The organism is Sphingomonas sp. 2378 (assembly GCF_038084995.1).
Classification (GTDB): domain Bacteria; phylum Pseudomonadota; class Alphaproteobacteria; order Sphingomonadales; family Sphingomonadaceae; genus Sphingomonas.
On the sequence record NZ_JAXCMJ010000003.1, the window covers coordinates 1 to 56,768 of the forward strand.

Below are 56,768 nucleotides of genomic sequence, written 5' to 3' on the forward strand. Positions count from 1 at the left end.
GCGCCTGATCCCGAGCATGTCCCTCGATATACGCCATGACCGCAGAGTACACCGTCCCAGCGCGGCGGGGAATCCTCAACGCTGTTTTCGGACGATCTGAATCCTTCCAGGGGAGGAATAGAGTGAGTGTCGATCGACCCTAGGTTCATCGGGGATTGCGGCGCGAGAAAGGCCGGGTCAGATCAGTCCGGCATGTGCCAAGGCGGCATCGACCTGCGCACGTGCCGCTTCGGACGGCCAGGTCATAGGCAGGCGGACGCCGGTGGGGAAATGCCCGATGATCCGGCTGAGCGCATATTTGACGGGCCCCGGCGAGGCATCGCCGAACATCGCCTCGTGCAGCGGGAACAGTCGGTCGTGCAGTTCCAGCGCGCGCGCCATATCCCCCGCCGCGCACGCCGCCTGGAAATCAGCGCACAGGCGCGGCGCGACATTGGCGGTGACCGAGATACAGCCCACCCCGCCCATCGCGTTGAACGCCAGCGCCAGATCGTCATTGCCCGAAAGCTGGCAGAAATCGGGGCCGAGCGCGCCGCGATGATGCGACACCCGGGCCAGCGCACCGCTGGCATCCTTCACGCCCACGTATATCTCGGACGCCGCCTGGACGATGCGGATCAGCGTCGCGGGCTGGATATCCGTCACCGTGCGCCCCGGCACATTATAGAGCACGATCGGCAACGGAGCGGACTTGGCCAGCTCGGCGAAGTGGCGGGCGATCCCCTCCTGGCTGGGGCGGTTGTAATAGGGCGGCACCATCAGCGCGGCATCGGCGCCCGCTTGCTGCGCGGCTTTCAGATTCTCGATCGCCACGATCGTATCGTTGGAGCCCGCCCCGGCGATCACCGGCACCCGCCCGCGCGCCTGGTCGACGCAGACCCGGACGACATGGAAATGCTCGTCCTTGGGCATGGTCGCCGCCTCGCCCGTGGTGCCGCACGCGACCAGCGCCGACGATCCCTCCGCAATCTGCCATTCGACGAAATCCCGGAATTTCGCTTCGTCGAATGCTCCGCCGACATGATCGCCCCGATCGTCGAACGGCGTCACAAGCGCCGGGATGGACCCTGAAAACATGAGAGGAAACGCGCTCCTGCTGCGCCGAAATTAGGCCGGATGAGGGAATTTGTTCAGGACATGTACGGGTAGAGTCCCTATTCTGTCCACTATGATGGCATTGACGAAGGCGGGGGCGCTCCTCGCGACATTGGCGGGATCGATGGTCGCACCGGGCGGGCAGGACCAGCTCGACCGCTATCGCACCCAGATGGCGAATATGAGCCCCAACCAGAGCGCGGCAGGAATGCCCAGCCCCGCCGACGGCGCCATCGCGGCGGCTCTGGCGCAGTGGCGAGCACTGCAACAGACCGATTCGCTGCCCTTCGACAGCTATGCCGGGTTCCTGATGGCGCATCCCGGCTGGCCGGGCGAGGCAGGCTTCCGACGCGCGGCGGAGCGGCAGGCGGCGAACTTCACCGCCGCGCCGTCCAGCATGGTCGCCTATTTCCGCCGCTTCCCGCCAATGTCGGCGGCGGGCGGCGTCGCCTATGCCCGCGCGTTGCTGGCGACCGGCGCACCGGGCGAAGCGGCACAGGCGGCGCGGACCGCGTGGCGGCGGGGGACGCTGTCGCCAACCGACGAGGCGCTGGTCATGTCGACCTTCGCCGCGTCGCTGACGCCCGAGGATCATGATGCGCGGATGGACTCGCTGCTGTGGAGCGGACAGACCAGCGCGGCCGCCCGGCAACTCGGCTATACCAGTTCGGCACGACGCCCGGTCTTCACCGCCCGACTCGCCTTCCGCACCAAGTCGGCGGAGGCGGCCAGCCTGTCGGCCTCGACTGCCGAGCTTTATGCCAACGACGCGGGCTATGTCGCGGACCGTGCCATGTGGCTGCGCGATACGGGCGACAGCCTGACCGCGCGCTCCTGGCTCGCACGATCGCGGAATCTGAGCATCCGCCCCGGCAATGTCGAGAAATTTTACGAAACGCTGCTGCTCAACGCCCGCGCGGCGGCGTCCGACAATCAGCTTCAGACCGCCTATGACATCGCGCGGCAGGTGGACGATGCCTATCCCGCCGGAACCGACGTCTCGACCAAGCCCTATGGCGAGCGGGACGATTATACCAGCCTGGTCTGGCTGGCCGGGCAGAGCGCGATGAAGCTGGCGCGGCCCGCCGATGCAATGACGCTGTTCGACCGTTATGGCCGGGGCAGCCAGTCGCCACAGACGCGGGCCAAGGGCTTTTACTGGGCGGGTCGCGCAGCGGAGGCGGCGGGGCGCTCGACCGAGGCGGCGGGATTCTACAATCGCGCGGCGCAATATCGCGATCAGTTCTACGGCCAGCTTGCGCTGGAGCGGACCGGCCGCCCGCTGGTCGCCCCGCCCGCCATCGCGGCGACCAACGTGCCGCCCGCGACCCGCGCCGCCTTCGACGCGCGCGAGACGGTGCGCGCCGTCAGGTTCCTAGGCAATATCGGCCAGCGGCAGGACCAGAGCGCCTTTATCCGCCAGATCGCCGCCGATGCGGAGAGCGAGAGTGATCACCTCCTCGCCGCCGACCTGTCGCGCACGATCAACCGCCCCGATCTGGCGGTGATGGTGGGGCGCAGCGCGATGCAGAACGGGCTGACCGACTATTCGGCGGCGGGGTTCCCCATCGTGCCGGTCCCGTCCGGCTATGAATCGAGCTGGACGATCATCCACGCCATCGCACGGCAGGAAAGCCAGTTCGACCGCGCCGCCGTCAGCCATGCGGGCGCGCGCGGGTTGATGCAGTTGATGCCCGCCACCGCCGCCGAGCAGTCGGGCAAGATCGGGCTGGCCTATTCCCCTGCCTCGCTGACCGCCGATCCGAACCTGTCGATCCAGCTCGGCGCCAGCTATTTCGAGCGGATCCGCAACAATTACGGCAGCTATCCGCTCGCCATCGCGGCGTATAATGCAGGCGGCGGCAATGTGAACAAATGGCTGCGGCTCAACGGCGATCCCCGAACCGGCGCGGTCGATATTGTCGACTGGATCGAGGCGATTCCCTATTCCGAGACGCGCAACTATGTGCAGCGCGTGCTGGAGAATGCCGTCGTCTATGACCTGATGAACCCCAGCCGCGCCACCAGCCGGGGGACGACGCCGCTCAGCTGGTATCTCGGCAAGTCGCGTCCGGGTTGATCGGGGGCGTCCAGGCGATAGAGCGGGATGATGGACCGTCCCAACTATATCACCCCTGCGGGCTATTCCGCGCTGCGCCAGGAATATGAGGCGCTGTTCGCGGTCGAGCGGCCCAAGCTGGTCGACACCATCGCCTGGGCGGCGGGCAATGGCGACCGGTCGGAGAATGGCGACTATATCTATGGTCGCAAGCGTCTACGCGAGATCGACCGGCGGCTGGGCTGGCTGTCCAAGCGGATGAAGGCGGCCAAGGTCATCGATCCCGCGCGCCAGGAAGACCGCAGCAAGGTGTGGTTCGGCGCCACCGTCACCATCGCGGACGAAGACGATAACGAACGGGTGCTGACTTTGGTCGGCGATGACGAGGCGGATGCCGGCCAGGGGCGTGTCGGCTGGAACGCGCCGCTCGTCCGCGCGCTGCGGGGCGCGGGCGTCGGCGACCTCCGCCGAGTCTCGCTGCCTGCGGGCGAGCGGGAATATGAGGTGATCGCGATCACCTATCCGCAAGAATAGCGCCCCCCGCAGCAACGAATCGTTTCCCGACCGAAGCTTGCGCTGGATCAGGGATCGGCGATGAAGGCGGCATGAGGTCGCGATCGGCGCGGCCGTTTGTGAAGGTCATCGGCCATGCCCATTCCCGCCCGCTGGTCCGCCCCCCTGCTGTCGCTGTTCCGGGCCGTATTCGGGCTGGTCTTCCTGTCGCACGGCGTATCGAAATTCTTCGCGCTCCCGCCCTTCCCCATGCCGCTCAGCCCATTGCTGACGGCGGCGGGTGTGCTGGAACTGGTCGGCGGCGCGCTGCTGCTGATCGGATTGTTCACCCGCCCGGTGGCGTTCATCCTGTCGGGCCAGATGGCGGTCGCCTATTTCATGGCGCATGCGCCGCAAGGGTTCCTGCCGCTCGCCAATGGCGGCGAGGCGGCGATCCTCTATTGCTTCGCCTTCCTGTATCTCGCGGCGGCGGATGGCGGATCGATCGGCGTCGATGCAATGCGGCGTGGAAGCTGACGCGGCGCTCTGATAGTCAGGGCGCATGAACGCACTGACCCGCAATATCGCGCTGCTCATCGATGCCGACAATGCCCAGTCGGCGGCCATCGACCCTGTTTTGACGGTGCTGGCCGAACTGGGCACGGTCAATGTCCGCCGTGCCTATGGCAACTGGTCCAAGCCTGGTCTGAAGGGCTGGCGCGACGTCATGGTCAAACATGGTATCGAGCCACAGCAGCAGTTCGACCTGACCAAGGGGAAGAACGCCACCGACATGAAGATGACGATCGACGCGATGGACCTGCTCTTTCGCGGGCGGATCGATGGGTTCGGGATCATGTCGTCGGACAGCGACTTCATGCCGCTCGCCACCCGCATCCGGCAGGACGGCTTTCCCGTCTATGGCTTCGGCAACAGCCGCACGCCCGAGGCGTTCCAACAGGCGTGCAGCCGCTTCATCGATGTCGGCGCGCTGATCGGCGAGGCGTCTCGTTCCGCCGCCGTCTCCGCGACGAAGCCGACGGCCGCCGACGTGCCCCTGGCCGATTCGCTGCCCCCTTCGATCGAGGCGTCCAAGCGGACCGCCGGTACGCCGCGCCCCATCGACGAGGAACTGCTCAAGCTGCTGGTCGATGCCTATAACAACGTGAAGCGCGACGAACGGGGTTTCGCCAGCCTGTCCGCCATGGGTCAGCTTGCCGGCAATCGCTCCAGCTTCGATACGCGCAATTACGGCTTCAAGCGGCTGTCCGACCTGATCGAGGCGGTCCCCAATTTCCAGACCGAGCGGCGCGAGGACGGGCGCACCTTCGTCAAGCGGATGCGTTAAATCCTCCCAGGTACGGGGATGGGGAGCGCCGCGAAGGGCAACCTGTTTGAAAGCCCCCCTCCGTCCGGCCTTCGGCCTGCCCCCTCCCCTTACAGGGGAGAGTTTTAGTCCCTGGGATCGGGCATGGTCAGCGTCGCGCAAGTGCCCGGCCCCGCATCCTCGAACCGCACCTCGCCGCGCAACTGGCGCGCCAGGCTGGCGATCATCCGCATGCCCAGGCTGTGTCGCGACGCCGCCTTCATGTCGAAATCTTCGGGCAGCCCCCTGCCCCGGTCGCGGACCGACAGGATGATCTGCCCGTCCCGCGCATGGAGCCCCACGTCGATCCCGCCGCCGCCTTCGTCATAGGCGTATTTGATCGCATTGGTCAGCAATTCGGTCAGCATCAGGCCGATCGGGATGGCGGTATCGGCGTTCATTTCGATCGCCGCGATATCGCAGTGAACCTGATGGTTCTGCGCCTGTTGCGCCAGTTGTTCCGCGATGCCGCAGGCCAGATCGTCGAGGCACACGATCCCCACCCGCTCGCCGCGCCAGAGCTGGTCGTGGGTCTGCGCGATCGCGGTGATTCGCGCCTGCGCATCGTTCAGCATCCGCAACACGCGGGGGTCGTCATCCTCCTGCTTTTGCAGGTTCAGCATCGCGGAGACCAGCGCCAGGCTGTTCTTCACCCGATGGCTGGCCTCGCGGGTCAGCAGTTGCTGATGCTCAACCGCCTCGGCCAGACGACGCTCGGCCTCTTGCCGCTCGATCGCGACGCCAATCAGGTTGGCGAAACCCTGCATGAAGGCCAGATCGGCCTCCTCGAACCGCCCTTCGTCCGTACTGTCGACTTCCAGCACGCCGTAACGCTGACCCGATGCCTCGACAATCACATTGATCGCGCGCCGAATCCCGTGGTCGGCCATGAATTGCGGCGTGCGAAACCGCTCTTCCCGGTCGAGATGGTTGGAAATGACCCCCAGCCCCGTCTGGAGCGCGAAACCGGCCGGAGAGCCCAGATCGGTACGCATCTCGGTCGATCCGATCACGCCCTCGCCCCAGCCGACGCCGGTGCGGACCAGCAACGTGTCGCGGTCGGGCCGATATTCCAGAAACTTGCAGAAACGCGAACGCATGCCCTCGGCACATAATTCGGTCGCGCGTTGCAGCATCGGGTCCAGATCCCGCGCACGCAACGCCTCGATACCGAAAGCGGCGAGGACCGATTGCTGGCGAAGCCGGTAATGCAACTGTCCCGCGCGGTCGACTTCCGAATCCTCGCCCTGCGCCTGTTCCACCACCGCCATTCGCCATCGAATCCCTTATCGCCCCTTTGCGCACGGCCCGAGAGTAGGTATTCGCTTAACCGTTTTAAACCCGATCAAAATCCCTTCCGGAGCCATCGGCAATCCCGATCGCCCATAGCATGATGCCCTCCCCGATCGCCCGGGAAGGGCATCACGGCGCGGCAAAGCCTGTCGCCCGATCAGCGCGTCAGCTTCTTGTACGCCAACCGGGTCGGACGGTCGGCGGCATCGCCCATGCGGCGACGCTTGTCCTCTTCATAGGATTCGTAATTGCCCTCGAACCACTCGACATGGCTGTCGCCCTCGAACGCCAGGATGTGGGTGCAGAGGCGATCGAGGAAGAAGCGATCGTGGCTGATGACCACGGCGCAGCCCGCGAACGTCTCCAGCGCCTCTTCCAGCGCGCGCAGCGTTTCCACGTCGAGGTCGTTGGTCGGCTCGTCGAGCAGCAGGACGTTGCCGCCCTCCTTCAGCATCTTGGCCATGTGGACGCGGTTGCGTTCACCGCCGGACAACTGGCCGACCTTCTTCTGCTGGTCGGGGCCACGGAAGTTGAACGCGCCGACATAGGCGCGCGTGCCCAGTTCCTGCTTGCCGAAGCGGAAGACCTCCAGCTCGTCAGAGATTTCCTGCCAGACATTCTTGTTGGGATCGAGGTCGTCGCGGCTCTGGTCGACATAGCCGAGCTTGACGGTCGAGCCGATCTCGATCGTGCCCGCATCGGGCTGTTCCTGCCCGGTGATCAGCTTGAACAGCGTCGACTTGCCCGCGCCGTTGGGCCCGATCACGCCGACGATCCCACCCGGCGGCAGCATGAAGTCGAGATTCTCGAACAGCAGCTTGTCGCCATAGGATTTGGTCAGCCCCTTGGCCTCGATGACCTTGCCGCCCAGCCGCTCGGGGATCTGGATCAGGATCTGCGCCTTGCCCGCGACGCGGTTTTCCTGCTTCTCCATCAGTTCCTCGAACGCACGGATACGCGCCTTCGACTTGGTCTGACGGGCCTTGGGCGTCTGACGCATCCAGGCGAGTTCGTCGGCGATCGCCTTCTGCTTGCCCGCCTCGTCGCGCTCTTCCTGCTCCAGGCGCTTGGCCTTCTTTTCCAGATAGCCGGAATAGTTGGACTCGTAGGTGTAGTAGCGGCCGCGATCGAGTTCGAGCACCCAGTTGACGACGTTATCCAGGAAGTAACGGTCGTGGGTGACGAGGATGACGTTACCCGCATATTCCTTCAGATAGTTTTCCAGCCACGACACGCTTTCCGCGTCGAGGTGGTTGGTCGGTTCGTCGAGCAGCAGCACGTCGGGCTTTTCGAGCAGCAGCTTGCACAGCGCCACGCGGCGCTTCTCACCGCCCGACAGGCGCGTGACATCGGCATCGCCCGGCGGGCAGCGCAGCGCTTCCATCGCCTGCTCCAGCTGGCTGTCGAGCGACCAGCCGTCGACCGCGTCGATCTTGGCCTGCAACTCGCCCATCTCTTCCATCAGGGCGTCGAAATCGGTGTCGTCCTTGGGATCGCCCATCTCGGCCGAGATGGCGTTGAAGCGATCGACCAGATCGGCGATCGGGCGCACGCCGTCCTTCACATTGCCCATCACGTCCTTCGACGGATCGAGCTGCGGCTCCTGCGCCAGATAGCCGACGCGGACACCCTCGGCGGCCCAGGCCTCGCCGGTGAAGTCCGTATCCATGCCCGCCATGATCTTCATCAGCGTGGACTTGCCCGCGCCGTTCGGACCGATGATCGCGATCTTCGCGCTCGGCAGGAACTGGAGGTGGATATTGTTGAGGACAGGCTTGTTGGCGCCGGGGAAGGTCTTGGTCAGACCCTTCATCACATAGGTATATTGGACGGCCATGGCGGCGCGGGGCTCCGTGCTTTTCGACTGTAGGATGGTTTAGCGCCCATGTAGTCGGTGGGCGGGCGGTTGGCAAACGGGACTGGCTGGGCAACAGTCGGGATCATGAAGCGCTTTCTCCTTGCGGCCCTTGCCGCCTCCGCCCTGACCTCTCCCGTTCTGGCACAGCGGACGCCCCCGCCGATGCCCGCCGCCATCGCGCCGGAGGTCGAGCGGTTGCGCGACGCCGCGCTGACCGACACGGTCGCCTGGGACATTGTCGAGGGGCTGACCACCGAGGTCGGCCAGCGGTTGGCAGGCACCGAAGCAGAGGCGCGGGCCCGCGACTGGGCCGTCGCCCGGCTGACCGCGCTGGGCTTCAAGAATGTGCGGATCGAACCCTATCGAATGCCGGTCTGGGAACGCGGGGCGGAAAGCGCCGAGATCCTCGCCCCCTTCCCGCAGAAGCTGACGCTCGCCGCGCTCGGCAATTCGGGGGCGACCCCGGCGGCAGGGTTGACCGCCGAAGTCGCCGTCTTCCCCAGCATGGCCGCGTTCCAGGCCGCGCCGGACAGCGCGATCAAGGGGCGAATCGTCTATATCGGCAACGCCATGCCCCGGACGCAGGACGGCGCGGGCTACGGGGCCTATGGCACTGCGCGCTTCACCGGCCCGGCGCTGGCGGCCCAGCGCGGCGCGGTGGCGATCGTCATCCGCTCGATCGGCACCGATCATCACCGCTTCCCGCACACCGGCACCACCAATTTTCCCGAGGGCGTGAAGCCGATCCCGGCGGCGGCGTTGTCCGTCCCCGATGCCGAGCAGTTGGAGCGAATCGCCAGCCGGGGGCAGCCGGTGCGCATGAAGCTGGTCCTCACCCCCCGCATGGTGGGCGCGCGCGAATCGGGCAACGTCATCGCCGAGGTGCCGGGCAGCGATCCGTCGGCAGGGATCGTGCTGGTCGGCGGCCATCTCGACAGCTGGGACCTGGGCACCGGCGCGATCGACGATGCCAGCGGCGTGGCGATCACCGCAGCGGCCGCCAAGCGGATCATGGACGCGGGCACGCCGCGCCGCACGATCCGCGTCGTCTGGTTCGGCGCGGAAGAGGTCGGCGGCATGGGGGGCGCGGCCTATGCCAAGGCGCACGCCGATGAGCGTCACGCCACGGCGTCGGAGAGTGACTTCGGCGCGGACCGGGTCTGGCGGTTCGAGGTCAACGTGCCCGCCGCCGCACAGCCCGTTGCGGACCGGCTCCAGACCGCGCTTGCGCCGCTCGGCATCACGCGGGGCATCGGCCTGGGCGGCGACGGCACCGATATCGGCCCGACGCTGAAGCTGGGCACCGGCGCGATCGACCTGAACCAGTCGGGATGGGATTATTTCGACACCCATCACACGCCCGACGACGTGCTGGACCGGGTCGATCCGGCGGCATTGCGGCAGAATGTGGCGGCGTGGACCGCGATGCTGGCGGTCGTCGCCAACGCGCCCGAGGCGATCGGCCCGGTTACGCCGCGCTGATGGCCGCTGGCATCGCTCTGTGCCGGTAACGTTTTGGTAACGCCAACGCCTTGAAAAAGCCCGATCCGTGCCATCGGTTCGTCGCGAACCTTGCGGTCATGTGAATTTTGCGGATTGACCGCGATGAACCGCGCGTTATTTGAGCCGCTTCGCGACGGCATTCGGGTCGGCCGCGATGATTGCTTATGCTTGGGAGCATTCGAATGAAGAAGATTGCCTTTGTTCTCGCTGCCGCCGGCCTGATGTCCGTGGCCGCCTGCACGAAGTCGCCTGAGGCGGCCGCTGTTGAAAACAACGCGGACATGCTGGCTGACAACATGGAAATGCAGGCCGACAACCTCGAAGCGGTTGCCGACAACACCTCGAACGGTGCTGCCGCTGCGACCCTCGAGAACGCTGCCGACAACATGAACGCCGCTGCCGACAACGTCCGTGACGCTGCCGACGCCAAGGCGGACAACATGCAGTAATGTCGCCTCGGACCTTCGGGTCCGAAGCGCCGACTGCTTGTCGGAAAAGGGCGCCTTCCTCGCGAAGGTGCCCTTTTTCTTTTATGGGATCGCCAATCCCCCGTTGCGAACGCGCACGCCGTCACGCTACGGACATTTTCGGTGGGGCCTGTAGCTCAATGGTTAGAGCTGGCCGCTCATAACGGCTAGGTTGCGGGTTCGAGTCCTGCCGGGCCCACCAATCCCCATTCGCGCATCACCCGCACTGGCCACATGCATCCTGGGCCAATGACGTCCTGCGCGTTGTCCTGCTCGACCGGCACTTCCGAGGTCTCCCACGATAGGCCACCGCCGGCGACCGTTCGGCGTCGCGATAGGCCCGCGCAATACATATTCGATCTCCGCGACGCTCTGGCCAGCCGCAAACCAATGGAATCCCCGTTCAGAGATAACGCCGCAGACATAGTGTTTGCCGAGCTACCGCGCACGGTCGGGAGATATTGGCAGGCTGAAGAACCCCGATCGTTCCGATCAACGATCATGAGCCCCTCGAGAAATATCTCCGGCAATCCACTCAATTTCTCCGGTCCGCCACTCACCGGAAGCTGCGAACGCCTTTCAACTTCAATCGCAAATCTCACAACTTTTATTGCCTGAAAATGGTTCGCAGTTTTACTTGTGAAAATCTCCTTGCCGTCCTTACGGATATTCCCGTAATGTGGCGAGCGAGCCGATTTACGAAGGATGAAGGCAATGGCAGTCAAGGGCGACCCCAAGGTCATCGAGTTTTTGAACGAGGCGCTCAAGAACGAGCTGACCGCGATCAATCAGTATTTCCTGCACTACCGTCTGCTCGACCATTGGGGCGTCTACAAGCTCGCCCAGTTCGAGTATAAGGAGTCGATCGACGAGATGCGCCACGCCGATTGGCTGGCAGAGCGTATCCTGTATCTGGACGGCCTGCCCAATTTTCAGCTGCTCGGTCGCCTGCGCATCGGCGAGACGGTGGAAGAGGTGCTCAAGGGCGATCTCGCCATCGAGATCGAGGCGGTGGCGCAGCTCAAGGGAGCGATCGCCTATTGCGAGGAAGTCCGCGACTATGTCAGCCGCGACCTGTTCCAGCGCATCCTCGCCAGCGAGGAAGAGCATGTCGACACCCTGGAACGCCAGTTCGAGATGATCGAGCGCATGGGCATCCAGAACTATGTCCAGTTGAACGCCATGGCGGAAAACGACGCCCCCAAGTCGGGCGCAGCGCCGCACCTGCAAGGGTAATGGCGGCTGGGGGTGGGTTTGATAGCCCGCCCCCTTCCGGCTTTCGGGCTCCCTCCCCGTCCAGCCCATATATCCCCTCACCCCCGTTCAGCCTGAGCGAAGTCGAAGGCCACGGAAAACCCTTCGCCATAAAGCCCCTTCCAAGCTTGGCCGAGGCCATCCCATGGCCTTCGACTTCGCTCAGGCTGAACGGAGGTGGGGCTGGAACGGAACAGAGGTGGGTCTGGAGCGGAGCGGAAGTGCGGACTAGCCCAAGGGTGGAATGAGCATCAGGCGGGGCTTGCGCCCCTGCCCTCAATCCTTGTTCGCGAAGGGGTTCTTCGGTGCCCGCAGCGTCAGGCGCACCGGCACCGCGCCGAAGCCCAGTTCCCGCCGCATCGAATTGACCAGATAACGCTCATAGCTCGCGGGCAACTGGTCCACCCGTGTCCCGAAGATCACGAAACTCGGCGGACGCGACTTGATCTGGGTGACGTAGCGCAGCTTGATCCGCTTGCCGCCGGGCGCGGGCGGCGGGTTGGCGTCGACCGCCTTTTCGAACCAGCGGTTGAGCTCGCCGGTCGGCACGCGCTTCGACCAGGCCGCACGCGTCTCGAACGCCGCCTCGATCAGCGTGTCCAGCCCCTTGCCGGTCGCGGCTGACACCGCAAGCAACGGCACGCCCTTCACCTGGCTAAGCCCATCCTCCAGCGCCTTGCGAACGCCGTTGAACAGCGACGACGGGCTTTCCGCCACGTCCCATTTGTTCAGCGCGATGAGCAGCGCCCGCCCCTCTTCCAGCACGCGGTCGGCGATGCGCAGGTCCTGCGATTCCAGTCCCAGGGTCGCGTCGAGCAGCAGCACGACGACCTCGGCGAAGTCCACCGCGCGCAGGGCGTCGGCGACGGACAACTTTTCCAGCTTGTCCTGAACCTTGGCCTTCTTGCGCATCCCCGCCGTGTCGATCAGGCGAACCTGCCGCGTCTCGCCGTCGCGGTCGCGCCATTCCCAGTCGATCGCGATCGAATCGCGGGTGATCCCCGCCTCCGGCCCGGTGATCAGGCGATCCTGACCGAGGAAACGGTTGATGAGGGTGGACTTGCCCGCATTGGGCCGCCCGACGATCGCCAGCTTCAGCGGCGCGAAGGGATTTTCAAGGTCGACTTCCTCTTCTTCCTCGATCTCGACATCGATGAAGGGCAGCAGCGCCTCGAACAGATCGCCCACGCCTTCGCCATGTTCGGCGGAAAGCTGGACCGGATCGCCGAAGCCGAGCGCCAGCGCTTCGAGAATGCCCTGTTCCGCCGCACGCCCCTCGGCCTTGTTGGCGGCGAGGACGATCGGCGTGTCCGAACTGCGCAGCCAGCGCGCGATTTCCTCGTCCAGCGGCATGATCCCGGCGCGGGCATCGACCAGGAACAAGGCGACATCGGCCTCGCCCACCGCCGCCTCGGTCTGGCGGCGCATGCGGCCGGGGAGCGTATCGGGGTCTTCGTCTTCATAGCCCGCCGTGTCGATCACACGGAAATCGAGACCCAGCAGATGCGCGTCGCCTTCACGCCGGTCGCGCGTCACGCCGGGCCGGTCATCGACCAGCGCCAGCTTCTTTCCGACCAGACGATTGAACAGCGTCGACTTGCCGACATTGGGACGGCCGACGATCGCGACGATAGGGAGTTTTGCCATCGCCGTCCGTTAGCGAAAGGCGAGCCTTTCGTCACGGTACAAAACATACCGTCCCCCCAGCGCGACGGAGGGACGGCCGTCCATCACTTATAGGCGGCGATCCGCCCCTTCTGATCCAGGACGTACAGCACGCCGTTCGCCACGATCGGCGGCAGGGCGAAGGGCGTCTTGGCCTCGACCGTCGCCTGCACCGATCCGTCGCCCGGATTGGCATAGACGATCTGCCCTTCCGAATTGGTCAGGATCAGGCGATTGCCCGCCAGCACCGGGCCGAACCAGGTGATGGCGCCGTTCTTCTTCTTCTCGTTATGGAAACGCTGAAGCTGCGAAATCCAGCGCGCCTTGCCGCTCGACCGGGCCAAAGCCACAAGCCGGGCGTCGTCAGTGACGAGGAAGATCCACTCGCCCGCGATCCAGGGCGTCGAGATGCCAGCGAAATTCTGTTCCCACAGACGCTGGCCTGTCGACAGTTCCAGCGCGACCATGCGGCCGCCCTGGCCCAGCGCATAGACGCGGCCCTGATCGATCACCGGTGCGGCGTCGATATCCGACAGCGTCGACACCGAGGTCGAGATGCTCGTCCGCGACAGCGCGTCCTGCCACAACATGCGGCCATTCTCGTAGCGATAGGCGTTCAGTTCGCCGCTGGAGAATCCGGCGACGACCGTGCCCTGGCTGGCGGCGGGGGCCGCGACGCCGAACACGCCCTGCGTTTCCAGCGTTCCCTGCCCGGCCCAGACGATCTTACCATCCGCCTGGTTGATCGCGTAGAGTTGATTGTCCTGGGTCAGGACATAGACATTGCCATTGGCGATGGTCGGCGATCCGCGCAGCGGGCCACCCGGCTTGGCACGCCACAGCACCTTGCCATCGGCGGCATTGGCCGCGATCACGTCGCCCAAACCATCGGTGGCATAGACCGTGCCGCTGTCATAGCTGGCACCGCCGCCGAAGCGCGCGAGCCGGTTCTGGTCGCCCTCGGTGATCCCCGCCGACCACAGCTTCGCGCCGGTATCGGCGTTCAGCGCCTGGAGATTGCCCTCGACATCGACGACGAACAGCTTGTTCTCGGCGACGACGGGCGCGGCCCCCAGCGGGTCGCGCGCCGAACCGCCGTTGATCGTCGCTTCCCACAGACGCTGCGGCTGCTCGCCGAGCGCGAGCTGGCCCATCGACTTGGCGGCGTTGCCACCGGGCTGCGCCCATTCGGGATTCGTCTCGGGCGCGGGTAGCAGGACCTGCACATCGGCGATCGTCTTGTCGGCCTCGACCCCGGTTTCGGACACCAGGATCGGCACCCGGTTGCCCACGGTCGGGGTCTTTTTCGGGGCGCTCTTGAACACCCCACAGGCGCCGAGCGCCATCAACGCGGCGAGCGCGGCCGAGGTGCGGAAATGCTTCGTCATTGGGTCTTGGTGTCCTCACTCTGGCCGACGGCATCGACCCCCAATACGCCGGCCATCTGAACCGCACGTTGCCGCAACGTATCGGGCACATCCTTCTCGCTGGCAATCTGCCCGAACAGGCGGCCGGCCTGGGCGCGCTTGTTCTGACGGAGATAGGCAATGGCGACCATCTCGCCCGCGCTGCCGAAATAGGCGTTGCCGGGCACCGCCATGCCGCCCAGCCGCGCGATCACGGCCTCGGGCTTCAGCGTGTCATATTCGGCCATGGTCTGGCGGACCAGCGCCAGGTCGCGGAACGGCTTGGCGAGCGAGGCGTCGTTGGCGATCGTCGCGAAGCGCGCGGCGGCCCCCTTCAGGTCGTCCTTCTGAAGAAGAATGTCCGCCTGGGTGAACTGCGCCAGCGCGCGGTACGCATCGACGTTCGAGGCGGCCAGCGTCTTCAGCTTGGCGTCCGCCGTCTTGGTGTCGTTCTCCGCCAGCGCGTCATAGGCCGACTGCAACTGCTCGCCATCGGCCGCCGCCGCCTGGGTCCGGTGATGCTGCCAATAGAGATAGCCGCCGAAGGCCGCGAGCACGATGACGACCAGCGCACCGACAATAAGGCCCCAGCGGGTCCAGAAACGGGTCAGCCGATCGCGACGCAGTTCGTCGTCGACCTCGCTCATAAAGGCCTGGCTGGATTGGGGCGTTAGGGCCAAGACGGGCTCCGCTATTCTGGATCAAGGCAATTGGAAGCCGCGACCTTTAGCGAGGAGCGGGCCCGGTGGGAAGCGGCCTTGGTTTATCCACCGTCGCGCGGCGCATAGATCTGTTCCGGTCCGGGGAAACGGCGGGCGCGGACGTCCTCGGCATAGGCGCGCGCGGCCTCGCCGATCCGGTCGCCCATCGTCTCGTACCGGCGGACGAAGCGCGCGGTGCGGTCGAACAGGCCCAGCATATCCTCGCCGACCAGAACCTGCCCGTCGCACTGCGCCGATGCGCCGATGCCGATCGTGGGGCAGGCGATGCGGTCGGTGATCTCGATCGCGATCGGCTCCACCACGCCTTCGATCACCACGGAAAAGGCGCCCGCCTCGGCGATGGCGACGGCGTCGGCGACGATCTTTTCCGCCTCTTCAGGCGTACGACCGCGCGCGCCGTAGCCGCCCAGCACGTTCACCGCCTGCGGCGTCAGGCCGACATGGCCCATCACCGGGATGCCGCGTTCGACCAGGAAGCGCACGGTCGGCGCCATCGCCACGCCGCCCTCCAGCTTGACCGCCGCCGCACCGGTTTCCTTGAGCAGCCAGGCGGCATTCTCGAACGCCTTTTCGGGGCTCGCCTCATAGCTGCCGAAGGGCAGGTCGATGACCACGACCGCATGATAGCTGCCCCGCACCACCGCCGCACCGTGCGCCGCCATCATCTGGAGCGTGACCGGCACGGTCGAGGGCAGGCCGTAGATCACCTGCCCCAGGCTGTCGCCGACCAGCAGCATGTCGCAATGCGGATCGAGCAACTGCGCCGACCGCACCGTATAGGCGGTCAGCATGACCAGCGGCGTCGCTCCCTTGGCGCGGCGGATGGCGGGAACGGTCAGCCGCTTCATCGGGGCGGGCGTAGGCGTGGCGCGACTCGTCGCGGTGTCGAGCGTGTAGGTCGTGGACATGGACCGGGCCTTACTCCCCCCGCGCAAACGGCTCCACCCCCTTGGCTCCGCTCAGAAGATTTCGGCGTAGCGTTCCGGCTTGAACCCGACGGTCAGCGTGCCGTCGCGGTCGAGAACGGGGCGCTTGATGAGCGAAGGCTGCGCCTGCATCAGCCGGATCGCCTTGCCTGCGTCGATGTCCTGCCGGTCCGCTTCGTCCAATTTGCGGAAGGTGGTGCCGGCCCGGTTGAGCAGCACTTCCCACCCGACTTGATCGACCCAGCGACGCAGGGTCGCCTCGTCGATGCCGTCGGTCTTGTAGTTGTGGAAGCGATAGGCGACGCCCTGCTGGTCCAGCCAAGTACGGGCCTTCTTCATCGTGTCGCAGTTGGGGATGCCGTAGAGTTGGACGGTCATGAGGCGCCTCGGGATGATATGGATGCGCGGTCCATAATCGGGGTGTCTGGAAAAAGCAGCATCGGGTGGGGCGTGGCCTTCGACTTCGCTCAGGCCGAACGGCTGGTGGGATGGTCCATCTCCCTCGCTCCGTTCAGCCTGAGCGAAGCCGAAGGCCAAGGGCGAACCTCCCCACGCCATCCTAACCCGTGGCAAGCCGCATGGGGTGGCGCCCCCTCCCCCATCCGGCTATCCCGTCCACATGCAGGACCATCCCTTCTACGCGCTTCACACCCACGGTCTGATCCGCGTGGCCGCCGCCACGCCCGCCGCCTCGGTCGGCGATGCGCATGCCAATGCGGCGGCGATGCTCGATCTGGCGCGGGTCGCGGATGAGGACGGGGTCGACCTGATCGTCTTTCCCGAATTGTCGCTGACCTCCTATGCGATCGACGACCTGCACCTTCAGGCTGCGATGCACGCCGCGACGCTGGAGGCGCTGGGCGAGATGGTGGATGCCAGCGCGGCGCTGTCGCCGGTCATGCTGATCGGGGCGGCGCTGCCGCGCAACGGGCGGCTCTACAATTGCGCCGTCGTCATCGCGCGCGGGCGCATCCTGGGCGTGGTGCCGAAGACCTTCCTGCCCAATTACCGCGAATATTATGAGAAGCGCTGGTTCGCCAGCGGTGCCGGGCTGACCGGCCTGACCATCGAACTGGACGGGCAGAGCGTGCCCTTCGGCACCGACCTGATCTTCGCGGCGGAGGACGTGCCGGGCTTCGTCATCCATGCCGAGATTTGCGAGGATTACTGGGCCCCCACCCCGCCCTCGACCGCGGGCGCGCTGGCAGGGGCGACCATCTGTTGCAACCTGTCGGCGTCCAATATCGTCATCGGCAAGGCGCGGGACCGGGCGATGCTGGCCGCCGCCCAGTCGGCGCGCGCCGCCTGCGCCTATGTCTATTCCGCCGCCGGGATCGGGGAGAGCACGACCGACCTGTCCTGGGACGGACAGGGTCTGGTCCACGAACTGGGCGAGGCGCTGGCCGAGTCCGAACGCTTCCTGCGCGAGCCTGCGCTGACCACCGCCGATGTCGATGTCGAGCGGATCGTGCAGGAGCGGTTGCGCTTCGGGACGTTCAACGATGCCGCCGCCTTTGCGGGCCATCCCGAGCAGCGCTTCCGCCGGATCGGCTTCGTCCATGGTGCCGAGCCCGCCGATCAAGGCCTGCGCCGGGCGGTGCATCGTTTCCCCTTCGTGCCCGACGACCCCGCGCGGCGCGATGCGGATTGCTACGAAGCCTATAATATCCAGGTCGAGGCGCTGGCGAAGAGGCTCGATGCCAGCGGGGCGAAGACGCTGGTCATCGGCGTGTCGGGCGGGCTCGATTCCACCCATGCGCTGATCGTCGCGGCCAAGGCGACCGACCGGCTGGGCTGGGGGCGCGAGCGTATCCTGGCCTTCACCATGCCGGGCTTCGCGACGGGCGAAGGGACCAAGGCCCATGCCTGGTCGCTGATGCGCGCGCTGGGCGTCAGCGCGGAGGAAATCGACATCCGCCCCGCCGCACAGCGGATGCTGGCGGACATGGGTCACCCCTTTGCGCAAGGCGAGCCGGTTCACGACGTCACCTTCGAGAACGTCCAGGCGGGCCTTCGCACCGATTATCTGTTCCGGCTGGCCAACCAGCGGGGCGGGATCGTGCTGGGCACCGGCGACCTGTCCGAGCTGGCGCTCGGCTGGTGCACCTATGGCGTGGGCGACCAGATGAGCCATTATGCCGTCAATGCGGGCGTGCCCAAGACCCTGATCCAGTTCCTGATCCGCTGGTGCATCCGAACCGGGCAATATGACGTGGCGACCAACACGGTACTCGCCGCGATCCTGGCGCAGGAAATCTCGCCCGAGTTGGTTCCCGCCGATGCCAGCGGCGCGATGCAGTCGACCGAGGCAATGATCGGCCCCTATGCGCTCAACGACTTCTTCGCGCATTATGTCATCCGCTATGGCCTCAAGCCGTCCAAGATCGCCTTCCTCGCCTGGCACGCATGGCGCGATGTCGGGGCGGGCGGCTGGCCGGAGGATCTGCCGCAGGACGCGCGGGTCGCCTATGACCTGCCGACGATCCGGCATTGGCTGGGGCGGTTCCTGACCCGCTTCTTCCAGACCAGCCAGTTCAAGCGCTCCGCCCTGCCCAACGGGCCGAAGGTTTCGCCCGGCGGTGCCCTGTCGCCGCGCGGCGACTGGCGGGCGCCATCGGACGGTCGCGCATCGGTCTGGCTGGCGGAGTTGAACGAGGCGCTGCCGCCCCACGGACATCCGACACTCTGACATCACAGACTTGGCAGTGGGCCTCCAACAGGTCTATGCTGTCTTGTTCGTCACATTTATTCCAGAATTACAGGCTCCTCCCGGCCTGTCGGCACGAGAGTTATCATGAGCCTTGTCGTTCGCACCCTGTCCGAACAGATCTTTACGATCATTCGCGAACGGATCATCAGCGGCGACCTGACCGAAGAACAGCCGATCCGCCAGGACGCTCTCGCGAATGAACTGGGCGTCAGCAAGATCCCGCTGCGCGAGGCGCTGGCCCGTCTGGAGCAGGAAGGACTGCTGACCAGCCAGGCCAATCGCGGCTTCTTCGTCCGTTCGCTGGGGGCCAGCGAGGCGGAGGAAATCTATGAGCTCCGCCTCGCGCTCGAACCCGATGCCGCCGCGCGCGCCAGCCGGGTCGCCACCGCCGCCGATCATCAGGTCGCGAGGGACGCGCTGGCTGCGCTGGACGTTGCGGCGCATGAGGCGTTGCATGAGGTCGCCCTGCGCAACCGGGCCTTCCATCTGGCGCTGGTCCGCCCGCTGGGGGCCGCGCTGACCTTTCAATTGATCGAGCGGTTGCAGGTGCTGGCCGAGCGCTATGTCGTCCAGCATCTCAAGCCAGCCGGGCGCGAGACCCGCGCGCACAAGGAACATCAGGAATTGCTCGACGCCTGGCTGGCGCGCGACGAAGCGCGGGTCGCCGGTTTCCTGACCGAGCATATCGGCGCGACGCTGGTCGATCTGCGCGCGCAACTGGGCCGCTGATCCGCTCAGCCGGGGGGACGGACGAACGGCGTGGTGATGATCCGCGCACCCCGGCGATAGGTCAGGTAACGCCATAGCCATTGCAGGCTGACCCGAATGCGCTGCGCGAAACTGACCAGCAGCACGACATGGACGATCGCCCAGAGCATCCAGGCCGGATAGCCCTTCATCCGATATCGACCGAAGTCGAAAATGGCGGCGTGCCGGCCGATGATCGCCGCATTGCCGCGATTATGGAAGCGGAAGGGCGCGGCCAGCCGCCCCCTGGTCAGTTCATCGCGTAGCGCCTTGCCCAGATACTGCCCCTGCTGCTGCGCGACCTGCGCCAGTCCGGGCAGCGGCTTGCCATCCTCGTCCGGGCAGGCCGCTACATCGCCCAGCGAATAGACGCCGTCCGTCCCCTCGACCTTCAGGTCGAGGCCGACCGGGACCCGCCCGCCCGGCCCCGGCGCGATACCCAGCAGCCTGGCGGCCCCGGTCGGCGCCACCCCCGCTCCCCACAGGACGGTCCGCGCGGGGATGAAGTGTCCGCCAGCCCTCAAGCCCTCGGCCGTGATCGCTTCGACCGGCGTATCGGTCATCACCTGCACGCCCAACCGCCCCAACGCACGCTCGGCATAGCGGGCGAGCGATTCGGGAAAGGCGGACAAGATGCGCGGACCGCCCTCGACCAGGATGATCTTCGCCGTTTCGGGGCGAATACGGCAGAAATCGGAGGCCAGGGCATAGCGGGCCAGTTCCGCCACCGATCCCGCCAGCTCGACACCGGTCGGGCCGCCGCCGACGATGACGAAGGTCATCAGCGCCTGACGATCCGCCGTGCCGTCGCGCTCGGCTTCCTCGAATGCGCCCAGCACGCGCGACCGGATGACCCGCGCCTCCTCGATCGACTTGCAGGCGGGGGCGAAGGGCCGCCATTCGTCATGGCCGAAATAGCTGCTCGTCGATCCCGTCGCGACGACCAGCCGATCATAAGTCTGCGTCTCGCCGGTCGCGAGCGCCACCTCGCGCCGGTCCGTATCGACCTGCGCCACCTCGCCCAGCACGACGCGGATATTGGGATAGCGGCCCAGCACATGGCGGATCGGCTCGGCCACGTCCGCCGGAGACAGGGCGGCGGTCGCCACCTGATAGAGGAGCGGCACGAAGAGATGATAATTGTTGCGATCGATCACCGTCACGCGGACGGGGGCGTTCGCCAGCCCCTGCGCGACGGCGAGCCCGCCAAAGCCCGCCCCGACGATGACGACATGCGGCCAGTTCGGATCGACGGTCGCGGTGCTCATCCCCTTCCCCTCACCATGTCGCCGCGATCTTGCCGAAATGGCCGCCACGCTCCAGCAGGCGGAACGCCTCGCTCAGGTCGGCAAGGTCGAAGCGGCGATCGACCACGGGGCGAAGGGCGGCATCGTCCAGCGCCCGGACGAACTCCAGTTGCATCCGTCGGCTGCCGACGATCAAGCCCTGCAACCGCGCCTGCTTGCGCATCAGCGTGGCGGTCGGCACGTCCCCGGCGATCCCAGTCAGCACGCCGATCAGCCCGATATGGCCACCGATCCGAACCGCGTCGATCGACTGGGTGAGCGTCGCCGGACCGCCGACCTCGATGACATGGTCGACGCCCTCGCCCGCCCAGTCATGGACGCGCTGCCCCCAATCCTCATGGGTCCGGTAGTTGATGACATGCGCCGCGCCGAGTTCGCGGGCGCGCGCCAGCTTTTTGTCCGACGAGGAGGTCACGACCACCCGAGCGCCCATCATCCGCGCGATCTGAAGCGCCCAGATCGACACGCCACCGGTACCGAGGACCAGCACCGTATCCCCGGCCTTGAGCCCGCCATCGACGACCAGGCTGCGCCAGGCGGTCAGCCCGGCAGTGGTGATCGTCGCCGCTTCGGCATGGTCATAGCCCCTGGGCGCGCGGGTAAAGGCCGTGGCGGGGGCGACCACCAGCTCACAGGCATAACCGTCGATCCCGTCCCCCGGCACGCGGGAAAAGTCGCCGACGCGCGGCGGGCCCTCCTGCCAATCGGGAAAGAAGCACGAAACCACCGCGTCCCCGGCGGCGAAGTCGGTCACGCCCTCCCCGACCGCCTCGACGACGCCCGCGCCATCGGCCATCGGGATGCGGCCATCCTCGGTCGGCATCTTGCCCGCGACGACGCCATAGTCGTGATAGTTGAGCGAGGTGGCGTGCAGGCGAACGCGGATCATGCCGGGCCCCGGCGCGCCGGGATCGGGCCGCTCGACCATCCGCAACCGGTCCAGCCCGCCGGGCGCGTCGAGGATCATCGCTTTCATGCCATCGCCTTCATCACTGTCATGTGGATGGCGCAAAAACGCGGGCGCGGCGCGATGCGATCCCTTAACCGGTCGCCAGCACCCACCCATCGGGCAGGAAATCGACTGACATATAATAATAAAAGGCGCAGCCGCCGTCGCCGCGATAACTGCCTCCCTTCACGATTCCGAATGCGGTGCCGCCCAGGAAGACCGGGCCGCCGCTATCCCCGCTACGACAGGTGGGACCGCGCACCGCGACCCATGTCGGGGTACAGCCGCCGCCGCACAGATCGCCCGCGGGCGCGAAGTCGGGCATCCAGACCTCGGCACAGCTATAGCCCGTCCGCTCGCCCCGATGGCAGACGACATCGCCCGCGCGCGTCGAGGTGCGGGGCCGCGAGCCGGTGACTGTCCGGCTGATCGTCTTGGCAGTATCGCTCCAGAAGGCGGGCGGCAGCCCATGGTCGGCGACATTCACCTGCACGTCCTGATAGCCCCAGCCCCATTGCCCGGCGTAGCGCAGCGGATGCGCGCCCCCCGCCGCGTCGATCCAGGACAGGTCGTCGGGACAATGCGCGGCGGTGACGATCGCGCTCTCCGCACCCCGCCGCACGACGAAGCCGCTGGTACAGGCATAGCGTCGCCCATTGGCCGGATCGACACCAACCAGCCGCATGCCACCCTCAAGATCCGCCAGATCGATATCGGGCGTCTCAAACGTGGCGATCTTGACCGGCACGCCCGCGATCCGCGCGATCCGGTCGCGCATGGCCTCGACCGGCTCGGCCAGCAGGTCCGCCTGGCCGACCATGACGACGAGTGCCCCGATGCGCGGATCGACGCCGATCCCCGGCGGCTGGGTCAGGCTGGCGCGGATTTCGGTCTGGTGCAGCGCCAGCGCGACCACCAGTTGGTGATGCGTCGCATAGGCGCCGGTACGGAACCGGATCGCGACCGGCTGGCCCGCCAAGGGCACGATGCGGTCCGCCACCGGTGCATCGCCGGTCAGGAGCACATCGATCCGAAACGGCGTGTGTCCCACCGACAGGCCCGCGAGCCGATCAGCGAACTCGACCGCCAAGGCATCGGTCACCGGCACTGACGCCTCCTGCACCGCCAGTTCCTGCAAGCCTTGCGTGGCGGACAGGTCGGACACCGAACCATATTGCGCGGCGTCGAGCGCCAGCGAGGCGGCACTGCCCAGGGGAGCCGACGCCGGCTCTTGCGCCGATGCCCGCCCTGCCCAAACCAGCGCGACGGCCACCATCACGATCAGCCACGGCAAAGCCCAACTATCGGCACGAAAAGAATAGCGTTGGTTATATCCCATCGATTTGGTATGTATTACTCAGTGGAAGCCGGAAAGCGGCGATACACGGATAACACAGGGGACCGATACGATGTTGCGACGCCATGCCTTTCCGTTGATCCTTCTCGCCGCCGCCGTCGGCGTGGCAGGCTGCTCCCCCTCCGGGTCCGGGAACATCACGGCAACCGACAATGAGTCGTCGTCGGCGCTGACCAATGAGGTTCTGGCGAATGACGAGGGCGCGCTGCTCGACAATGACGCGCTGGGCAACGACCTGCTGGCCGACAATGCGGCAGGGCCCGAAGCCCTCAACGCCAACTGATTTGCCTCGGTGGCGGGCCCTGACCGGGCCTCACACTGCTCCTGCTCGCCAAAGGAAGCTCCCAGCGGCGATCGACTGGCCCGGCGGATAAACCCGCCGGGCCTTTTTTGTCAGCGTTCCGGATGACCCAGGGTGCGCAAGACACGCAGGTCCTGCTCGACGACCCCCGCCGAGAAGCGCTCGATCAGGCGCTGGGCCTGACGCCACATGCCGGTCGGCGGCGGGGCCGCGACGGGTGCCTTGAGCAACCGCCCTCCGCACATGGTCGCCAGCGCGGAGCCATGGTTCGAACCATCGACGATCAGCGAGGGAAAGGGCAGCGCCGCCTCGGGCGATGCGAACAAATGCCCGCCGGTGCGCTCCAGCGCCGCCGTCTCCGGAGGCTGGAAGAACAAGGCTCCCGCAACCTTGGAAACGTAATGGCTGGGCGACAATCGCGCCCACCAGATGCTGGCGAGGCACGCCGCCCCTTCCGCGACCAGCAGCACCGCCTTGTCGGCCTGCGCCACCGCATGATCGAGCCGAGTCGCCCAGATATCCCGCGCCTCTCGTGACGAATCATCGAAGTGAAGCTGGACATCGCCCTGTCGCGGCCAAGCGAACAGGTTTTCCCAGGGCATGGCCCGCTCGGCAGCCGCCACGGGCCCCGCCATCGGCAGGGTGATGATCGAAAAGGGGTCGTTCAGACGCAGTACGGCCGTCATGGTCTGCTCCGTCGATGGGCCCCCTAAGCTACGCCTCTCGCCACGAAGGGCAAGAGGGCGTCGCCTTATCCCAAGGTCATTCCGACGTGGCGAGCCGCGCCGGACGCCGCGCGCTGCTCAGCGCGGTGGCGATGCTGTCGACCATCAACTCATATTGATCGGGAGTGTAGCCCGCCGCCAGAAACGCCCGAACCTCGTGCGAGGGAACGCTATAGCCGTGATGCCAACTCAGTACCGCCATGCGGCGCAGCGCCTCCAGCGAGGGGTCGGCCAGTCGCGGGTTGCGCGTGTCGCCGAAGATGCTGCCGAGCGCCCGACCCAACTTGGACGGCGCGCGCAGGCTGGCAATACGGTCGCGCCGGGCGAGTGCCACGACCTGCCATTCCAGCGCGGAGAGACGTGCGTCCGAACGGATCGCGGATGCGCCCTGCTGGGTGATCGCGACATCGACCGCGACGCGGGCTGCACCGATTTCCTGAAAAGCGACATAGGCCATGAGACTTCCCCTTGCGTCGCGCGACATCCCGCACGCCGGGCCATGTGCCCGCCGCGATCGGCAGTCCTTCGTCCGCCGCCGTGCTGTCTCGCCTGTTATCGAACCGGAAGGCCCGAAGCGCCTTCCATACCGAGTGGTATATTAACGGATTGAAAGCCCGTCAAGCACTTTCATACCGGATGGTATTTAACGCGACGGCCAGAGCGCCATGCCGGTTTCGATCAGCGTTTCCAGCTCCGCGCGCGTCGCGCCGGAACCGGCCTGCACCGCCATCCCCTGAAACAGTGCGTAGAGATATTGGGTCAGCCCCTCGGGATCGACGCCGTCGCGCAGGTCGCCATCGTCCCTGGCCCGCTGGAACCGCGCGAGAAGCGCGGCCTGTGCCGATGCCCGGCGCGCCACGACCTCCGCCTTGATCGATTCGGCCTCCGTCCCGCACGCGACCGAATGAATCACACCCAGGCACCCTTGCGGTTCGCTACTGCTGGTCATCGCCTCCAGCGCGCCGCGTAAGAGATGCTCGGCCACCGCCCGCGCGGTCGGCTGTTCCAGCGCCTCGCGGATATAAGCGAGCTTTTCGGCTTCGTAGAGGTCCAGCGCCTTGTGGAACAAGGCTTCCTTGTTGCCGAACGCGGCGTAGAGGCTGGGTTTGGTGATCCCCATCGCCTCGGTCAGGTCGGCCATCGACGCGCCTTCATAGCCCTTGCTCCAGAACACCCGGAGCGCGGCCGCCAAGGCCTTGTCAGTGCAGAATTCGCGTGGCCGCCCCTTGCATACGGGCAATAGGTTTTTCATAACACTCGGTATAGAATTATCCGAGCGGTTTGGAAAGCCCCGGCGAGCGACTGGCCCGCCGGGGATCGTCCCGATCGGGATCAGCCGCGCGCCAGGGCGCTGCGCCGCCGCCCATAGGCGAAATAGAAGGCCAGCCCCGCCGCGTTCCAGATCGCGAAACGGACGATGGTCGAGCTGGGCAGGCTGAACAGCAGATAGAGGCAGCCCAGGATCGCCAGCGTGCCGACCAGATAGGGTTGCGGGCAACGGAACAGCCGCTTGGCCTCGGGCGCCTTGCGCCGCAGCACCATCAGGCAGGCGCCCACCGAAATGAACGCCAATAGCGTGCCCGCATTGGCCAGCTCGGCGATCTCGTCCAGACGGAAGATGCCCGCGACCAGCGCGATCGACACGCCGGTGACCAGCGTGATGCGGGTCGGCGCGCCGCTCCGCTTGCTGACCACCGCCAGCGACTGGGGCAGCAACCCGTCGCGCGCCATGGTGAAGAAGATGCGGCTCTGCCCGTACATCATGACCAGGATGACCGAGGGCAGCGCGATGACGGCGGCGAGCGCGATCAGATGCGCCGCCGTCGGCTGGCCCAGCGAGCGCAGGACCAGCGCCAGCGGTTCGGGCGAATTGGCGAGTTGCTGGAAGGGCAGCGATCCGATCGCGGCGACCGCGACCGCCATGTAGATCAGGGTGCAGACCAGCATCGAACCGACGATGCCGATGGTCAGGTCGCGGCCGGGATTCTTGGCTTCCTCGGCCGAGGTCGCCACCGCGTCGAACCCGTAAAAGGCGAAGAAGACGATCGCCGCCGCCGCCATCACGCCGCGCTTGGCCCCGTCCACCTCATGCGCGGCGAAGCCATAGGGCATGAAGGGATGAAGGTTGTCGGCGTTGAACGCGGGCATGGCGAAGGCGATGAACACGCCCAGCGCGACCAGCTTCACGATCACCAGGACGATGTTGAGCGTCGCACTCTCGCGCGTGCCCGCGACCAGCATACCCATGACCGACAGCGCGACCAGCACGGCGGGCAGGTTGATGATGCCGCCGCCATGCGGCCCGGACAAAAGCTCGGGCGGCAGATGCACCCCCGCCGCCTGTATCCAGCCGACCAGATAGCCCGACCAGCCGACCGCCACGGTCGAACAGGCCAGCGAATATTCCAGGATCAGGCTCCACCCGACGATCCAGGCGAGCGTCTCACCCAGCGCGGTATAGCTGAAGGTATAGGCGCTGCCCGCCGCCGGGATCAGCGTGGCCAGTTCGGCATAGGCGAGTGCCGCGCACGCGCAGACCGCGCCCGCGATCGCGAAGGCCAGGATGACGGCGGGCCCCGCCCGCTCCGCGCCGACGCCGGTCAGCGTGTAAATGCCGGTGCCGACGATCGCGCCGACCCCCAGGGCGATCAGGTGCGGCCAGCTGAGCGTCTTGGCCAGCGCCTGCCCCTCGCCATGCTGGGTCGCGCTGCCCAGCGGTTTGAACGGTCCGAACATCGTTGGAAATCCCCCCGCCCCAAGGCTTCATGTCCCATGGGCTTATGATTGTCAGACGACGGGTGCGAACCCGCCTTTCAAGTCGATCAGCGTGGACCGGATATGGGCATCAAGCAATCCCTGAAGCCGTTCCGCATCGCGCGCCATAAAGGCGTCAAGTTGTTCGCGATGTTCAAGATGTGCCCGCGCATCGCGCCCTGCGGGTTGCAGATGGGCGACGACGTAACGCTCGGCCAGGACCGCGAGCTGGCGCACGAGCTGGATGGTCAGGGGCCGCCGCACCGGGCGGACCATGGCCATGTGGAACTGGCGGTTGCAGATGGCGACGCGCGCGAGATCGCTGGTCGCGGCCTGGTCCAACGCCTCGAAGGCTGCGACCAGCTTGGCGCGATCCTCGTCATCGGCGACCAGCGCCGCGCTTGCCGCCGCCATCGGCTCGATCTTCAGGCGAAGGCCGTAGATATCCTCGGCCTGCTCGACGGACAGCGCGCCGATCATATAGCCGCGATTGGCGACGCCGTGGAGCAGCCCTTCCTGCTCCAGCCGGGCCATCGCCTCGCGCAGCGGAATCTTGCTGACCCCCAGTTCGGCGGCCAGCGCGTCCTGACGGATCGGACGGTCCGGCGGGATCGCCCCCGCGATGATCCGTTCCCGGACGATCGCGAAGATACGGTCCGCCAGCGTCTGGACGACGATGACGCCCTCGCCCCGATGACGCCCGTCATCGAGCGCATTGTCCAGGGGCGAGGGCATCGTCGCCATCAGGCGGCCTTGGCCTGGCCCAGCGTCGGACGGGTCGCGGCGGCCTTTTCGACCATCGCGATCACCTCGGCGCGGCGCTCGCCTTCCAGCACGTAGCGCGGCGGCAGCACGCGCTCCGAACCGCGCCCCATGACCTGCTCGGCCAGCTTGATCGACTGGACCAGGTCATGCTCGGCATCGAGATGGAGGAGCGGCATGAACCAGCGATAGATTTCCATCGCCTTGGCATGGTCGCCACGATCGAACGCCGCGACCAGCTCGACCGATTCCTTGGGGAAGGCGTTGGTCAGGCCCGAGACCCAGCCCTGCGCGCCGAGGTACAGCCCCTCCAGCGCCACATCGTCCAACCCGGCGAACAGGGTGTAGCGATCGCCGAACGCGTTGCGGAAATCGGTGAAGCGGCGCGTGTCGGGGGCCGATTCCTTGACCGCGACGATGTTCTTCACTTCGACCAGCGCTTCCAGCACCGTCTGGTCGATGACCGTGCGATAGGCGGGCGGGTTGTTATAGAGCATGATCGGCAGGCCAGTCTGGTCCGCCACGCCCTTGAAATGGTTCACCAGCTCATGCGCCTTGGGCACATAGACCATCGGCGGCAGCAGCATCAGGCCATCAGCCCCGGCCTTTTCGGCGGCCTGCGCGTAACGGACCGCGCGGCGGGTGTCGTACTCGGACACGCCGGTGATGACCGGCACGCGACCCGCCACCGCCTCGACGATCCCGGTCAGCACCATGACCTTCTCGTCATAGTCGAGCGAATTGTTCTCGCCGACCGTGCCCAGCGCGATCACGCCGGTCACGCCATCGCGGATCAGGTCGTCGACGACGCGCTGCGTATCGGCGAGGTCGATCGACAGATCTTCCCGGATTTGGGTCGTCACTGCGGGGAATACGCCGCGCCAGCCGATGCTCACAATCTGTCTTCCTGCTATTGTTTTAGATATCGTATACTGTTTAGCGCGGCGCTTGCCTCAGGTCAATCGTCATTCCTCATCGGGATAAGGCCCCTTGCCGCCCTCTGCGATGAAGCGGTCGTTCCGCTGGTCGATCACGCCGAGCGGCACATATCCCAGTTGCAGCATCGCATCGTGCCAGGCGCGAATATTGAACTTCGCGCCCAAGGCCTTTTCCGACTTGGCCCGCGCCCGCTGAAAGGCGAGCTGCCCCATATAATAGGACAGCGCCTGTCCCGGCCAGGCGATATAGCGATCGACCTCGGTTTCGATCTCATGATCCGACAGCGCGGTATTGTCGTGGAGATAGGCCTGCGCCTTTTCCCGGCTCCATCCCATGGCATGGATGCCGGTATCGACGACCAGCCGCGCGGCGCGCCAAGCCTGATAGGAGAGCATACCGAACCGGTCATAGGGCGTCTTGTAGAAACCCATATCCTCGCCCAGCGCCTCGCAATAGAGCGCCCAGCCCTCGCCATAAGCCGACAGATAGCTGTCGCGGCGGAAGGCCGGCAGGTCCTTGTTCTCGGCGGCCAGCGGCATCTGGAACGCATGGCCCGGTGCACTCTCGTGCAGGGTCAGCGCGGGCAGCGCATAGAGCGAGCGCGACGGCAGGTCATAGGTGTTGACCAGATAGATGCCCGTCCCCCCGCGCCCGGCAGTGTAGAAGGGCGCGAGGTCGGCGGGCACCGGCTTGATCGCGAACCGGCTGCGCGGCAGGCGACCGAACCAGTCCGACGCGATCCCGTCGAAACTCTTGGCGAGCCAGGCCGCCCGGTCGAGCAGGTCCTGCGGCGTCTTGGCGTAGAATTGCGGGTCGGTTCGCAGGAAGGTCAGGAAGGCGGGGAAGTCACCCTTGAACTTCACCTCCTTCATCACCTGATCCATCCGCGCGCGGATGCGCTGCATCTCCGACAGGCCGATGGCATGCACCTGTTCGGGCGTCATGTCGGCGGTCACATATTCGCGGATCTTGGACCGGTAATAGGCCTTGCCGTCGGGCAGGTCATAGGCCGCCGTGCTGACCTGCGCGCGCGGCATATAGTCGTTGCGCAGGAAGGTCAGCAGCCGCTGATGCGCGGGCAGCACATCGTCGCGGATCGCCGCCTTCGCCTCGGCCCTCAGCGCCGCCGCCGTCGCGGGGGCCATATTGGCGGGCATCGTCTTGAACGGTTCGTAGAAGGGCTGGCCCTCGCCCGCTCCCGCATCGATCACCTGGGCGACGCCGATGTCGCGCCCCTTCAACGTGACGCGCGGCACGGTGAAGCCCCGGTCGAGCCCGGCGCGCATGTTCGCGATCTGCTGATCGAAATAGCGCGGCATCTGGTGCAGCATGGCGATATAATCGCGATACTGGCTTTCCTTGGTAAAGCTGCCCCGCGCCCAACTCGCCAGATTGCCCCAGAAGCTGGTGTCGGCGTTCAACGGCTTTTCATATTCGCGGAACCGCTGGGCGGCGAGCAGCGCGTCGATCTGACCGCGATAGACCATGTAATCGGTGCGGACATCGGGCGAGAGGCTGGCGGGATCGATCGCCTCCAGCGCCCTGGCCGTCGCCTCCCACCGCGCCAGCCGCGCGGCCTGGGCGGCGGGGCCGACATCGGGGAGCTTGCGCGAACCGGCGCTGCCGCTGTCCTCATCGGCGGCACTCTGGCTGATGCGCCATTTATACTCCGCCTCCGACAGCGTGCGGAAGCGGGCGTCGGCCGCCGTCTCTCCCGCCTTCGCCGCCGTCTTGCCCGACCGCGCCGGAGCCGCGACCTTCGCATCGGCGATCCCGACCGGCAGGATCGCCAGCGCCACACCGGTCAGCAGCATCATGGTCCGGTTCGTCATGCTCGATTTCCTTTGTTCAACCGTTCAGCGCCATCACGTCGCGGTGCAGGTCGGGGGAAATCTCCACCCCCTCGACCAGCGACACCGCCCGCGCGGCATAACGGCGCGCCGAGGGCAGACGCGCCCCCTGCCCCGTGATCGCCCCGAACATCGCCTCTGCCCGCGCCTGATGTTCCGGCAGAAGATCACCCAGAAAGCCCTTGGGATCGATGGCGATGATCAGTTCGCCACCCAAGGGCGAACCTCCCCGCCCCGCGTCCCATTCGATCGACTCGCGGCTGGTCATGTCGCCGATCAGCGGCCCGGCGAGCAGTTCGACCATCGCCGCCAGCGCCGATCCCTTATGCCCGCCGAAGGTCCGCATCGCGCCGGACAGGATCGCGGCGGGATCGGTGGTCGCATGGCCGTCCGCATCCACGCCCCAGTCGTCGGGAACACTCTTACCCGCGCGCCGATGAAGCTCGATCTCGCCGCGCGCGACCATGCTCGTCGCGAAGTCGAAGACGAAGGGCGGGCCATCGGGGCGCGGCCAGCCGAAGGCGATGGGGTTGGTCCCGAACACCGGCTCCGCCCCGCCCGACGGCGCGACCCAGGCATGGCTGGGGGTGAAAGCCAAGGCGACCAACCCCGCCTCGGCCAGTTCCTCGACCTCGGGCCAGAGCGCGGCGAAGTGGACGACATTGTTGAGCGCCAGCCCCGCGATACCGTTTGCCTTGGCCTTTTCGATCAGCATCGGCTTGCCGGTCTGGAAGGCGAGTTGCGCGAAGCCGCCGCCGCCATCGACCCGCACCAGCGCACGCGCGGGTTCGGACAGGGCCGGTTCGGCATCGGGCACCACGACGCCCTTGTTGATGCTGGAGACCGCGACCAGCAGGCGGTAGATCCCGTGCGAGGCGCAACCGTCTCGCTCACCCGCCACCATCGTCTCCGCCACCGCCTCGGCATGGGCGGGGGCGAGCCCCGCGCCCAGCAGCTTGGCACGGGCGAGCGTCCGCAATTCGTCCAGCGTCATGCGGATACCGGTCACGCGGTCGTCGCCTTCTTCGCGGTGAACAGACGCATGCCGAAGATCGGCCCGGCGGTGCTGCGATCATGCGGCACCACGCGGATGCGGACGTTCTTCTTCCCCTTGGTCAGGGCTTCGGCCAGCGGATAGTCGACGTTGAAGAACTTGCCCGGCTTGTCATTCTCCAGATGCTGGGTCGCGATCTTCACATTGTCGACCAATATGTCGAAGTCGCGTGCGCGCTCCTCGCCCCAATAGGTCGCCTGGAGGATCAGCGGGCCGGGCCGCACCGCCATGGTGAACTCGAAATAGCCGCCCGAACGGGCATCGCGCCCCTGCTTGCCCAGATAGGAGACCGGATAGGAGATGTCCGAGGTCAGCCCATGGTCACGCTCGGGCTGCATCTCGCCCAGATACATCACATCGACCGAGCGGGCCGCGACATCGCGCGCCGCCGCCTGTTCGGCGAGGTAATTGGCCTCCTCCGCCTTCCAGCCGCTTTCGGTGAAGCGCTTGAAATAGACGGCGCTGCGCCGGTCATATTGGCTGTAGAAGGGCACGAAGGTCAGCCCCATCGGGCGGAACGCATCGCCCACGGCATAGCGGGGTTTGGCCGCATCGGCGGCGGTGAAGGACGCCAGCGGATTGGCCCCGACCATCGCAGGATCGGGCGCATCCCACGGCGTTTCCGAAGGGCTGAGGTCGGCGGCCATCACCATCGGTCCACGCACCACCGCGACAACCGTATCGTCGCCCGGCGTGGTTTCCAACCGCAGGTCGAGCGGCAGGCGGATCTCCACCTTGTCCCCCGCCTTCCAACGGCGATCGACCACGGCATAGCCGCGCTCCATCACCGGCGTGACCGGCTGGCCGTTGATCGCAATCTCCGCCTGTCCGTTCGTCCAGCCGGGCACGCGCAACGCCAGCGGGAAACGCCCCGGCCGCGCCAGATGGGTGAAGGTCACGACGCTGCCACCCTCCATCGGATAGGCGGTGTCGAGCGTGACCAGCGCCCCCCGCTTTTCCCAGCGCGCTTCCGAGGGGATATAGAGGTTGACGAACAGCGTCTCCCCGCCCTGCCAGAAGATGGACTCGCCATGCTTGGCATGCGCCTCCATCCCCGACCCGACACAGCACCAGAAGGCATCGTCGGCGGTCGAGGAAAAGCTGCGCGCCGCCCCCGACATCAGCGGCGTCATGTAGGTGAAGCCGCCATTCTCCGGATGCTGCGCCGCCATGACGTGGTTCAGATGCGCGCGTTCATAATAGTCGAACAGCCGCCCATCGGGCTTCCACCCGTACAGATGCCGGGTCAGCTTCATCATGTTATAGGTGTTGCAATGCTCGCACGTCTGGTCGGTGATGTGGCGCGCAATCGTGTCGGGGGCGGAGAAATATTCGCGGTCGGCATTGCCGCCGATGACATAGCTGTGATGCCCGGTCACCCTTTCCCAGAAAAAGCTGGCGCCCTTGGCCGGTTCGGCCTTGCCGGTGATTTCATGGATACGCGCCAGCCCGATCAGCTTGGGCACCTGCGTATTGGCGTGGAAATTGGCGAGCTTGTCCTCCCCCGCCACCAACGGGTCGAGCACCTTGCGGTCATAGATGCGCTCGGCCAGCGCCAGCCACTGGCGGTCGTTCGTCCGCTGATAGAGTTCGGCAAAGCTCTCGTTCAGCCCGCCATATTCGCAACCCAGCACCTCTTGCAGGCGCGCATCGTCCAGCGCCGCGAAGACCCGCGCGAAATAGCCGCCCAGCTTGACCGCGACGTCCAGCGCCTGCGCATTGCCCCAGCCGCCATGAATGTCGAGCAGACCGGCGAACAGCTTGTGCACCGTGTAGAGGGGCGACCAACTGCCGTTCAGGTCGAACCCGCCCGACTTGATCTTGCCCGCCATGATTTCGGGGAAAATCTCCTCGCCATCGACGACCTTGCCATCGGGCCGCTTGCGTCCCAGCGCGCCGACATAGCCGTTGCCGCGCTTGTCCTGCGCCTCGGCCAGTTCGGTCACGATGTAATCGGCGCGGCGGCGCATCTCGGGATCGCCCGTCTGCTGCCAGGTCAGGACCAGCGCCGACATGTAATGGCCCAGCGTATGGCCCGCGATCGTGTCGCTCTCCCACCCGCCATAGATCGGCGCCTTGGCCTCCAGCCCCGCATAGACGCGGAAATTGTGGAGCAGCCGGTCCGCACTCAGCCGATAGAGATAGCGGCGATTGGTTTCCACCGCGGTCGCATAGACCGAGGGGCGCAGCCGTACCGCCGTCAGCGGCAAAGGCTCCGCCTTGGACGGCAGGATCGAGGCGCCCGCCGCCACCGCACGGGGTGCCGCACCCAGTAATGCGACCGTCGCCGCTCCCCGCATCCAATCGCGTCTATTTGTCCGCAGCATCTTGCTCTCCAGCCTATACTGTATACCATATCGGGCGATGACATGGGGGTCAATCGTGACGAACAGCGGCGCGGCGAACCCCGACAGGGAGAGAATTTCGATGCGTCACAAGCTCTTGCGGCTCCTGCCGGTCACATTGGCGACCCTGTCGATGGCGGCGGCCTGGCAAGGCGCGGGATCGGCGGAAACGCCCAAGCGCCGTGCGGTTCCGGTGCGTTCCGCCACGTCCACCCTGCGTGTCGGCGCGTTCCGCCTGCGCCTCGACCCCGCCAGCCAGACGGCGCGCAGCCTATCGCCGATCGGCACACCCGGCTTCGACTTCCTGCCGGTCGGGCGATCGAAGGAGCGCGCGGGCAATGGCTATAACCATCTCGGGGATATCCATCTGCGGCTCCGCATCCGCGCGGGACCGTGGCAGGATTATTCCTCATCCCGCGACCGCAGGCCGGTGAGGCCTCTCCCCGCGCGCGGCAGGGTGCTGGCGGCGGCGGACATCACCGCGACGATGGGCACCGGCCTGCCGCTGCGCATCACCCGCGAATGGGTGAATGAGGGCGGCGTGCCCGCCCTGCGTTTCACCCTGACCAACGCGTCGCGCGATCCGGTCGAGGTCGGCGGACTGGGCATGCCGATGGTGTTCGACAACATCATCTCCGACCGCACGCTGGAACAGGCCCATGCCCAGGCGAGCTTCGCCGATCCCTATATCGGGCAGGATGCGGGCTATGTTCAGGTCACCCGCCTGAACGGCGCGGGCCCGGCCCTGCTGGTCCTGCCCGAGCGGAACACCCCGCTGGAGGCCTATGTCCCCGTCCCGACGATGCGCGAGACGGGCGGCAAGGCGGTGATCGTCGAGGCGAGCCCGCGTGCGCAGACCTCGGAAGGATTTTACGACTGGACGGTCGCCAGCGCGGCCTATGCCCGGACCGACTGGGCCAAGGCGGGGCAACCCTGGAACGAGGCGACCAGTTTCCGCCTGGCACCGGGCGAGAGCCGCCGCATCGGTCTGCGCTTCGCCGCCTCGCCCAGCATTCGCGGGATCGAACGGACGCTGACGGCACAGGCGCGCCCGGTGGTGGTGGGTGTTCCGGGCTATGTCGTGCCGACCGACCTCGACGCCGCCCTGTTCGTCCGCGCAGCCTCCGCCATTACCAACATCGCCAGCTATCCGGCGGGCGCGCTGGAGGTGACGCGTCAGCCCGGCAAACCCGGATGGACCCGGCTGTCGGTGCGCGGAAAGCGATGGGGCCGGGCGCGCCTGACCCTCAACTATGCCGATGGCAGCGTTCAGACGGTGCAGTATTTCGTCACCAAGCCGCTCGAGCGGACCATGGCCGATCTGGGCCGCTTCTCGACCACGCGACAGTGGTTCGAGGGCAAGAACGATCCCTTTGGCCGCTCCCCGGCCATCCTGACCTATGACCGCGAGGCGAACCGGATCGTCACCGACGATCCCCGCGTCTGGATTTCGGGGATGAGCGACGAGGGCGGCGCGGGAAGCTGGGTCGCGGCGGTGATGAAGCAGCTCGACAATCCCGACGCCGCCGAGATCGCGCGGATCGAGCAGCTGGTCGACAAGACGGTGGTCGGCCGCCTTCAGGTCGCCGATGGCCCCCATGCGGGCGGGGTGAAGAAGAGCCTGTTCTACTACGACCCCGCCGCCTTCCCCGATCGCTACCAGCCCGCCAAGGACTGGCAGAGCTGGACCTCGTGGAAGAAGGACCAGGCCGACGATCTGGGCCGCGCCTATAACTACCCTCATGTCGCGGCGGGGCATTGGGTGCTGTACCGCATCGCCCGCAACCATCCCGGCATGACCAAGGTGCATGGCTGGGACTGGTATCTCGACCATGCCTATCAGACCATCGTCGCGATGATGCGCGACGCGCCGCATTATGCGCAGTTCGGGTTGATGGAGGGCGATGTCTTCGTCGACATCCTGACCGACCTGAAGCGCGAAGGCTGGACGGCCAAGGCGGAGGAGGTCGAGCGGTTGATGAAGGGCCGCGCGGACCATTGGCGCACCCTGAAATATCCGTTCGGCAGCGAGATGGCATGGGACTCGACCGGCCAGGCGGAGGTCTATGCCTGGATGCGCTATTTCGGATACGGCCCGCAGGCGGACGTCACGCGCGAGGTGATACTGGGCTATGACCCTTCGATCCCGCATTGGGGCTATAACGGCAATGCGCGCCGCTATTGGGACTTTCTCTACGGCGGCAAATATCCCCGGCTGGAGCGGCAAATCCATCATTACGGATCGACGCTGAACGCCATTCCGCTGTTCGATTCCTTCCGCCGCGATCCGCGCGACACGCATCTGCTGCGCGTCGCCTATGGCGGGCTGCTCGGCGGGATCACCAATATCGATCAGCAGGGCGCCTCTTCGGCGGCCTTCCATAGCTGGCCCGACCGGATGGAGTGGGACCCGTATAGCGGCGACTACGGCATGGGCTTTTTCGGCCATGCCTATGCGGCGGCGACCTATCTGGTCGACGACCCCGCGCTCGGCTGGCTGAGCTATGGCGGCAATCTGTCGCAGAGCGGCGGTACGATCCATGTCGAGCCACGCGACGGGGCGCGCAGCCGCTTCTTCGTCGCGCCCGCCGGACTCTGGCTGACGCTGGAAGCGGGCAAGATCGCGGCGGTCGATTATGACCCGGCGACGCGGACGGTTCGCCTGACCCTGGACCCCGCCGATCCCGCGACACCGACAGCGCGGCTGTTCGTCGAGACGACGACGCCCGGTGCCCGGACCTATCGCCCCGATCGAGGCATGATGGAGCGCGGCGGTTACAGCGTTCCGCTGTCCACGTCGCCGACGCAACTGGTGCTGTCGGCAAGGTAGGCGCTAAGCTGGCGGACCAGCGGCACATCGGCGGGCGGCATGGGCCATGCGTCCATCGCCGCCGGCTCGCACCAGATCAGGCCGTCCGCCTCCAGCGCGACCGGCGTGTCCGACCAGCGTCGTATGACATAGAGAAGCAGCAGGAGATGACGACCGGGCAGCGGCTCGGTCGCGAACCCGGCGGGCTCCAAAGCGGCGGGCTCGACCGTGATCGCCAGTTCCTCGTGAAGTTCGCGGATCAGCGCCGCCTCCGGACTTTCCCCCGACTCGATCTTGCCCCCCGGAAACTCCCACAGCCCGGCCAAACTCTTTCCCGCCGGACGCTGTTGCAGCAGGACCCGTCCTGCTTCATCGACCAGGGCCGCGGCCACGACGGGAAACAGAGGCGTGGCCGCGATCGGCTCCGCTTCGGCTCTATCGACCATTTCTTAACTCTTCCCCCTTATGCCGGTGACACCATGAAAGCGTTCACGATCCTCCGCACCATGCGACGTGTTTGCGCCGATACGCGCGGCGCGACCGCTGTGGAATATGGCCTGATCATCGCCAGCATAATGCTGGTCCTGATCGTGGGCCTGTCTCAACTGGGGATAAGCCTGCAAGGCGTCATGCAGACGCTGGCCGATCATCTCCAGAACGCCACCGGTTAGATTTCATGACGAAGGCTGCAAACTTAAGCCTTCGTCAACCACTTAGCGCTTAAATGGCCCGAAGCTGATCCGGCTCTCCGGCTCAGCCGGGTGATCGACAAAGCACTAGAGACAACGGAGACCGGAATGAAGACGATCCGCAAGATGTTGAAGAACAACAAGGGTGCGACGGCCATCGAATATGGCCTGATCGCGGCCCTGATCGCCGTCGCCGCCATCGGCGCCATGAAGGGTCTCGGTACCCAGTTGAACACCTCGTTCAACAACATCAGCGGCAAGCTGGCGAATCCGACGGGCTGATCCGGTGGGCTGACCGCATGGCTTGACGTCGTCGCCATCGGTTCAGCCCGGGTCCGCCACATTGCGGAAATTCCCTTCGGTCGGATTGCGCCTTTACGGACAGCACGCAATCCGGCCGAAGTGTTTTTTAAGACAGGGCAACGGGTCGAGATATCCCCCGCCCGACCGATCGCGGCGATGCGATCGTCACCAGCGACCGAAGTTTTGTCTTGGGGCTATCGAGGCGTTCGCGCCTTACGATGCCGCCCCGGCAAGGTCCGGGATGACGCGCGCGGCGTCATCCGTCCCCGATCCGCTTAAAGACGACCCATCGCCAGGAACTTCGCGGCTCGACCGCGCTTCAGCTCATCGCGACCGACGCCGCCCAGATCACCCAGCGCCTTCTGGATCGCATCGCCGAGATTGGTGATCGCGGCCGCCGGGTCGCGATGGGCGCCGCCCACCGGCTCGGGCACGATGGTGTCGATGACGCCGAAGCTCTTCAGATCCTGCGCCGTGACGCGCATCGCCTCGGCCGCTTCCGCCGCCTTGTCCGCCGTGCGCCACAGGATCGAGGCGCAGCCCTCCGGCGAGATCACCGAATAGACGGCGTGCTCGAACATCAGCACCCGGTTGCCCGCCGCCAGCGCCACCGCACCGCCCGAGCCACCCTCGCCGACGATCGCCGAGACGACCGGCACGCCCGCCGCCAGACAGGCTTCGGTCGAACGCGCGATGGCCTCCGCCTGGCCACGCTCTTCGGCCTGGATGCCGGGGAACGCACCGGACGTGTCGACCAGCGTCACGATGGGCAGGCCGAATCGGTCGGCCAGTTCGACCAGGCGGATCGCCTTGCGATAGCCCTCGGGCTTGCCCATGCCGAAATTGTGGCGCAGGCGGCTGGCGGTATCCTCACCCTTTTCATGGCCCAGCACCATGACGCGCTGGCCCCGGAACTGGGCGAAGCCGCCCATGATCGCCTGATCGTCGCCGAACGCGCGGTCGCCCGCCAGCGGCACGAATTCGTCGAACAGCCCGGCGACATAATGTTTGAAGTGCGGGCGCTGCGGGTGGCGCGCCACCTGAGTCTTCTGCCAGGGGGTCAGCCTGGCGAAGGTGTCGCGCAGCAGCTTGTCCGACTTGGCCTGAAGCTTGGCGATCTCCGCGCCGATATCGACCGTCCCTTCGGCGGTCGTGTCGCGCAGTTCGTCGATCCGGCTCTGAAGCTCGGCGATCGGTTTCTCGAAATCGAGGAAGGTCGTTGACATGGGCCTAGCGCCTAAGGGCGCTTGTTCCGAAAATCAACGAGCGGGTGGCGTGCGTTGACCAGTTCGACCAATCGCGCCGCCTCGACATGGGTGTAGATTTCGGTGGTGGCGATATCGGCATGGCCCAGCATCGCCTGTACCGCGCGCAAATCCGCACCCCCGCCCAGCAGATGCGTGGCAAAGGCGTGGCGCAGGACGTGCGGGCTGACCCGGTCGGGCGGAATCCCCGCCTCCGCCGCCAGCGCCTTGACCAGTTGATACAGGCGGATGCGGGTCAGATGCTTCTTGCCGCCGGGAAACAGCCATGGCGTGTCGGCGGGCACATGGTTCCGCCACGCGGCGACCGCCGCGCGCGCGCGGTCGGAGATCGGCACCATCCGCTCCGCCCCGCCCTTGCCCTTCAGGATCAGGAAAGGCCGGTCGGGATGGACCGCATTGCGCGGAAGCGCGACCAGTTCGCTCGCGCGCAGTCCCGACCCGTAAAGCAGTTCGATCAGCGCGCCGAGTCGCAGATCATTGGGCAAGGGATGCGGCATAGAGGTCCGCTCGGCAATGGCGGCGAACAGCCGGTCGATATCGGCATGGCTCAGCACCTTGGGCAGCCTTCGACGCTGGCCGGGGCGCGGCAAGGCTGTCGAGGGATCGTCCGGCCGCAGCCCCTCCTCATGCAGAAAGGCGTAGAAGCGCCGCAGCGCCGCCGCCTTGCGCGCGACGGTGGCATTGGCCAGCCGGGCCCAGCCATCGGCCAGCGCCTGAAGCGCGCCCTCATCCGCATCGGCCAGCCCGCCCATCGCCTCGCCCGCCAGCCGCAGGTCCGAGCGATAGGCGGCCAGCGTGTTGCCCGCCGCGCCCGCCTCCGCCGCCATCATTTCCAGAAACCGGTCGAGGAGCGCGGCGTCGCGAGACATCATGCCCGCGCGATCGCCTCCGCCGCGATCATCCGCGCATCGGTGTCGAGCCCGACCGAGCGCAGCGCCTGGACGATCCGGTACAGCGCCTGGGGCGGCACCCCGCGCCAGTCGTTGGTCTGCATCCCTATCGCGCAGAGCAGCACGACCATGCCGGTCTGCTCATCCGCCACCGCCTGGTCGAGCGCCTGGGTCCAGGCGTTGCGCTGCCCGATCCGCACGTCCAGCGCCTCGGCACCGCGTTCGGTGTCGCCCTGCGACAAGCGGCCCAGCCCCGCCATGCCGGCGAAGAACAGGCGCTGCTTCAGCGCGTCGCCATTGCCGCCATAGGCCGTGACCTGGTCATAGCCGACCTGCCCCTGCCGGTCCGGGTCGCTGAGTTCGATCATCGCCCAGGCGTCGCCGCCCTGCTTGACGGCACCGCGCCAGCGAGCCGCGCTCCGGTCCAGCCCGGCGGACAGCATCGAGGCGACCAGCCGGTCCGAATCGCCGTCGGACGACACCACGGGCAGCCGCGCCACCGCGCGCGCCGTCAGGATCAACCGACCATAGGGCGTGCGATCGTCATCGCCCCAGAGCGAACGGATCGCGGACAGCCGCTGCCCCTCGTCATTGGCAGCATAGGCGTTGCGCAGGTCATTGCCGATCGCGCCCGACGCCCGGCTGGCCTGGTCGTCGTCCGCCAGCGCCGAATAGAAATCGACCAACGCGGCGTTGGACAGCACGCCCATGCTCGCCGCCTGATCGATCACGCTCGCCCGGTCGCTGGCGGCAACGGCGGGCGAGGTCGCCAGCCAGCCGCGCACCTGCGGGCCCGCATAGGACAGATATTCGGGCGGCACGCCCAACCCGGTCGCGGTCGCGAGGCCGAAGCGCCAGACCGTCAGGCGATCCGCGCCGGTCCAGTCGAGCGACACCGCCCGACGCCCCCCGGCACTCGACCCCATCAGCTTTTCGGCGAGCTTCAGGTCGAAATCGTCCGCGATACGCTGACGCCGGACCTGCCGCACGATGGCGCTGCCCCGCGCCGCCTCGCCCGACAGCGCCGCGCACATACCCTGCGCCACCCGGTAGCCGCCCAGCCCGGTGGCGGCGGCGCCGCCATCGGCGAGCGGGCAGAGCCCCGCCGGATCGCTCGACGCGAGCAGCGCGTTCATCCCGACCTGATAGAGTTTGGGGGTGTAGTTGCCCACATCGACCGACTGGACGACCGCGCGCGCCACCTGCGCCTCGCCCATGCGGAGCAACAGCCATGCGCGCTCGGCGGCGAAGTCCGCGCCGTTGACGCCACGCGGCGTGATCATCTGCGCGGCCAGCGTCCGGCGCAGCAGGATCGAGGTCCAGCGCGACGGCAGAGGGGCGGACAGACGCCGCATCAACGCCTCGGCGACCCGTCCGTCCGCGCCCGCGAACACCCGCTGGTCCAATGCGCCCTCGCGCGGACCGGCAGGGCCGACCAGCGCCAGCGACCGCCGTGCCGAGGCGGGGAGTTCATACTCCGCCAGCGTGCGCGGATCGATCGTCGCGCTGGGCGACGGGGTCGGCGTGGGCGTCGGGGTGGATAGCGATTCGATCAGCGCTCCGACCGGATCGGCCGGGGTCCGCGCGGGCGTCGGTACGGCCACCGGCGTCGGAGCGGTTCCCGGCGCCACGCGCGGGGTCGCCGTGCCGCGCGGCGTCGGCCGGGGACTCGGCGGCGCGCTCGGCTGGCCGAAGCCCGGGGGAAGCAGCGATTCGGGCCGATCCTGCGCCGCCGCCAGTGCGGCGGCCCCGACCATCAGAAACGCGACGGCGCGGGGCAGATGGCGGAAAACGGCCTTCCGCTTATTGCAGGTTGCCAAGCGAGACCGCCTTCTCGACCTGAGTCGTCGGCCGTTCGGTCGCCCGGCCCGAGAGCAGGAACAGCCCCCCGACGATCACGACGAGGAGGACGATGAGCGAAACGACCATACGGGACATGAAACGCTAAACCTTATAATGGACCCGTGAAAGCCCGGCCGGTGTTGCCGGGCGCGCGCCCGCTGTATAGCGCACAGTGCAATGTTGCAAAGCCACAACCCTGTAGATGCAAGCTGGAACGGGTCGCCCATCGTATTGGTGGGGCTGATGGGCGTGGGCAAGTCGACCGTGGGCCGCCGCCTGGCGAATCGGTTGCGCCTGCCCTTCGTCGATGCCGACACCGCGATCGAGGAAGCCGCGGGCATGAGCGTGTCCGAAATCTTCGCCCAGTTCGGCGAACCCTATTTCCGCGACGGAGAACGGCGGGTCATCGCCCGGCTGGTCGATGGTCGGCCCAAGGTGATCGCGACCGGCGGCGGCGCGTTCATCAACGACGAGACGCGCGCGCTGATCCTGGAACAGGCGACCGCCATCTGGCTGAACGCGACGCCCGAGGTGCTGGCCGAGCGGGTCAGGCGGCGCGACACCCGCCCGCTCCTTCGCGGCAAGGACCCGCTGAAGGTGCTTCGCGAATTGTCGGCGGTCCGCAACCCGATCTATGCCCTCGCCCCCATCCACGTCACCAGCAAGCGCGGGCCCCACGAGGCCACCGTCAACGCCATATTGAAAGCCATCGGACGATGAAGACCGTCACCGTGTCGCTCGGCGACCGCAGCTATCCCATCCATATCGAGGCCGGGCTGCTGCCCCGCGCCGCCGAATGGCTGGCCCCGCTGGCGCGCGGGCGGCGCATGGCGATCGTGACCGACGAGAATGTCCGCCCCCACCTCGAAGCGTTGCAGGCGTCGCTGTCCGCCGCCGGGGTCGAAAGCGAAGCGATCATCCTGCCCCCCGGCGAGAAGACCAAGAGCTGGGCGATGCTGGAGCATGTCTGCGACCGGTTGCTGGAACTGGGGGTGGAGCGGTCGGACCATGTCATCGCGCTGGGCGGCGGGGTGATCGGGGATCTGGTCGGTTTCGCCTGTTCGATCGTCAAGCGCGGGTGCCGTTTCGTGCAGATCCCGACGACGCTGCTGGCCCAGGTCGACTCGTCGGTGGGCGGCAAGACCGCGATCAACACCTCGGCGGGCAAGAACCTGATCGGCGCGTTCCACCAGCCCGCCATGGTGCTGATCGACCCGCAAGTCCTCGACACGCTGCCCGCGCGCCAGGTGCGCGCCGGTTATGCGGAGGTCGTCAAATACGGCCTGATCGACGATTTCGCCTTTTTCGAATGGTGCGAGGCGAACGCGCCCGCGCTGTTGGCGGGCGATGCGGACGCGCGGGTCCATGCCATCGCGCATTCGGTCGCGGCCAAGGCGCGGATCGTGGCGGCGGACGAGCATGAGACGAACGGCATCCGCGCGCTCCTGAACCTCGGCCACACCTTCGGCCATGCGCTGGAGGCGGAGGCTGGTTTTTCCGATCGGCTGCTGCATGGCGAGGGCGTCGCGGCGGGCTGTGCGCTCGCCTTTCGCTATTCGGTCCGCAAGGAAATTTGCGAGCGGCAGGATGCGGAGCGGGTCGCGGCGCATCTGCGCGCGATCGGCCTGCCCGACGGCCTCGCCGCCGCCGGGATCGATGCACCGTCCGCGACGTTGGTCGAGCATATGAAGCACGACAAGAAGATGGCGGCGGGCACCCTGCCCTTCCTGCTCGCGCGCGGGATCGGGCGGACCTATCTCGACAAGACGGTCGATCTGGCCGACGTCAGCACCTTCCTGGCCGGCGAACCCCGCTGATGCCCAACGGGGTCGCCAAGCAGAATCTGCCGAGCAAGACCTGCCAGGCCTGCGGGCGGCCCTTCACTTGGCGGAAAAAATGGGCGCGGGATTGGGATCAGGTAGTCTATTGTTCGGATGCGTGTCGGCGGAAGCGGTAAGGGTTTGCCTTGGCCGTTTGTGTTTCGGGTAGGTCAGATCTCATCCCATGGCCTTCAACTTCGCTCAGGCCGAACGGAGGTTGGGGCAAGTCATCCACCCCCGTTCGCGCCGAACGAAGTCGAAGCGCACGCGCTCCGCTCCGCCGAGTATCCCAGTCATCGCTCGGCCTTCGACGACACTCATGCCGAATGGAAGTTGGGGTCACGCCACCCACCCCGTTCGCGCTGAGCGAAGTCGAAGCGCACGCCCCGGCCTATCCCCGCGCCGCCTTCCCCGCTGCCAGCGCCCGCTCGCGGCCCTCGCGATGACCGATGATCTTGGCGGGATAGCCCTTGGGCCGACACCCCGCCACGTCCGGATCGTGGATCGCGGCATCGGGCAGGTGCCTTAATTCCGGTACCCATTCGCGGATATAGTCGCCCGCGTCGAACTTCTCCGACTGGGTGAGCGGGGCCATGATGCGGCCGAACATATTCGCGTCGATCCCCGTCCCCGCGACCCATTGCCAGTTGACCGAATTATTCCCGTAGTCCGCATCGACCAGACAGTCCCAGAACCAGCGCTCGCCCTCGCGCCAGTCGATCAACAGATGCTTGATCAGGAACGAGGCGGCGATCATCCGCACCCGGTTGTGCATCCAGCCGGTCGTCCAGAGCTGCCGCATCCCCGCATCGACGATGGGATAACCGGTGCGTCCCGTTTGCCAGGCCTTCAGATCGGCATCCGCCTCCTTCCCCTTGCGCCAGGGCAGGCGATCGAACGCCTCGCGCCCATTGCGATCGGCATAGTCGGGCAGCGCCATCACCACGCCATCAGTGAAGTCGCGCCACGCGAGTTCCTTACGGAACGTCTCGGTATCGGCGTGCCGGTCGAGCGCGTACCAGACGGCGCGGGGCGACACCTCGCCGAAATGCAGGTGCGGCGACAGACGGGAGCTTCCCTCCTCCGACGGCATGTTGCGCGCCGTGTCATAGGCGGTCGCCTTGGCGACGAAATCCGCGATCCGCTCGCGCCCGGCCGCCTCGCCCGGCGTCCAGTCCGCATCGAAGCCGGTCGACCAATCGGGCTTGGTGGGCAGCAGCGCCCAGTCGGCCAGCGTCTCGCTCTTCGGCCAATGCGCAGGCGCGGTCAGCGCCTCGGGCGGGTCGAGCGGGTGTTCGGGCGGCAGATGGCCCTGCAATCCCTTCCAGAAGGCGGAGTAGATGCGGAACGGCTTGCCGCCGCCGGTCGTGACCAGTTCGGGTCGCGCGAGATGATTGCCGTCATGCAGGCATAGCGCCTCGCCCAGTTCCTCCTCCGCCGCACGCCACCAGGGTTCGTAATGGCGGATGGCGTGGATCGCCTCCGCCCCGCTTTCCTTCATCAGAGCCTGGAGCGTCTTCACCGCCGGCCCGCGCCGCAGGATCAGGCGACTGCCCAGCGCTTCCAGATCCCCGGCCAGCGCGGTCAGGCTGTGGTGCAGCCACCAGCGCTGCGCCGCGCCCATCCGCCAGTCGCCGGGGGTGTCATCGTCGAGGATATAGACCGGAATGACCGGCCCCGCCGCCGCCGCCAGCAGCGCGGGTTGATCGTGAAGGCGGAGATCCTGGCGAAACCACAGGATGGAGGGGGCAGCATTCATCCCAGCGCTACGCTTCGCTTGTCCCCCGGTTCCCTGACGCCCAATCGTTTGCCGAGCGTCAGTATGGCGGTCACGTGTCGCTCCGCGATCGCCATCACATCGTCGCCATAACCGCCGCCCACCGTGCTCGCGAGCGGCACTCCCCGCGCCAGCGCCAGATCGGCGATCAGATTTTCACGCGCCACCAGCCCTTCGCGGGTCAGCGACAATCGCCCCAGCCGATCCTCGACAAAAGGATCGACTCCCGCCTGATAGAGGATGATGTCGGGCCGGTGCTCGTCCAGAAAGGGGCGGAGCGTGGCGTCCAGCGCTGCCAGATAGCCGTCATCGTCCACCCCGTCGGGCAGTCCGACATCGAGCGTCGAGCGGGCCTTGCGCGCCGGGAAGTTCTTCTCGGCATGGATGGAGTAGGTGACGATATCGCTCCGCCCGACGGTCAGCGCGGCGGTGCCGTCGCCCTGATGCACGTCGCAATCGACGATCGCGACACGGGCCACCATCCCCTCCTCGACCAGCCGGTTCGCGGCGATCGCCAGGTCGTTGAAGATGCAATAGCCCGCCCCCGTATTGGCCAGCGCATGATGGCTACCCCCGGCTGTATTGGCGGCGAAGCCGTGCCGCAGCGCCAGCATCGCGGCGGTCCAGCTTCCCCCCGGCACCGCCCGCGCGCGGTACGCCACCTGCTCGGTGATCGGAAAGCCGATGCGCCGCGTCTTCTCCGGCGGCACGCGCGCCTCCAGCACTTCGACGACATAATCGGGATCGTGCACCGCCTCGATCCATTCGGATGGCATGAGCGCGGGTTCGGTCCAGGCCACCGCATCCCCCTCCTGCCGCAACAGATCGCGGATCGCGCCATTCTTGCCCCAGCGATAGGTGGAGCGGGCCGGAGCCTCGGTCACATAGGCCGGGTGATGGACGACATGGATCATGCGCCCTAGTTAGGGTGCCATGACCCGCGATAGGAGGGCCCCGGCCCCGCTGCCCGAGTTGCGCGCCGATGTCGCCCGCTTTCTCGGCTATTACAACCGACTGCCCGGCCCGCCCCAGCAGGATCTGGGCCCGGAGGCCGCGCGGGCGATGATGCGCGCGGCCCGCGACCTGACCGACCCGCCGATCGGGCCGCTGGGCACAGACCGCCGCTTCATCATCGAGGGGCCGGACGGTGCGATGCCCGCACGGCTGTTCGATCCGCGTGAGGATCGGGCGGCGGGGCCGGTCGTGCTGTTCCTGCATGGCGGCGGTTTCGTGCTGGGCGACGTGGATACCCATGCGCCGCTCGCCGCCGAGATCGCGCGGACGCTCGACCTGCCGGTCGTCTCGCTCGACTATCGGCTGGCCCCCGAGCATGTCTGGCCCGCCGCACCGGACGACTGCGAGGCGGCGGCGCGCTGGCTGGCGGAACAGCCCGGCACCACGGGGCTGGTCCTGATGGGCGACAGCGCGGGCGGAACGCTGGCGACGGTGACCGCGATGACCTTGCGCGACCGCCCCGCCGCCGTGCCGGTGCTGGCACAGGGGCTGCTCTATCCCGCCAGCGATATGGGCCGTGCGCATCCGTCGTTGCGCGACTTCGCGGACGGCCATTTCCTGACCCGCGCGATGCTCGACTGGTTCGTCGCCTGCTATGCCGCCGACCTTCAGCATGTGCGCGCGGCACCGATGCGCGGCGATCTGTCCGCCATGCCGCCCGCTGTCATCGTCACCGCCGAGTGCGACCCGATCCGCGACCAGGGCCGCGCCTATGCCGCGGCGCTCGTCCGCGCCGGGGTGGCTGTCAGTTTCCGCGAGGCTCGGGGCACGATCCACGGCTTCGCCACGCTGCGCAAGGCGATCCCCTCGGGCGTGGCCGACCTGACCGGATTCCTGCTTGCGTTGCGCGCGCTGATCGCCGAGGCGGTGGCGGCACGCCCCATGGGACAATGATGATGACCGATCTCCCCTATCGCCCCTGCGCGGGCGTCATCCTGATGAACCGCGCCGGCCGGGTCTTTGTCGGCCAGCGGATCGATTCGACGCTGGAGGCCTGGCAGCTTCCGCAAGGGGGGATCGATCCGGGAGAGGATGCCGATGCGGCGGGGCTTCGCGAGTTGTTCGAGGAAACCGGCGTCACCGCCGACAAGGTCGAGTTGATCGCCCGTGCCCCCCGCGAACTGACCTACGACCTGCCCGAGGACATGATCGGCAAGGTGTGGAAGGGCAAATGGCGCGGCCAGCGGCAAATCTGGTTCCTCTACCGCTTCCTGGGCGAGGACGCCGATATCCGCATCGATACCGAGCATCCCGAATTCCGCGCCTGGCGCTGGGCCGAGCCGCAGACGCTGCCCATGATGATCGTGCCGTTCAAGAAGGCGCTGTACGAGGAACTGCTGGTCGTCTTCGCGGAGCATTTCGCCGCACCGCACGGGGACGCCGCCATTCCCGTCGAGCCGAGAACGGCATAAGGCCGACCTCATGACCAAGCGGCTGCTGCTGATACCCATCGCGCTGGGCCTGTTGGCCAATGCCGATCCGAACGATCCCGACCCCGCGCTGATCCCGCCGCCGATCCGCGCGATGCTGGAGGCCGCGATCGCAAGCGGCAACGAGAACGACATCACCACCGTCGTCCGCTATGCCCGCAATGCCGTTCCCGAAGCGGCCGACGCGATCGACGCGATGGCCGATGTCTGGCGCGACGAGAAGACCGCGAGCCGCAGCCGGACGATCCGCGAGGCGACCTTCTTCGACCTGTGGCATGGCCGGGTCGAGCTGGGCGGCTTCGCGACGACGGGGAACAGCCAGAATATCGGCCTGACCGGCATCGTCGACCTGACCCGCGAAGGGCTGCAATGGCGGCACAAGCTGCACTTGCAGGGCGATTATCAGGAAAGCTTCAAGGTCGTCAGCCGCGAACATTATGTCGCGTCCTATGAGCCCAATTTCAAACTGGACGCCAACAACTACGTCTATGGCGCCGCGCAATATGAGAGCGACCGGTTCCTTGGCTATTTCAACCGCTTATCGGCCTCGGCGGGTGCGGGTTACAGCGCGATCCGCAAGCCCAACATGACGCTCGACGTCGAACTCGGCCCCGCATTCCGCCATACCGAATTCACCGACGCCCGGATCGAAAGCGCGCTGGCGGCGCGCGGCAACCTGAACTTCACCTGGAAGCTGACCCCCGCCATCTCGTTCAACCAGACGGCGTCCGCCTATCTTCAGAAGTTCAACAGCACGGTCGGCACCAATTCGTCGCTCAACGCCAAGGTGTTCGGGCCGCTGTCGGCGCAATTCTCCTACAACGTCCAATATGAAAGCGAGCCGCCGATCGGCCGCCAGACCACCGACACGATCACCCGCGCCTCGGTGGTGTACAGCTTCTGATCGCCCCGGAGACAGGGGGGTTCACCTGCCCCCCTTCCATGGCCTAGGCTGCGGTCATGGAGAGACTGAACACCATCGAGCGGGACGCGGTGGCGTCCGCCGCCGCCTACCCCATGCTGTCCCTCACCGAGCAATGGGCCGCGATCAATAGCGGAACGCGGAACCTGACCGGCCTGAAAGCGATGGCGGACCAACTCGCCGAGCGTTTCGGCACGCTGCCCGGCGTACTGACCATGGTCGCGCCTGAACCGGTCGAACGGGTCGGGGCGGATGGTCGTCCGGTCGCGCTCGACCATGGCCGCCATCTGCATTTGTCGGTCCGCCCCGAAGCGCCGGTCAGGATGCTGTTCACCGGCCATATGGACACCGTCTATCCGGTCGATCATCCCTTTCAGAGCGTCACGCGGATCGACGCCAACCGGCTGGGTGGCCCAGGTGTGGCGGATATGAAGGGCGGTCTCGCCGTCCTCCTCGCGGCGCTCCACGCGGTGGAGGCGAGCCCCGTGGCGGATCGGCTGGGCTATGACGTGCTGATCAATTCCGACGAGGAAACCGGCTCCGCCTCATCGGCGGCGCTGATCGCCCGGCTGGCGGCGGGCAAGATCGCGGCGCTGACCTATGAGCCCGCGCTTCCCGACGGGACGCTGGCGGGCGCACGCGGCGGCACCGGCAATTTCACCATCGTCGTGCGCGGGCGAAGCGCCCATGCGGGCCGCAACCCGGAAGAGGGCCGCAACGCCATCGTCGCCGCCGCGCGGATCACGCTGGAACTGACGCGGTTGGCGGCGGAGGACATCACGGTCAACCCCGCCCGGATCGACGGCGGCGGGCCGAACAATGTCGTGCCCGACCTCGCCATGCTCCAGGTCAATTTCCGCCCCCGCGCCCTTGCCGCGATCGAGCGGACCGGCCCCGCCATGAAGGCCATCGCAGAGCGCATCGCCGCCGAGCATGAGGTCGGCGTCGAGGTGCATGGCAGCTTCAACCGGCCGCCCAAGCCCATCGACGACGGCGCGGCGGCGCTGTTCGAGACGGTGCGGCGTGCCGGAGCCGATCTGGGCCTGTCGATCGGCTGGCGCGCGACCGGCGGGGTGTGCGACGGCAACAATATCGCGGCGGCTGGTGTGCCGGTGGTGGACACGATGGGCGTGCGCGGCGGCGCGATCCATTCGTCGGACGAGTATCTGCTGATCGATAGCCTGGCCGAGCGGGCGGGCTTGTCGGCGCTGACGATCCTGCGCATCATCGGTTCCGCATGAACAGCTTCCGTATCCGTCCCGCCGTCGATAGCGACCTGCGGCACCTCTATGAAATGGCCAAGCTGACCGGCGGCGGCTTCACCAACCTGCCCCCGGACCGCCGCTCGCTGTCCGCCAAGCTGGCCCGCAGCCATGACGCCTTTTCCAGCGATGGCGACGGAACGGTGCGGGACGAATTGTTCGTCCTGATGCTCGAGGATCGGAGGACCGGCGATGTGCGCGGCACCTGCCAGATCTTCACCCATGTCGGGCAGAAGCACCCCTTTTACAGCTATCGCATCGGCACGCTGACCCAGCATAGCCGTGAGCTGGACCGTACCTTCCGCGCCGAGATGCTGTCGCTGACCACCGATCTGGAGGGGGCGAGCGAGGTGGGCGGGCTGTTCCTCCATCCCGGCGAACGCGCGGGCGGACTCGGCCTGTTGCTGGCGCGCAGCCGTTACCTGTTCATGCGCGCCAACCGTCCGCGTTTCGCCGACCGGGTGCTGGCGGAGTTGCGCGGGGTGATCGACGAGGCGGGGGGATCGCCCTTCTGGGACGGACTGGCGGGCCGCTTCTTCGGGATGAATTTCCAGCAGGCGGACGAATTCAACGCGATCCACGGCCACCAGTTCATCGCCGACCTGATGCCCAAACACCCCATCTACACCGCGATGCTGACCGAGACCGCGCGTGCCGCGATCGGCCTGCCCCATCCCTCCGGGCGCGCGGCGATGCGGATGCTGGAGAATGAGGGCTTCGCCTTCGAGCATTATATCGACATTTTCGATGGCGGCCCGACCATGACGGCACGCACCGATCAGGTCCGCTCGATCCGCGACGCCCGCGAAAGCCGGATCGTCGGGATCGACGTTCATTCGGGCCGCGAGGCGCTGGTCGCGGCCGGACGGCTCACCGACTTCCGCTGCGCGCTGGGCGAAATCCGCGACGGGGATGATGGGGTCATCGTCTCCGAAGACACCGCGCGCACGCTCGACCTGTCGGTCGGCGACAGCGTCCTCCATATCGATCGGTGAGTGCCATGCTGCGAGAAATCAACTTCGACGGCATCATCGGCCCCAGCCATAATTATGCGGGGCTCAGCCACGGCAACCTCGCCGCCACCCGCAATGCGGGCAAGACCTCCCACCCCCGCGCGGCGGCGTTGCAAGGGATCGCGAAGATGCGCGCGAACCTCGACCTGGGGCTGGTGCAGGGAATTTTCCTGCCCCATCCGCGCCCGGACCATCCCTGGCTGGGGCGGTTGGCGACCGATTATGATGCGGCTTCTCCGGTGCTCAAGGCCCAGGCCCTGTCCGCATCGGCGATGTGGGCGGCCAATGCCGCGACCGTCTCGCCCGCGCCCGACACGCGCGACGGGCGGTGCCACCTGACCGTCGCCAACCTGCTGACCATGCCGCATCGCAGCCATGAATGGGCCGCGACCCTGGCACAGCTTCGCCTCGCCTTTGCCGACCCGGCCTTCATCGTCCATTCGCCGGTGCCCGCTCCGTTCGGCGACGAGGGGGCGGCCAACCACATGCGGCTCTGCGCCGCGCACGACCATCCGGGGGTCGAGGTCTTCGTCTATGGCGAAAGCGGCGGCCCCTTCCCCGCGCGCCAGCATCGCCAGGCCAGCGAGGCGATCGCCCGTTCGCACCACCTGTCCCCCGACCGCGTCCTCTTCGCGCGCCAGTCCGATGCGGCGATCGCGGCGGGGGCGTTCCACAATGACGTGGTCGCCGTCGCCAACGAACGGGTGCTGTTCGCACACGAACAGGCCTTCGCCGATCCGACACGCCTCTATGACGATCTGCGCAGCGTCATGCCCGAGGTGGAGATCGTGGAGGTTCCCGCCGCCCGTGTCAGCCTTGAGGATGCCATCGCCTCCTATCTGTTCAACGCGCAACTGGTGACCCCGCCGGGGGGCGAACCGACGCTGATCCTGCCGCAGGAGGCGCGTGACAATGACGCCGTCTGGTCCTGGTTGCAGGAGCATGTCGCGGGCAACGGCCCGATCCGCCGATTGGAGGTGGTGAACGTCCGCGAATCGATGGCCAATGGCGGCGGCCCGGCCTGTCTTCGCCTGCGCGTCGTCGCCGACCCCGCCACGATCGACCCGCGTTTCCTGGTCGATCATGCAAGGCTCGACCGGATCGCCGCGGTGATCGAGGAGCATTGGCCCGAAGCCATCGCCCCCGCCGACATCGGCGACCCCGCCCTGATCCAACGGATCGAGGCGGCGCGGATCGCGCTGTTGAGCGAGCTGGACTGTCTCATTTTGGCCGCGACTTAAGGGCTTGGCCCGTTCGCGATGCGGTGGTGTAACCAGGCCCATGTGGTCCCGCATCGTCGCCCTGTTCACGATCAAGACGAAGTTCGAGGCGTTTCTCGTCATCTATGGCCTCGGCCTGGGTGCGGTCGAGCGGGGCATGCATTATCTTCAGGCTTATCCGGGGCTTCCGGGCAAGATCCTGTTCGCCGCCTGCCCCATCGCGGTGTTCATGGCGGGCGCGCGAATCCTGGACTCGCTGGAGCGGGACTATCGTGACTGACAGGATAAGTTGGTCGCGCGCTTCGCTGGCGACATTATCTGACAATCCGATGACTGGACTAACGCACCTTCAGCGGCTCGAAGCCGAAAGCATCCATATATTGCGCGAAGTGGTCGCCGAAACCGAGCGGCCGGTGATGCTCTATTCGGTCGGCAAGGATTCGGCGGTGATGCTGCACCTCGCCAAGAAGGCGTTCTTCCCGGCGCGCCCGCCCTTCCCGCTGCTCCATGTCGACACGACGTGGAAGTTCCGCGCCATGTACGATCTGCGCAACCGCGCGGCCGAGGCGGCGGGCATGGAGTTGATCGTCCACCGCAACCCGGAGGCCGAGGCGCTGGGCATCAACCCCTTCGACCATGGCAGCCGCCACACCGATATGTGGAAGACCGAAGGGCTGAAACAGGCGCTGACCGCGGGCGGCTTTGACGCGGCGTTCGGCGGTGCACGGCGCGACGAGGAGAAGAGCCGCGCCAAGGAGCGTGTCTTCTCCTTCCGCTCCGCCGCACATGGCTGGGACCCCAAGGCGCAGCGGCCCGAACTGTGGAACCTCTATAACAGCCGCATCCACAAGGGGGAGAGCATCCGCGTCTTCCCGCTGTCCAACTGGACCGAACTCGATATCTGGCAGTATATCCTTCAGGAAGGGATCGAGATCGTGCCGCTCTATTTCGCCGCCCCCCGCCCGACGGTGGAGCGCGACGGAATGCTGCTGATGGTCGATGACGACCGATTCCGGTTGCGGCCGGGCGAAGTGCCGGTGGACCGCTCGATCCGGTTCCGCACGCTCGGCTGCTATCCGCTGACGGGTGCTGTCGAGAGCGAGGCGGCGACCCTGTCCGACGTCATCCAGGAGATGCTGCTGACCACCACGTCGGAGCGACAGGGGCGCGCCATCGACCATGACCAGGCCGCCAGCATGGAGAAGAAGAAGCGCGAGGGGTATTTCTAAGATGACCGCCTATCAACCCGATGCGCTGATCGCCGCCGATATCGACGCCTATCTCGCCACGCACGCCGCCAAGTCGATGCTGCGCTTCATCACCTGCGGCTCGGTCGATGACGGCAAATCGACGCTGATCGGGCGGCTCCTCTACGATTCGAAGACGATCTTCGAGGATCAGCTCAGCCAGTTGGAGGCGGACAGCCGCCGGCTGGGTACGCAGGGGCAGAATATCGACTTCGCGCTGCTGGTCGACGGCCTTGCCGCCGAGCGCGAGCAGGGCATCACCATCGATGTCGCGTACCGCTTCTTCGCGACGGAGAAACGCAAGTTCATCGTCGCCGACACGCCGGGTCATGAACAATATACCCGCAACATGGTGACGGGCGCCTCGACCGCCGATCTGGCCGTGATCCTGATCGACGCGCGCAAAGGCGTGCTGACCCAGACGCGGCGGCACAGCTATCTGGCCCATCTGGTCGGGATCAAGGAGATCGTGCTGGCGGTCAACAAGATGGACCTAGTCGGCCATGACCAGTCGGTCTTCGACGCGATCGTCGCCGATTATGCGGCCTTCGCGCGTGGCATCGGGATCGAGCGGTTCACCGCCATTCCGCTATCGGGGCTGACCGGCGCGAACGTCACCATGCCCTCGCCCGACATGCCCTGGTATCACGGTCCCGCACTGCTCCCGCATCTGGAGACGGTGGCGATCGATGGCGACCGCACGGTGGCGGCGTCCTTCCGTATGCCGGTGCAATGGGTCAACCGGCCCGATCTCGACTTCCGGGGCTTTGCCGGGTTGATCGCGAGTGGCCGGGTGTCGGTCGGCGGCCGGGTGCGGATCGCCCCCTCGGGCAAGACGACGGAGATCGCGCGGATTGTAACTTATGACGGCGACCAGCCGGACGCGATCGCGGGCGAGGCGGTAACGTTGGTTCTCGCCGACGAGGTGGATTGCTCGCGCGGTGACGTGATCGCCGCCGCCGAGGACCCGCCCGAAATCGCCGACCAGTTCGTCGCCACCATCGTCTGGATGGCGGACGCGCCGCTGGTGCCGGGGCGCAGCTATTCGCTGAAGCTCGGTACCCAGTTGGTCGGCGCCACGGTGCAGCCGCCGCGCCACGTCGTCGATGTGAACAGCCAGGAACAGCGCCCCGCCGACACGCTCGCGCTCAACGATATCGGGCTGGTCGAGGTCTATGCCGATCGCCCCATCGTGTTCGAGCCCTATGCGAAGGGCAGTACGCTCGGCGGCTTCATCCTGATCGACCGCGCGACCAATGCGACGGTCGCGGCGGGGATGATCGACCATGCGCTGCGCCGCGCCCAGAATGTCCATTGGCAGTCGGCGGTCATCACCCGCGAGGCCCATGCAAGACAGAAGGGGCAGGCGCCCAAGGTCCTGTGGTTTACCGGCCTGTCGGGCTCGGGCAAGTCGACCATCGCCAATCTGGTCGAACAGAAACTGCACAGCATGGGGCGCCACAGCTTCCTGCTGGACGGCGACAATATCCGCCATGGCCTGAACCGCGACCTGGACTTCTCCGAAGCCGGACGGGTGGAGAACATCCGCCGCGTGGGCGAGGTCGCCAAGCTGATGGCGGATGCTGGGTTGATTGTCCTGACCGCCTTCATCTCCCCCTTCAGGGCCGAGCGCGACATGGTCCGCGCGCTGCTGCCCGAGGGTGAGTTCGTCGAAATCTTCATCGACACGCCCCTCTCGGTCGCCGAGGAACGCGATGTGAAGGGTCTCTATGCCAAGGCGCGGGCGGGCGAGATCGCCGAGTTCACCGGCATCTCCAGCCCCTATGAAGCGCCCGACCGTCCCGAAATCCGGGTCGACACGACCAGGGAGACGGCGGAACAGGCGGCGTCGCGGATCGTCGAGCATGTGCTGGGCATCTGGAGTTACGACCTGTGACCGACGCCGAACTCGCGCGGTCGGTCGCCATCGAGGCGGGCCGACTGTTGAAGCACCTGCGCGCGTCGAGCGGGCTGGACGGCGCGGCACTCGGCGCGCTGGGCGACCGGGATGCGAACACGCTGATCCTCGACCGGCTGCGCGCGGCGCGGCCCGACGACTTCATCCTGTCGGAGGAATCGGTGGACGACCGTGCCCGCTGCGCCGCGCGGCGGGTGTGGATCGTCGATCCGCTCGACGGGACGCGCGAATATGCGAGCGGGTCGGACGAGTGGGCGGTGCATATCGGCCTCGCCATCGATGGCCGCCCGGCGCTGGGTGCCGTCGCGGTGCCCGACCGCGAGCGGATCTTCGCCACCGACGACCTGCCCCCCGACCATCCCCCCTGTCCCCAAGGGCTGCGCGTCGTCGTCAGCCGCAGCCGAGCGCCGGACATCGCCCGGTGCGTCGGGGACCGGCTGGGCGCGACGCTGATCCCGATGGGGTCCGCCGGGGCCAAGGCGATGGCCGTGGTCGAGGGGCGGGCCGATGTCTATCTGCATGACGGCGGGCAATATGAGTGGGACAATTGCGCCCCCGCCGCCGTCGCGCTGGCCGCCGGGCTCCATGCCTCGCGCATCGATGGCCGACCGCTGATCTACAATTGCGAAAACCCCCTGCTGCCCGATCTGCTGATCTGCCGCCGCGAAGTCGCCGAGCGCGTTCTCGACGCGATCGCCAAAGGATAGGGCGTTTCGTCCTTGAGAAGCGACCACCCGTACCGGTGACCGATATTCGGCATGCGTGACCTTGTAACGTCACATTCGCTGGTCCATGAACCCGCGATGCAGCGACCGCTACCGTATCCCGACGCCTTCGCCATGCGGACCGCGCGATGACGCTGATCCCTTTGGCATTCGGCTTGGCGGCGATGGCGGCGACGCTGGCGGGCGGGATGCTCGCGCTTCGCCTGCGGCATCGCATCGGCATGGTGCTGGGCGTGACCGCCGGAATCGTGGTCGGCGTGGCGCTGTTCGACCTGGTGCCCGAGGCGCTGGAACTGGCGGGCGACCGCTGGGCGGTGCGGGAGATGATGGGTTTCACCGCGCTGGGGCTGGCGGGCTATATGCTGCTCGACCGGCTGCTGGCACGGATCCCCCGGGCGGCGGCGTCGTGGCGTGGCGATCTGGGACCCGCCATGCTCTGCCTGCACAGCCTGATGGACGGACTGGGCATCGGCCTGGCCTTTCAGATCGATACGGCGGCGGGCTGGATGATCGCGCTGGCGGTGCTGACCCATGACGTGGCGGATGGCGTAAATACCGTCAGCCTCAGCCTGGCCGCACGGTCGGAGGCGGCGGCGCGGCGCTGGCTGATCCTGAACGGGATCGCGCCGATGCTGGGCGTGCTGATCGGGTCGGGGATCGCCATTCCCGCGAGCATGCTGGCGCCGGTCATGGCGCTCTTCGCGGGGGTGTTCCTG

54 protein-coding genes and 1 tRNA gene (1 of these 55 running past the window's edge) are annotated in these 56,768 nt (G+C 66.9%); 28 read left to right on the forward strand and 27 right to left on the reverse strand.

Translation table 11 applies throughout. The features are described from left to right. Positions 1-177: 177 nt before the first annotated feature. Positions 178-1,077, reverse strand: coding sequence for a 4-hydroxy-tetrahydrodipicolinate synthase (dapA, locus tag SM191_RS02285; protein WP_341504796.1), 900 nt, complete (start codon positions 1,075-1,077; stop codon positions 178-180). Positions 1,078-1,168: 91 nt separating this feature from the next. On the opposite strand from dapA, the gene SM191_RS02290 reads away from it, so the two are divergent. The 4 genes from SM191_RS02290 (at position 1,169) to SM191_RS02305 (ending at position 4,994) form a co-directional block, all read left to right on the forward strand. After that, positions 1,169-3,175 (forward strand): lytic transglycosylase domain-containing protein, encoded by a 2,007-nt coding sequence (locus SM191_RS02290; RefSeq protein ID WP_341504797.1) that lies wholly within the window; start codon positions 1,169-1,171, stop codon positions 3,173-3,175. 27 nt (positions 3,176-3,202) lie between these two features. Next, positions 3,203-3,688 carry a transcription elongation factor GreB gene (gene greB / locus SM191_RS02295; RefSeq protein WP_341504798.1) on the forward strand — a complete coding sequence of 162 codons (486 nt, stop codon included), beginning with the start codon at positions 3,203-3,205 and terminating at the stop codon, positions 3,686-3,688. Between the two features lie 114 nt (positions 3,689-3,802). Further along, on the forward strand, positions 3,803-4,183 hold the full coding sequence (locus SM191_RS02300) for a DoxX family protein (protein ID WP_341504799.1): 381 nt from the start codon (positions 3,803-3,805) through the stop codon (positions 4,181-4,183). 25 nt (positions 4,184-4,208) lie between these two features. Continuing rightward, positions 4,209-4,994 carry an NYN domain-containing protein gene (locus tag SM191_RS02305; RefSeq protein ID WP_341504800.1) on the forward strand — a complete coding sequence of 262 codons (786 nt, stop codon included), beginning with the start codon at positions 4,209-4,211 and terminating at the stop codon, positions 4,992-4,994. Positions 4,995-5,098: 104 nt separating this feature from the next. On the opposite strand, the gene SM191_RS02310 is transcribed toward SM191_RS02305, so the two are convergent. Both SM191_RS02310 and ettA read right to left on the reverse strand, forming a co-directional pair. After that, positions 5,099-6,283, reverse strand: a complete 1,185-nt coding sequence (locus SM191_RS02310) for a sensor histidine kinase (RefSeq protein WP_341504801.1) — start codon at positions 6,281-6,283, stop codon at positions 5,099-5,101. A gap of 179 nt (positions 6,284-6,462) precedes the next feature. Further along, complete coding sequence (ettA, locus tag SM191_RS02315; RefSeq protein ID WP_341504802.1) at positions 6,463-8,142, reverse strand: energy-dependent translational throttle protein EttA; 1,680 nt, start codon at positions 8,140-8,142, stop codon at positions 6,463-6,465. Positions 8,143-8,247: 105 nt separating this feature from the next. Here ettA and SM191_RS02320 point away from each other — a divergent pair, with 105 nt between their 5' ends. The 4 genes from SM191_RS02320 (at position 8,248) to bfr (ending at position 11,369) form a co-directional block, all read left to right on the forward strand. Beyond that, positions 8,248-9,645 carry a M20/M25/M40 family metallo-hydrolase gene (locus SM191_RS02320; RefSeq protein WP_341504803.1) on the forward strand — a complete coding sequence of 466 codons (1,398 nt, stop codon included), beginning with the start codon at positions 8,248-8,250 and terminating at the stop codon, positions 9,643-9,645. 203 nt (positions 9,646-9,848) lie between these two features. After that, a complete protein-coding gene (locus SM191_RS02325) occupies positions 9,849-10,115 on the forward strand; it encodes a hypothetical protein (protein WP_307000168.1) in 267 nt (88 codons plus the stop codon). A 144-nt stretch (positions 10,116-10,259) separates the two neighbouring features. Continuing rightward, positions 10,260-10,335 (forward strand) — tRNA-Ile (locus SM191_RS02330). A 512-nt stretch (positions 10,336-10,847) separates the two neighbouring features. After that, positions 10,848-11,369, forward strand: a complete 522-nt coding sequence (bfr, locus tag SM191_RS02335) for a bacterioferritin (protein ID WP_261267856.1) — start codon at positions 10,848-10,850, stop codon at positions 11,367-11,369. Positions 11,370-11,663: 294 nt separating this feature from the next. Here the strand turns inward: bfr and der are convergent, their stop codons facing one another. The 5 genes from der to SM191_RS02360 form a co-directional block, all read right to left on the reverse strand. After that, positions 11,664-13,034 (reverse strand): ribosome biogenesis GTPase Der, encoded by a 1,371-nt coding sequence (gene der / locus SM191_RS02340; protein ID WP_341504804.1) that lies wholly within the window; start codon positions 13,032-13,034, stop codon positions 11,664-11,666. A gap of 83 nt (positions 13,035-13,117) precedes the next feature. Beyond that, positions 13,118-14,440: an outer membrane protein assembly factor BamB family protein gene (locus tag SM191_RS02345; RefSeq protein WP_341504805.1), complete on the reverse strand. Its 1,323-nt coding sequence runs from the start codon at positions 14,438-14,440 to the stop codon at positions 13,118-13,120. After that, complete coding sequence (locus SM191_RS02350) at positions 14,437-15,138, reverse strand: tetratricopeptide repeat protein (protein WP_341504806.1); 702 nt, start codon at positions 15,136-15,138, stop codon at positions 14,437-14,439. Before SM191_RS02350 ends, SM191_RS02345 begins: the two co-directional genes overlap by 4 nt. A gap of 83 nt (positions 15,139-15,221) precedes the next feature. Then, positions 15,222-16,088, reverse strand: coding sequence for a 3-methyl-2-oxobutanoate hydroxymethyltransferase (gene panB, locus SM191_RS02355; RefSeq protein ID WP_341504807.1), 867 nt, complete (start codon positions 16,086-16,088; stop codon positions 15,222-15,224). A 51-nt stretch (positions 16,089-16,139) separates the two neighbouring features. Then, entirely contained in the window at positions 16,140-16,484 is a 345-nt protein-coding gene (locus SM191_RS02360; RefSeq protein WP_341504808.1) for an ArsC family reductase, read from the reverse strand. Between the two features lie 241 nt (positions 16,485-16,725). Between SM191_RS02360 and SM191_RS02365 the strand changes: the two genes are divergently transcribed. Together SM191_RS02365 and SM191_RS02370 are read left to right on the forward strand one after the other, a co-directional pair. Then, on the forward strand, positions 16,726-18,795 hold the full coding sequence (locus SM191_RS02365) for an NAD(+) synthase (protein ID WP_341504809.1): 2,070 nt from the start codon (positions 16,726-16,728) through the stop codon (positions 18,793-18,795). 105 nt (positions 18,796-18,900) lie between these two features. Then, positions 18,901-19,545 (forward strand): GntR family transcriptional regulator, encoded by a 645-nt coding sequence (locus SM191_RS02370; protein WP_341504810.1) that lies wholly within the window; start codon positions 18,901-18,903, stop codon positions 19,543-19,545. Positions 19,546-19,550: 5 nt separating this feature from the next. Here SM191_RS02370 and SM191_RS02375 read toward each other — a convergent pair whose 3' ends face one another. From SM191_RS02375 to SM191_RS02385, 3 genes are all read right to left on the reverse strand, one after another. Continuing rightward, positions 19,551-20,831, reverse strand: a complete 1,281-nt coding sequence (locus SM191_RS02375; RefSeq protein WP_341504811.1) for an NAD(P)/FAD-dependent oxidoreductase — start codon at positions 20,829-20,831, stop codon at positions 19,551-19,553. 10 nt (positions 20,832-20,841) lie between these two features. Then, positions 20,842-21,846, reverse strand: coding sequence for a zinc-dependent alcohol dehydrogenase family protein (locus SM191_RS02380; RefSeq protein WP_341504812.1), 1,005 nt, complete (start codon positions 21,844-21,846; stop codon positions 20,842-20,844). Positions 21,847-21,910: 64 nt separating this feature from the next. Then, positions 21,911-23,113, reverse strand: coding sequence for a hypothetical protein (locus tag SM191_RS02385; RefSeq protein WP_341504813.1), 1,203 nt, complete (start codon positions 23,111-23,113; stop codon positions 21,911-21,913). Positions 23,114-23,228: 115 nt separating this feature from the next. On the opposite strand from SM191_RS02385, the gene SM191_RS02390 reads away from it, so the two are divergent. Next, positions 23,229-23,459 (forward strand): hypothetical protein, encoded by a 231-nt coding sequence (locus tag SM191_RS02390; RefSeq protein WP_341504814.1) that lies wholly within the window; start codon positions 23,229-23,231, stop codon positions 23,457-23,459. Positions 23,460-23,569: 110 nt separating this feature from the next. Here the strand turns inward: SM191_RS02390 and SM191_RS02395 are convergent, their stop codons facing one another. The 9 genes from SM191_RS02395 to SM191_RS02435 form a co-directional block, all read right to left on the reverse strand. After that, positions 23,570-24,163: an alpha/beta hydrolase gene (locus tag SM191_RS02395; protein WP_341504815.1), complete on the reverse strand. Its 594-nt coding sequence runs from the start codon at positions 24,161-24,163 to the stop codon at positions 23,570-23,572. Between the two features lie 76 nt (positions 24,164-24,239). Next, positions 24,240-24,659, reverse strand: a complete 420-nt coding sequence (locus SM191_RS02400) for a hypothetical protein (protein WP_341504816.1) — start codon at positions 24,657-24,659, stop codon at positions 24,240-24,242. 186 nt (positions 24,660-24,845) lie between these two features. Beyond that, positions 24,846-25,454, reverse strand: a complete 609-nt coding sequence (locus SM191_RS02405; protein ID WP_341504818.1) for a TetR/AcrR family transcriptional regulator — start codon at positions 25,452-25,454, stop codon at positions 24,846-24,848. A gap of 80 nt (positions 25,455-25,534) precedes the next feature. Continuing rightward, a complete protein-coding gene (locus SM191_RS02410) occupies positions 25,535-26,938 on the reverse strand; it encodes an amino acid permease (protein WP_341504819.1) in 1,404 nt (467 codons plus the stop codon). Between the two features lie 51 nt (positions 26,939-26,989). Then, positions 26,990-27,691: a GntR family transcriptional regulator gene (locus SM191_RS02415; RefSeq protein ID WP_341504944.1), complete on the reverse strand. Its 702-nt coding sequence runs from the start codon at positions 27,689-27,691 to the stop codon at positions 26,990-26,992. An 8-nt stretch (positions 27,692-27,699) separates the two neighbouring features. Beyond that, entirely contained in the window at positions 27,700-28,614 is a 915-nt protein-coding gene (locus SM191_RS02420) for a dihydrodipicolinate synthase family protein (protein ID WP_341504821.1), read from the reverse strand. Between the two features lie 69 nt (positions 28,615-28,683). Further along, on the reverse strand, positions 28,684-30,489 hold the full coding sequence (locus tag SM191_RS02425) for a DUF885 domain-containing protein (RefSeq protein ID WP_341504822.1): 1,806 nt from the start codon (positions 30,487-30,489) through the stop codon (positions 28,684-28,686). Positions 30,490-30,505: 16 nt separating this feature from the next. After that, complete coding sequence (locus SM191_RS02430; protein ID WP_341504945.1) at positions 30,506-31,501, reverse strand: Ldh family oxidoreductase; 996 nt, start codon at positions 31,499-31,501, stop codon at positions 30,506-30,508. Positions 31,502-31,512: 11 nt separating this feature from the next. Beyond that, positions 31,513-33,861: a glycoside hydrolase family 127 protein gene (locus SM191_RS02435; RefSeq protein WP_341504823.1), complete on the reverse strand. Its 2,349-nt coding sequence runs from the start codon at positions 33,859-33,861 to the stop codon at positions 31,513-31,515. Positions 33,862-33,988: 127 nt separating this feature from the next. Here SM191_RS02435 and SM191_RS02440 point away from each other — a divergent pair, with 127 nt between their 5' ends. Beyond that, a complete protein-coding gene (locus SM191_RS02440; RefSeq protein WP_341504824.1) occupies positions 33,989-36,736 on the forward strand; it encodes a DUF5695 domain-containing protein in 2,748 nt (915 codons plus the stop codon). Here SM191_RS02440 and SM191_RS02445 read toward each other — a convergent pair. Next, positions 36,682-37,161, reverse strand: coding sequence for a (deoxy)nucleoside triphosphate pyrophosphohydrolase (locus SM191_RS02445; RefSeq protein WP_341504825.1), 480 nt, complete (start codon positions 37,159-37,161; stop codon positions 36,682-36,684). The genes SM191_RS02440 and SM191_RS02445 overlap by 55 nt on opposite strands. A 33-nt stretch (positions 37,162-37,194) precedes the next feature. Here SM191_RS02445 and SM191_RS02450 point away from each other — a divergent pair, with 33 nt between their 5' ends. Together SM191_RS02450 and SM191_RS02455 are read left to right on the forward strand one after the other, a co-directional pair. Then, on the forward strand, positions 37,195-37,386 hold the full coding sequence (locus tag SM191_RS02450; protein ID WP_341504826.1) for a Flp family type IVb pilin: 192 nt from the start codon (positions 37,195-37,197) through the stop codon (positions 37,384-37,386). Between the two features lie 126 nt (positions 37,387-37,512). Beyond that, a complete protein-coding gene (locus SM191_RS02455) occupies positions 37,513-37,686 on the forward strand; it encodes a Flp family type IVb pilin (protein ID WP_307000120.1) in 174 nt (57 codons plus the stop codon). Between the two features lie 296 nt (positions 37,687-37,982). On the opposite strand, the gene SM191_RS02460 is transcribed toward SM191_RS02455, so the two are convergent. The 4 genes from SM191_RS02460 to SM191_RS02475 are packed head-to-tail and all read right to left on the reverse strand — an operon-like array spanning position 37,983 to position 41,800. Then, positions 37,983-38,933: an acetyl-CoA carboxylase carboxyltransferase subunit alpha gene (locus SM191_RS02460; RefSeq protein WP_341504827.1), complete on the reverse strand. Its 951-nt coding sequence runs from the start codon at positions 38,931-38,933 to the stop codon at positions 37,983-37,985. A gap of 11 nt (positions 38,934-38,944) precedes the next feature. Further along, positions 38,945-39,841 (reverse strand): tyrosine-type recombinase/integrase, encoded by an 897-nt coding sequence (locus SM191_RS02465; RefSeq protein WP_341504946.1) that lies wholly within the window; start codon positions 39,839-39,841, stop codon positions 38,945-38,947. Further along, positions 39,841-41,682 carry a hypothetical protein gene (locus tag SM191_RS02470; protein ID WP_341504828.1) on the reverse strand — a complete coding sequence of 614 codons (1,842 nt, stop codon included), beginning with the start codon at positions 41,680-41,682 and terminating at the stop codon, positions 39,841-39,843. Before SM191_RS02470 ends, SM191_RS02465 begins: the two co-directional genes overlap by 1 nt. Then, on the reverse strand, positions 41,666-41,800 hold the full coding sequence (locus SM191_RS02475; RefSeq protein ID WP_267432596.1) for a hypothetical protein: 135 nt from the start codon (positions 41,798-41,800) through the stop codon (positions 41,666-41,668). The genes SM191_RS02470 and SM191_RS02475 overlap by 17 nt, the downstream gene beginning before the upstream one ends. Positions 41,801-41,881: 81 nt before the next feature. Here SM191_RS02475 and SM191_RS02480 point away from each other — a divergent pair, with 81 nt between their 5' ends. The 3 genes from SM191_RS02480 to SM191_RS02490 are packed head-to-tail and all read left to right on the forward strand — an operon-like array spanning position 41,882 to position 43,661. Next, complete coding sequence (locus SM191_RS02480; protein WP_267432595.1) at positions 41,882-42,424, forward strand: shikimate kinase; 543 nt, start codon at positions 41,882-41,884, stop codon at positions 42,422-42,424. Then, complete coding sequence (gene aroB / locus SM191_RS02485; RefSeq protein ID WP_341504830.1) at positions 42,421-43,521, forward strand: 3-dehydroquinate synthase; 1,101 nt, start codon at positions 42,421-42,423, stop codon at positions 43,519-43,521. The genes SM191_RS02480 and aroB overlap by 4 nt, the downstream gene beginning before the upstream one ends. Further along, entirely contained in the window at positions 43,521-43,661 is a 141-nt protein-coding gene (locus SM191_RS02490) for a DUF2256 domain-containing protein (protein WP_341504831.1), read from the forward strand. Before aroB ends, SM191_RS02490 begins: the two co-directional genes overlap by 1 nt. A gap of 254 nt (positions 43,662-43,915) precedes the next feature. On the opposite strand, the gene SM191_RS02495 is transcribed toward SM191_RS02490, so the two are convergent. Further along, positions 43,916-45,283, reverse strand: coding sequence for a cryptochrome/photolyase family protein (locus SM191_RS02495; RefSeq protein WP_341504832.1), 1,368 nt, complete (start codon positions 45,281-45,283; stop codon positions 43,916-43,918). After that, positions 45,280-46,215, reverse strand: coding sequence for a histone deacetylase family protein (locus SM191_RS02500; protein ID WP_341504834.1), 936 nt, complete (start codon positions 46,213-46,215; stop codon positions 45,280-45,282). Before SM191_RS02500 ends, SM191_RS02495 begins: the two co-directional genes overlap by 4 nt. A gap of 19 nt (positions 46,216-46,234) precedes the next feature. Between SM191_RS02500 and SM191_RS02505 the strand changes: the two genes are divergently transcribed. From SM191_RS02505 to SM191_RS02555, 11 genes are all read left to right on the forward strand, one after another. Then, entirely contained in the window at positions 46,235-47,209 is a 975-nt protein-coding gene (locus SM191_RS02505) for an alpha/beta hydrolase (RefSeq protein ID WP_307000104.1), read from the forward strand. 2 nt (positions 47,210-47,211) lie between these two features. After that, positions 47,212-47,727 (forward strand): RNA pyrophosphohydrolase, encoded by a 516-nt coding sequence (locus SM191_RS02510; protein WP_341504947.1) that lies wholly within the window; start codon positions 47,212-47,214, stop codon positions 47,725-47,727. A 10-nt stretch (positions 47,728-47,737) separates the two neighbouring features. Then, positions 47,738-48,649, forward strand: coding sequence for a DUF481 domain-containing protein (locus SM191_RS02515; RefSeq protein WP_341504835.1), 912 nt, complete (start codon positions 47,738-47,740; stop codon positions 48,647-48,649). 56 nt (positions 48,650-48,705) lie between these two features. Then, a complete protein-coding gene (locus tag SM191_RS02520; RefSeq protein ID WP_341504836.1) occupies positions 48,706-49,908 on the forward strand; it encodes a hydrolase in 1,203 nt (400 codons plus the stop codon). Beyond that, positions 49,905-50,924 carry an arginine N-succinyltransferase gene (locus tag SM191_RS02525; RefSeq protein WP_341504837.1) on the forward strand — a complete coding sequence of 340 codons (1,020 nt, stop codon included), beginning with the start codon at positions 49,905-49,907 and terminating at the stop codon, positions 50,922-50,924. Before SM191_RS02520 ends, SM191_RS02525 begins: the two co-directional genes overlap by 4 nt. Before the next feature lie 5 nt (positions 50,925-50,929). Next, positions 50,930-52,183: an N-succinylarginine dihydrolase gene (locus tag SM191_RS02530; RefSeq protein WP_341504838.1), complete on the forward strand. Its 1,254-nt coding sequence runs from the start codon at positions 50,930-50,932 to the stop codon at positions 52,181-52,183. Positions 52,184-52,223: 40 nt separating this feature from the next. Beyond that, positions 52,224-52,442 carry a hypothetical protein gene (locus SM191_RS02535; protein WP_341504839.1) on the forward strand — a complete coding sequence of 73 codons (219 nt, stop codon included), beginning with the start codon at positions 52,224-52,226 and terminating at the stop codon, positions 52,440-52,442. A 49-nt stretch (positions 52,443-52,491) separates the two neighbouring features. After that, entirely contained in the window at positions 52,492-53,391 is a 900-nt protein-coding gene (gene cysD, locus SM191_RS02540) for a sulfate adenylyltransferase subunit CysD (RefSeq protein WP_341504840.1), read from the forward strand. A gap of 1 nt (position 53,392) precedes the next feature. Then, the gene (cysN, locus tag SM191_RS02545; protein ID WP_341504841.1) at positions 53,393-55,306 is read left to right on the forward strand and encodes a sulfate adenylyltransferase subunit CysN; all 1,914 of its coding nucleotides are present in this window, start codon (positions 53,393-53,395) and stop codon (positions 55,304-55,306) included. Continuing rightward, positions 55,303-56,034, forward strand: coding sequence for a 3'(2'),5'-bisphosphate nucleotidase CysQ (locus tag SM191_RS02550; protein WP_341504842.1), 732 nt, complete (start codon positions 55,303-55,305; stop codon positions 56,032-56,034). Before cysN ends, SM191_RS02550 begins: the two co-directional genes overlap by 4 nt. Positions 56,035-56,180: 146 nt before the next feature. Beyond that, positions 56,181-56,768: the 5' portion of a ZIP family metal transporter gene (locus tag SM191_RS02555; RefSeq protein WP_341504843.1), read on the forward strand. It continues 120 nt past the right edge of the window; the window shows 588 of its 708 coding nt (coding positions 1-588); the start codon lies at positions 56,181-56,183; its stop codon lies beyond the right edge, outside the window.

Bases quoted from the DNA above. Each gene is read 5' to 3' on its own strand.
- dapA (WP_341504796.1), bottom strand. From the start codon at position 1,077: ATGTTTTCAGGGTCCATCCCGGCGCTTGTGACGCCGTTCGACGATCGG.
- SM191_RS02290 (WP_341504797.1), top strand. From the start codon at position 1,169: ATGATGGCATTGACGAAGGCGGGGGCGCTCCTCGCGACATTGGCGGGA.
- greB (WP_341504798.1), top strand. From the start codon at position 3,203: ATGATGGACCGTCCCAACTATATCACCCCTGCGGGCTATTCCGCGCTG.
- SM191_RS02300 (WP_341504799.1), top strand. From the start codon at position 3,803: ATGCCCATTCCCGCCCGCTGGTCCGCCCCCCTGCTGTCGCTGTTCCGG.
- SM191_RS02305 (WP_341504800.1), top strand. From the start codon at position 4,209: ATGAACGCACTGACCCGCAATATCGCGCTGCTCATCGATGCCGACAAT.
- SM191_RS02310 (WP_341504801.1), bottom strand. From the start codon at position 6,283: ATGGCGGTGGTGGAACAGGCGCAGGGCGAGGATTCGGAAGTCGACCGC.
- ettA (WP_341504802.1), bottom strand. From the start codon at position 8,142: ATGGCCGTCCAATATACCTATGTGATGAAGGGTCTGACCAAGACCTTC.
- SM191_RS02320 (WP_341504803.1), top strand. From the start codon at position 8,248: ATGAAGCGCTTTCTCCTTGCGGCCCTTGCCGCCTCCGCCCTGACCTCT.
- SM191_RS02325 (WP_307000168.1), top strand. From the start codon at position 9,849: ATGAAGAAGATTGCCTTTGTTCTCGCTGCCGCCGGCCTGATGTCCGTG.
- bfr (WP_261267856.1), top strand. From the start codon at position 10,848: ATGGCAGTCAAGGGCGACCCCAAGGTCATCGAGTTTTTGAACGAGGCG.
- der (WP_341504804.1), bottom strand. From the start codon at position 13,034: ATGGCAAAACTCCCTATCGTCGCGATCGTCGGCCGTCCCAATGTCGGC.
- SM191_RS02345 (WP_341504805.1), bottom strand. From the start codon at position 14,440: ATGACGAAGCATTTCCGCACCTCGGCCGCGCTCGCCGCGTTGATGGCG.
- panB (WP_341504807.1), bottom strand. From the start codon at position 16,088: ATGTCCACGACCTACACGCTCGACACCGCGACGAGTCGCGCCACGCCT.
- SM191_RS02360 (WP_341504808.1), bottom strand. From the start codon at position 16,484: ATGACCGTCCAACTCTACGGCATCCCCAACTGCGACACGATGAAGAAG.
- SM191_RS02365 (WP_341504809.1), top strand. From the start codon at position 16,726: ATGCAGGACCATCCCTTCTACGCGCTTCACACCCACGGTCTGATCCGC.
- SM191_RS02370 (WP_341504810.1), top strand. From the start codon at position 18,901: ATGAGCCTTGTCGTTCGCACCCTGTCCGAACAGATCTTTACGATCATT.
- SM191_RS02375 (WP_341504811.1), bottom strand. From the start codon at position 20,831: ATGAGCACCGCGACCGTCGATCCGAACTGGCCGCATGTCGTCATCGTC.
- SM191_RS02380 (WP_341504812.1), bottom strand. From the start codon at position 21,846: ATGAAAGCGATGATCCTCGACGCGCCCGGCGGGCTGGACCGGTTGCGG.
- SM191_RS02390 (WP_341504814.1), top strand. From the start codon at position 23,229: ATGTTGCGACGCCATGCCTTTCCGTTGATCCTTCTCGCCGCCGCCGTC.
- SM191_RS02395 (WP_341504815.1), bottom strand. From the start codon at position 24,163: ATGACGGCCGTACTGCGTCTGAACGACCCCTTTTCGATCATCACCCTG.
- SM191_RS02400 (WP_341504816.1), bottom strand. From the start codon at position 24,659: ATGGCCTATGTCGCTTTTCAGGAAATCGGTGCAGCCCGCGTCGCGGTC.
- SM191_RS02405 (WP_341504818.1), bottom strand. From the start codon at position 25,454: ATGAAAAACCTATTGCCCGTATGCAAGGGGCGGCCACGCGAATTCTGC.
- SM191_RS02410 (WP_341504819.1), bottom strand. From the start codon at position 26,938: ATGTTCGGACCGTTCAAACCGCTGGGCAGCGCGACCCAGCATGGCGAG.
- SM191_RS02415 (WP_341504944.1), bottom strand. From the start codon at position 27,691: ATGCCCTCGCCCCTGGACAATGCGCTCGATGACGGGCGTCATCGGGGC.
- SM191_RS02425 (WP_341504822.1), bottom strand. From the start codon at position 30,489: ATGACGAACCGGACCATGATGCTGCTGACCGGTGTGGCGCTGGCGATC.
- SM191_RS02430 (WP_341504945.1), bottom strand. From the start codon at position 31,501: ATGACGCTGGACGAATTGCGGACGCTCGCCCGTGCCAAGCTGCTGGGC.
- SM191_RS02435 (WP_341504823.1), bottom strand. From the start codon at position 33,861: ATGCGGGGAGCGGCGACGGTCGCATTACTGGGTGCGGCACCCCGTGCG.
- SM191_RS02440 (WP_341504824.1), top strand. From the start codon at position 33,989: ATGCGTCACAAGCTCTTGCGGCTCCTGCCGGTCACATTGGCGACCCTG.
- SM191_RS02445 (WP_341504825.1), bottom strand. From the start codon at position 37,161: ATGGTCGATAGAGCCGAAGCGGAGCCGATCGCGGCCACGCCTCTGTTT.
- SM191_RS02450 (WP_341504826.1), top strand. From the start codon at position 37,195: ATGAAAGCGTTCACGATCCTCCGCACCATGCGACGTGTTTGCGCCGAT.
- SM191_RS02455 (WP_307000120.1), top strand. From the start codon at position 37,513: ATGAAGACGATCCGCAAGATGTTGAAGAACAACAAGGGTGCGACGGCC.
- SM191_RS02460 (WP_341504827.1), bottom strand. From the start codon at position 38,933: ATGTCAACGACCTTCCTCGATTTCGAGAAACCGATCGCCGAGCTTCAG.
- SM191_RS02465 (WP_341504946.1), bottom strand. From the start codon at position 39,841: ATGTCTCGCGACGCCGCGCTCCTCGACCGGTTTCTGGAAATGATGGCG.
- SM191_RS02475 (WP_267432596.1), bottom strand. From the start codon at position 41,800: ATGTCCCGTATGGTCGTTTCGCTCATCGTCCTCCTCGTCGTGATCGTC.
- SM191_RS02480 (WP_267432595.1), top strand. From the start codon at position 41,882: ATGTTGCAAAGCCACAACCCTGTAGATGCAAGCTGGAACGGGTCGCCC.
- aroB (WP_341504830.1), top strand. From the start codon at position 42,421: ATGAAGACCGTCACCGTGTCGCTCGGCGACCGCAGCTATCCCATCCAT.
- SM191_RS02490 (WP_341504831.1), top strand. From the start codon at position 43,521: ATGCCCAACGGGGTCGCCAAGCAGAATCTGCCGAGCAAGACCTGCCAG.
- SM191_RS02495 (WP_341504832.1), bottom strand. From the start codon at position 45,283: ATGAATGCTGCCCCCTCCATCCTGTGGTTTCGCCAGGATCTCCGCCTT.
- SM191_RS02500 (WP_341504834.1), bottom strand. From the start codon at position 46,215: ATGATCCATGTCGTCCATCACCCGGCCTATGTGACCGAGGCTCCGGCC.
- SM191_RS02505 (WP_307000104.1), top strand. From the start codon at position 46,235: ATGACCCGCGATAGGAGGGCCCCGGCCCCGCTGCCCGAGTTGCGCGCC.
- SM191_RS02510 (WP_341504947.1), top strand. From the start codon at position 47,212: ATGACCGATCTCCCCTATCGCCCCTGCGCGGGCGTCATCCTGATGAAC.
- SM191_RS02515 (WP_341504835.1), top strand. From the start codon at position 47,738: ATGACCAAGCGGCTGCTGCTGATACCCATCGCGCTGGGCCTGTTGGCC.
- SM191_RS02520 (WP_341504836.1), top strand. From the start codon at position 48,706: ATGGAGAGACTGAACACCATCGAGCGGGACGCGGTGGCGTCCGCCGCC.
- SM191_RS02525 (WP_341504837.1), top strand. From the start codon at position 49,905: ATGAACAGCTTCCGTATCCGTCCCGCCGTCGATAGCGACCTGCGGCAC.
- SM191_RS02530 (WP_341504838.1), top strand. From the start codon at position 50,930: ATGCTGCGAGAAATCAACTTCGACGGCATCATCGGCCCCAGCCATAAT.
- SM191_RS02535 (WP_341504839.1), top strand. From the start codon at position 52,224: ATGTGGTCCCGCATCGTCGCCCTGTTCACGATCAAGACGAAGTTCGAG.
- cysD (WP_341504840.1), top strand. From the start codon at position 52,492: ATGACTGGACTAACGCACCTTCAGCGGCTCGAAGCCGAAAGCATCCAT.
- cysN (WP_341504841.1), top strand. From the start codon at position 53,393: ATGACCGCCTATCAACCCGATGCGCTGATCGCCGCCGATATCGACGCC.